At 67.5% G+C, this 56191-nt stretch carries 54 protein-coding genes and 1 riboswitch (1 of these 55 cut by a window edge); of the genes, 34 read left to right on the top strand and 20 right to left on the bottom strand.

What is annotated here, in order from left to right:
* From recF to ubiD, 6 genes are all read left to right on the top strand, one after another.
* Positions 1-23, top strand: partial view of a DNA replication/repair protein RecF gene (gene recF / locus B1A74_RS05865; RefSeq protein WP_077244058.1) — the final stretch only. It extends 1054 nt beyond the left edge of the window; the window shows 23 of its 1077 coding nt (coding positions 1055-1077); its start codon lies beyond the left edge, outside the window; it ends in the stop codon at positions 21-23.
* Between the two features lie 109 nt (positions 24-132).
* Entirely contained in the window at positions 133-2565 is a 2433-nt protein-coding gene (gene gyrB, locus B1A74_RS05860; protein WP_077244057.1) for a DNA topoisomerase (ATP-hydrolyzing) subunit B, read from the top strand.
* Positions 2566-2581: 16 nt separating this feature from the next.
* A complete protein-coding gene (locus B1A74_RS05855) occupies positions 2582-3097 on the top strand; it encodes a hypothetical protein (RefSeq protein WP_018947258.1) in 516 nt (171 codons plus the stop codon).
* Positions 3098-3156: 59 nt separating this feature from the next.
* A complete protein-coding gene (locus B1A74_RS05850; protein WP_077244056.1) occupies positions 3157-5211 on the top strand; it encodes a M3 family metallopeptidase in 2055 nt (684 codons plus the stop codon).
* Positions 5208-5978 carry an exodeoxyribonuclease III gene (xth, locus tag B1A74_RS05845; protein ID WP_077244055.1) on the top strand — a complete coding sequence of 257 codons (771 nt, stop codon included), beginning with the start codon at positions 5208-5210 and terminating at the stop codon, positions 5976-5978. The genes B1A74_RS05850 and xth overlap by 4 nt, the downstream gene beginning before the upstream one ends.
* A 47-nt stretch (positions 5979-6025) precedes the next feature.
* Positions 6026-7489 (top strand): 4-hydroxy-3-polyprenylbenzoate decarboxylase, encoded by a 1464-nt coding sequence (gene ubiD, locus B1A74_RS05840; protein ID WP_018947261.1) that lies wholly within the window; start codon positions 6026-6028, stop codon positions 7487-7489.
* A gap of 109 nt (positions 7490-7598) precedes the next feature.
* Here ubiD and B1A74_RS05835 read toward each other — a convergent pair whose 3' ends face one another.
* Positions 7599-8165 (bottom strand): hypothetical protein, encoded by a 567-nt coding sequence (locus B1A74_RS05835; RefSeq protein WP_018947262.1) that lies wholly within the window; start codon positions 8163-8165, stop codon positions 7599-7601.
* 181 nt (positions 8166-8346) lie between these two features.
* Between B1A74_RS05835 and B1A74_RS05830 the strand changes: the two genes are divergently transcribed.
* Complete coding sequence (locus B1A74_RS05830) at positions 8347-9372, top strand: CDP-6-deoxy-delta-3,4-glucoseen reductase (RefSeq protein ID WP_077244054.1); 1026 nt, start codon at positions 8347-8349, stop codon at positions 9370-9372.
* 71 nt (positions 9373-9443) lie between these two features.
* Here the strand turns inward: B1A74_RS05830 and B1A74_RS05825 are convergent, their stop codons facing one another.
* Together B1A74_RS05825 and hemC are read right to left on the bottom strand one after the other, a co-directional pair.
* Complete coding sequence (locus tag B1A74_RS05825; protein ID WP_024328636.1) at positions 9444-10265, bottom strand: uroporphyrinogen-III synthase; 822 nt, start codon at positions 10263-10265, stop codon at positions 9444-9446.
* A 10-nt stretch (positions 10266-10275) separates the two neighbouring features.
* Complete coding sequence (gene hemC / locus B1A74_RS05820) at positions 10276-11205, bottom strand: hydroxymethylbilane synthase (protein ID WP_077244053.1); 930 nt, start codon at positions 11203-11205, stop codon at positions 10276-10278.
* A 90-nt stretch (positions 11206-11295) separates the two neighbouring features.
* Here hemC and B1A74_RS05815 point away from each other — a divergent pair, with 90 nt between their 5' ends.
* On the top strand, positions 11296-11766 hold the full coding sequence (locus B1A74_RS05815) for a thioredoxin family protein (protein ID WP_018947266.1): 471 nt from the start codon (positions 11296-11298) through the stop codon (positions 11764-11766).
* A 51-nt stretch (positions 11767-11817) separates the two neighbouring features.
* Here B1A74_RS05815 and B1A74_RS05810 read toward each other — a convergent pair whose 3' ends face one another.
* Together B1A74_RS05810 and B1A74_RS05805 are read right to left on the bottom strand one after the other, a co-directional pair.
* Positions 11818-12534 carry a LytR/AlgR family response regulator transcription factor gene (locus B1A74_RS05810; RefSeq protein ID WP_077244052.1) on the bottom strand — a complete coding sequence of 239 codons (717 nt, stop codon included), beginning with the start codon at positions 12532-12534 and terminating at the stop codon, positions 11818-11820.
* On the bottom strand, positions 12522-13616 hold the full coding sequence (locus B1A74_RS05805) for a sensor histidine kinase (protein ID WP_077244051.1): 1095 nt from the start codon (positions 13614-13616) through the stop codon (positions 12522-12524). Before B1A74_RS05805 ends, B1A74_RS05810 begins: the two co-directional genes overlap by 13 nt.
* 57 nt (positions 13617-13673) lie before the next feature.
* On the opposite strand from B1A74_RS05805, the gene argH reads away from it, so the two are divergent.
* Positions 13674-15107 carry an argininosuccinate lyase gene (gene argH / locus B1A74_RS05800; RefSeq protein WP_077244050.1) on the top strand — a complete coding sequence of 478 codons (1434 nt, stop codon included), beginning with the start codon at positions 13674-13676 and terminating at the stop codon, positions 15105-15107.
* Here argH and B1A74_RS05795 read toward each other — a convergent pair.
* Complete coding sequence (locus tag B1A74_RS05795; protein ID WP_018947270.1) at positions 15092-15616, bottom strand: hypothetical protein; 525 nt, start codon at positions 15614-15616, stop codon at positions 15092-15094. The genes argH and B1A74_RS05795 overlap by 16 nt on opposite strands.
* Positions 15617-15734: 118 nt before the next feature.
* Between B1A74_RS05795 and B1A74_RS05790 the strand changes: the two genes are divergently transcribed.
* Complete coding sequence (locus tag B1A74_RS05790; protein ID WP_077244061.1) at positions 15735-17258, top strand: protein adenylyltransferase SelO; 1524 nt, start codon at positions 15735-15737, stop codon at positions 17256-17258.
* 19 nt (positions 17259-17277) lie between these two features.
* On the opposite strand, the gene gpmI is transcribed toward B1A74_RS05790, so the two are convergent.
* The 11 genes from gpmI to soxY form a co-directional block, all read right to left on the bottom strand.
* Complete coding sequence (gpmI, locus tag B1A74_RS05785) at positions 17278-18828, bottom strand: 2,3-bisphosphoglycerate-independent phosphoglycerate mutase (protein WP_077244049.1); 1551 nt, start codon at positions 18826-18828, stop codon at positions 17278-17280.
* 100 nt (positions 18829-18928) lie between these two features.
* Positions 18929-20056, bottom strand: coding sequence for a twin-arginine translocase subunit TatC (tatC, locus tag B1A74_RS05780; protein ID WP_077244048.1), 1128 nt, complete (start codon positions 20054-20056; stop codon positions 18929-18931).
* Complete coding sequence (gene tatB / locus B1A74_RS05775) at positions 20053-20832, bottom strand: Sec-independent protein translocase protein TatB (RefSeq protein ID WP_077244047.1); 780 nt, start codon at positions 20830-20832, stop codon at positions 20053-20055. Before tatB ends, tatC begins: the two co-directional genes overlap by 4 nt.
* A 44-nt stretch (positions 20833-20876) precedes the next feature.
* Positions 20877-21185 (bottom strand): twin-arginine translocase TatA/TatE family subunit, encoded by a 309-nt coding sequence (tatA, locus tag B1A74_RS05770; protein WP_018947275.1) that lies wholly within the window; start codon positions 21183-21185, stop codon positions 20877-20879.
* 69 nt (positions 21186-21254) lie between these two features.
* Entirely contained in the window at positions 21255-21617 is a 363-nt protein-coding gene (locus B1A74_RS05765; protein WP_018947276.1) for a phosphoribosyl-ATP diphosphatase, read from the bottom strand.
* Positions 21614-22402 carry an imidazole glycerol phosphate synthase subunit HisF gene (gene hisF, locus B1A74_RS05760; RefSeq protein ID WP_018947277.1) on the bottom strand — a complete coding sequence of 263 codons (789 nt, stop codon included), beginning with the start codon at positions 22400-22402 and terminating at the stop codon, positions 21614-21616. The genes B1A74_RS05765 and hisF overlap by 4 nt, the downstream gene beginning before the upstream one ends.
* 1 nt (position 22403) lies before the next feature.
* Positions 22404-23141: a 1-(5-phosphoribosyl)-5-[(5-phosphoribosylamino)methylideneamino]imidazole-4-carboxamide isomerase gene (gene hisA, locus B1A74_RS05755; RefSeq protein WP_018868865.1), complete on the bottom strand. Its 738-nt coding sequence runs from the start codon at positions 23139-23141 to the stop codon at positions 22404-22406.
* A 15-nt stretch (positions 23142-23156) separates the two neighbouring features.
* The gene (gene hisH, locus B1A74_RS05750; RefSeq protein WP_077244046.1) at positions 23157-23822 is read right to left on the bottom strand and encodes an imidazole glycerol phosphate synthase subunit HisH; all 666 of its coding nucleotides are present in this window, start codon (positions 23820-23822) and stop codon (positions 23157-23159) included.
* Positions 23823-23846: 24 nt separating this feature from the next.
* A complete protein-coding gene (gene hisB / locus B1A74_RS05745; RefSeq protein WP_019022570.1) occupies positions 23847-24440 on the bottom strand; it encodes an imidazoleglycerol-phosphate dehydratase HisB in 594 nt (197 codons plus the stop codon).
* Positions 24441-24624: 184 nt separating this feature from the next.
* The gene (gene soxZ, locus B1A74_RS05740; protein ID WP_077244045.1) at positions 24625-24927 is read right to left on the bottom strand and encodes a thiosulfate oxidation carrier complex protein SoxZ; all 303 of its coding nucleotides are present in this window, start codon (positions 24925-24927) and stop codon (positions 24625-24627) included.
* Between the two features lie 46 nt (positions 24928-24973).
* Positions 24974-25447, bottom strand: a complete 474-nt coding sequence (gene soxY / locus B1A74_RS05735; protein WP_077244044.1) for a thiosulfate oxidation carrier protein SoxY — start codon at positions 25445-25447, stop codon at positions 24974-24976.
* A 314-nt stretch (positions 25448-25761) separates the two neighbouring features.
* Between soxY and lptM the strand changes: the two genes are divergently transcribed.
* The 13 genes from lptM to ubiB all read left to right on the top strand — a co-directional run bounded on the left by lptM (position 25762) and on the right by ubiB (position 36398).
* Positions 25762-25893 carry an LPS translocon maturation chaperone LptM gene (lptM, locus tag B1A74_RS05730; protein WP_019641480.1) on the top strand — a complete coding sequence of 44 codons (132 nt, stop codon included), beginning with the start codon at positions 25762-25764 and terminating at the stop codon, positions 25891-25893.
* Positions 25894-27183: a diaminopimelate decarboxylase gene (lysA, locus tag B1A74_RS05725; protein ID WP_077244043.1), complete on the top strand. Its 1290-nt coding sequence runs from the start codon at positions 25894-25896 to the stop codon at positions 27181-27183.
* Entirely contained in the window at positions 27180-27857 is a 678-nt protein-coding gene (locus B1A74_RS05720; RefSeq protein WP_077244042.1) for a class I SAM-dependent methyltransferase, read from the top strand. The genes lysA and B1A74_RS05720 overlap by 4 nt, the downstream gene beginning before the upstream one ends.
* Entirely contained in the window at positions 27854-28693 is an 840-nt protein-coding gene (gene dapF / locus B1A74_RS05715) for a diaminopimelate epimerase (protein WP_077244041.1), read from the top strand. Before B1A74_RS05720 ends, dapF begins: the two co-directional genes overlap by 4 nt.
* Positions 28690-29397, top strand: a complete 708-nt coding sequence (locus B1A74_RS05710) for a DUF484 family protein (RefSeq protein ID WP_077244040.1) — start codon at positions 28690-28692, stop codon at positions 29395-29397. The genes dapF and B1A74_RS05710 overlap by 4 nt, the downstream gene beginning before the upstream one ends.
* The gene (locus tag B1A74_RS05705) at positions 29372-30349 is read left to right on the top strand and encodes a tyrosine recombinase XerC (RefSeq protein WP_024328617.1); all 978 of its coding nucleotides are present in this window, start codon (positions 29372-29374) and stop codon (positions 30347-30349) included. The genes B1A74_RS05710 and B1A74_RS05705 overlap by 26 nt, the downstream gene beginning before the upstream one ends.
* Positions 30350-30408: 59 nt before the next feature.
* Complete coding sequence (gene hslV / locus B1A74_RS05700) at positions 30409-30951, top strand: ATP-dependent protease subunit HslV (RefSeq protein ID WP_024328616.1); 543 nt, start codon at positions 30409-30411, stop codon at positions 30949-30951.
* 55 nt (positions 30952-31006) lie between these two features.
* On the top strand, positions 31007-32338 hold the full coding sequence (gene hslU / locus B1A74_RS05695; RefSeq protein WP_018947287.1) for an ATP-dependent protease ATPase subunit HslU: 1332 nt from the start codon (positions 31007-31009) through the stop codon (positions 32336-32338).
* A gap of 110 nt (positions 32339-32448) precedes the next feature.
* Positions 32449-32832 carry a CBS domain-containing protein gene (locus B1A74_RS05690; RefSeq protein WP_143592230.1) on the top strand — a complete coding sequence of 128 codons (384 nt, stop codon included), beginning with the start codon at positions 32449-32451 and terminating at the stop codon, positions 32830-32832.
* A gap of 135 nt (positions 32833-32967) precedes the next feature.
* Positions 32968-33333 carry a gamma-butyrobetaine hydroxylase family protein gene (locus B1A74_RS05685; protein ID WP_018868852.1) on the top strand — a complete coding sequence of 122 codons (366 nt, stop codon included), beginning with the start codon at positions 32968-32970 and terminating at the stop codon, positions 33331-33333.
* A gap of 13 nt (positions 33334-33346) precedes the next feature.
* Positions 33347-34099: a bifunctional demethylmenaquinone methyltransferase/2-methoxy-6-polyprenyl-1,4-benzoquinol methylase UbiE gene (gene ubiE / locus B1A74_RS05680; RefSeq protein WP_077244038.1), complete on the top strand. Its 753-nt coding sequence runs from the start codon at positions 33347-33349 to the stop codon at positions 34097-34099.
* Between the two features lie 17 nt (positions 34100-34116).
* Positions 34117-34716: a ubiquinone biosynthesis accessory factor UbiJ gene (locus tag B1A74_RS05675; RefSeq protein WP_077244037.1), complete on the top strand. Its 600-nt coding sequence runs from the start codon at positions 34117-34119 to the stop codon at positions 34714-34716.
* 5 nt (positions 34717-34721) lie between these two features.
* Positions 34722-36398 carry a ubiquinone biosynthesis regulatory protein kinase UbiB gene (gene ubiB, locus B1A74_RS05670; protein WP_018947292.1) on the top strand — a complete coding sequence of 559 codons (1677 nt, stop codon included), beginning with the start codon at positions 34722-34724 and terminating at the stop codon, positions 36396-36398.
* 37 nt (positions 36399-36435) lie between these two features.
* Here the strand turns inward: ubiB and B1A74_RS05665 are convergent, their stop codons facing one another.
* Together B1A74_RS05665 and B1A74_RS05660 are read right to left on the bottom strand one after the other, a co-directional pair.
* Positions 36436-37692 carry an inorganic phosphate transporter gene (locus B1A74_RS05665; protein WP_077244036.1) on the bottom strand — a complete coding sequence of 419 codons (1257 nt, stop codon included), beginning with the start codon at positions 37690-37692 and terminating at the stop codon, positions 36436-36438.
* A gap of 33 nt (positions 37693-37725) precedes the next feature.
* On the bottom strand, positions 37726-38406 hold the full coding sequence (locus tag B1A74_RS05660) for a TIGR00153 family protein (RefSeq protein ID WP_077244035.1): 681 nt from the start codon (positions 38404-38406) through the stop codon (positions 37726-37728).
* An 82-nt stretch (positions 38407-38488) separates the two neighbouring features.
* Positions 38489-38595, top strand: a riboswitch (TPP riboswitch).
* An 80-nt stretch (positions 38596-38675) separates the two neighbouring features.
* On the opposite strand from B1A74_RS05660, the gene thiC reads away from it, so the two are divergent.
* The 4 genes from thiC to B1A74_RS05640 all read left to right on the top strand — a co-directional run bounded on the left by thiC (position 38676) and on the right by B1A74_RS05640 (position 44310).
* On the top strand, positions 38676-40565 hold the full coding sequence (gene thiC, locus B1A74_RS05655) for a phosphomethylpyrimidine synthase ThiC (RefSeq protein ID WP_077244034.1): 1890 nt from the start codon (positions 38676-38678) through the stop codon (positions 40563-40565).
* A 167-nt stretch (positions 40566-40732) separates the two neighbouring features.
* The gene (locus B1A74_RS05650; RefSeq protein ID WP_244269177.1) at positions 40733-41230 is read left to right on the top strand and encodes an SH3 domain-containing protein; all 498 of its coding nucleotides are present in this window, start codon (positions 40733-40735) and stop codon (positions 41228-41230) included.
* Entirely contained in the window at positions 41230-42135 is a 906-nt protein-coding gene (locus B1A74_RS05645; RefSeq protein ID WP_077244033.1) for a M48 family metalloprotease, read from the top strand. The genes B1A74_RS05650 and B1A74_RS05645 overlap by 1 nt, the downstream gene beginning before the upstream one ends.
* Before the next feature lie 57 nt (positions 42136-42192).
* Positions 42193-44310 (top strand): CHASE2 domain-containing protein, encoded by a 2118-nt coding sequence (locus B1A74_RS05640; protein ID WP_077244032.1) that lies wholly within the window; start codon positions 42193-42195, stop codon positions 44308-44310.
* A gap of 11 nt (positions 44311-44321) precedes the next feature.
* On the opposite strand, the gene B1A74_RS05635 is transcribed toward B1A74_RS05640, so the two are convergent.
* Complete coding sequence (locus B1A74_RS05635) at positions 44322-45005, bottom strand: DUF6901 family protein (protein ID WP_077244031.1); 684 nt, start codon at positions 45003-45005, stop codon at positions 44322-44324.
* 231 nt (positions 45006-45236) lie between these two features.
* Here B1A74_RS05635 and B1A74_RS05630 point away from each other — a divergent pair, with 231 nt between their 5' ends.
* The 7 genes from B1A74_RS05630 to B1A74_RS05600 are packed head-to-tail and all read left to right on the top strand — an operon-like array spanning position 45237 to position 56058.
* Complete coding sequence (locus B1A74_RS05630) at positions 45237-48236, top strand: ATP-binding response regulator (RefSeq protein WP_077244030.1); 3000 nt, start codon at positions 45237-45239, stop codon at positions 48234-48236.
* A gap of 22 nt (positions 48237-48258) precedes the next feature.
* Positions 48259-48822 (top strand): hypothetical protein, encoded by a 564-nt coding sequence (locus B1A74_RS05625; RefSeq protein WP_244269175.1) that lies wholly within the window; start codon positions 48259-48261, stop codon positions 48820-48822.
* Between the two features lie 11 nt (positions 48823-48833).
* The gene (locus tag B1A74_RS05620; RefSeq protein WP_244269174.1) at positions 48834-50918 is read left to right on the top strand and encodes a TonB-dependent receptor plug domain-containing protein; all 2085 of its coding nucleotides are present in this window, start codon (positions 48834-48836) and stop codon (positions 50916-50918) included.
* Positions 50919-50932: 14 nt separating this feature from the next.
* The gene (locus B1A74_RS05615) at positions 50933-51316 is read left to right on the top strand and encodes a response regulator (RefSeq protein ID WP_018947303.1); all 384 of its coding nucleotides are present in this window, start codon (positions 50933-50935) and stop codon (positions 51314-51316) included.
* A complete protein-coding gene (locus tag B1A74_RS05610; RefSeq protein WP_077244027.1) occupies positions 51313-52461 on the top strand; it encodes an FIST N-terminal domain-containing protein in 1149 nt (382 codons plus the stop codon). Before B1A74_RS05615 ends, B1A74_RS05610 begins: the two co-directional genes overlap by 4 nt.
* The gene (locus B1A74_RS05605) at positions 52451-54643 is read left to right on the top strand and encodes a hybrid sensor histidine kinase/response regulator (RefSeq protein WP_077244026.1); all 2193 of its coding nucleotides are present in this window, start codon (positions 52451-52453) and stop codon (positions 54641-54643) included. The genes B1A74_RS05610 and B1A74_RS05605 overlap by 11 nt, the downstream gene beginning before the upstream one ends.
* On the top strand, positions 54640-56058 hold the full coding sequence (locus B1A74_RS05600; protein ID WP_077244025.1) for a diguanylate cyclase: 1419 nt from the start codon (positions 54640-54642) through the stop codon (positions 56056-56058). The genes B1A74_RS05605 and B1A74_RS05600 overlap by 4 nt, the downstream gene beginning before the upstream one ends.
* The last annotated feature ends 133 nt before the right edge of the window (positions 56059-56191 follow it).

Raw genomic sequence — 56191 nt, 5'->3', positions numbered from 1 at the left:
GGCAGGTGACTCCGCCCGACTGATGTTCCACGTGGAACATCCCTCCTCCTTTCACCCCCCGACCCGCCGACCGCCAGACTCGGCCGGCTTTGCGGTACAATGACGGGATTGTCACCTGCCGGAAGCGCATCCATGGCCGACCACGAAATCCCCGCCGATCCCGCCGCCTATGATTCCAGCCAGATCCGTGTCCTCAAGGGCCTGGACGCGGTGCGCAAGCGTCCGGGGATGTACATCGGCGATACCGATGACGGCACCGGTCTGCACCACATGGTCTTCGAGGTGGTGGACAACTCCATCGACGAGGCCCTGGCCGGACACTGTGACAGCATCGAGGTCGTGATCCACGAGGACAACGCCATCAGCGTTGCCGACAACGGCCGTGGCATCCCCACGGATGTCCACGAGGAAGAAGGCAAGTCCGCGGCCGAAGTCATCCTCACCGTCCTGCACGCCGGCGGGAAGTTCGACAACAATTCCTACAAGGTCTCGGGTGGCCTCCACGGGGTAGGCGTGTCGGTCGTCAACGCCCTGTCGGAAGAGCTTCGCCTGGAGATCCATCGCGATGGCCAGCGGCACGAACAGATCTACCACCTCGGCGTACCGGAGACCGATCTGACCGTGGCGGGGGCGACCGAACGGCACGGTACCCGCATCTGGTTCCGGCCCAGCAGCGAAATCTTCTCCGACGTCGAGTTCCATTACGAGATCCTCGCCAAACGCCTGCGCGAGCTTTCGTTCCTCAACTCGGGGGTGCGCATCACGCTCCGAGACCTGCGCGACAACCGCGAAGAGACCTTCGTGTTCGAAGGCGGTATCCGTGCCTTTGTCGAGCACCTGAACCAGAAAAAGACCGCCCTGCATCCCACGGTCATCTACGCCGACCAGATGCGGGACGACTACGCAGTGGAGATCGCCCTGCAGTGGAATGATTCGTATCAGGAGAATATCTTCTGCTACACCAACAACATTCCGCAGCGCGATGGCGGCAGCCACATGGCCGGTTTTCGCGCCGCGCTCACCCGCACGATCAACCAGTATCTCGAGCGCGAGGGCCTGAGCAAAAAGGCGAAGGTCGCCACGGCCGGCGATGACATGCGGGAGGGTCTGACGGCGGTCCTGTCGGTGAAGGTCCCCGACCCGAAATTCTCGTCCCAGACCAAGGACAAGCTGGTCTCCTCCGAGGTGAAGCCGATCGTCGATTCGGTGCTCTCCGATGCGCTGGGCGCCTTCCTGCTGGAAAATCCGCCCGAGGCCAAGGCGATCACCGACAAGGTGCTGGACGCCGCCCGCGCCCGCGAGGCCGCGCGCAAGGCACGCGAAGTCACCCGTCGCAAGGGCGCACTGGACGTTGCCGGCCTGCCCGGCAAGCTGGCCGACTGCCAGGAAAAGGACCCGTCCCGCTCGGAACTCTACCTGGTGGAGGGGGACTCGGCCGGCGGTTCGGCCAAGCAGGGCCGCGACCGCCATTTCCAGGCGATCCTTCCGCTCAAGGGCAAGATCCTCAACGTGGAACGCGCGCGTTTTGACCGTATGCTTGGCTCTGCCGAGGTCGGTACGCTGATCACCGCCCTGGGCTGCGGAATCGGCAAGGACGAATACGACCCCGACAAGCTGCGCTATCACCGCATCATCATCATGACCGACGCGGATGTCGACGGCTCGCACATCCGCACCCTTCTGCTGACCTTCTTCTTCCGGCAGATGCCGGAGCTGATCGAGCGCGGCCACGTCTATATCGCCCAGCCGCCGCTCTACAAGATCAAGCGCGGCAAGCGCGAGCAGTACATCCGCGACGAACAGGAGATGCAGCAGATCATCCACTCCCTGGCCCTGGACGGGGCAGCGCTGCACCCCGCCGCCGAGGCCCCCGCGATCACCGGAGAAGCATTCGAGGACCTGATCCGCGCCTACCAGGCGGCCGCCGCGGCGGTCGGGCGTCTGGGACGTCTGTATGACCCCCGCGTCCTGTGGGGCATGCTGGAAGCGCCACCCATGCCGCGTCCGCGCTCGGTGACCGAACCCGCGGTTCAGCGATGGTTCCAGGCGATTCTCGACGGACTGTCGAGTGACAAGGCGGGTGCCACGCGCTACGAACTGGAGGCCGATCGCGACGCCGACGGTCATGACCGGCTCGCACTCCATCGTCTCGAGCACGGCGCTCGGATGTCGCAGCACCTCACCGACGACACCCTGGCCTCGCGCGATTTCCAGGCGATACTCGATCTGTCCGAACGCCTGCAGAGCCTGCTGGACGAAGGCGCCTACATTCAGCGCGGCGAGCGGCGTCATGAAATCGTCCGTTTTTCCGAAGCCATGGAGTGGCTGCTGGCCGAAGGCCGGCGTGGGCTGTCCGTCCAGCGGTACAAGGGCCTCGGGGAAATGAACGCCGAGCAGCTGTGGGAGACGACCATGGATCCCGAATCCCGTCGCCTCCTGCAGGTCCGCGTGGAGGACGCGATTCGCGCGGACGAGATCTTCACCACCCTGATGGGCGACCAGGTCGAACCGCGTCGCGACTTCATCGAGACCCGAGCGCTGAGCGCCGAAAACGTCGACATCTGAGCCGCGCGCGTCGCCCGTGCTCGCTCTGCTGCTGGCCCTTGTCGCCGTGACCGGCCTCGTCTGGCTGGGGCGGACGGCGGCCCGTCTCGCCCACTGTCACCGCCAGGTCACCCGCGCCTGGGAACAGTTCGATGTCCTGGTGTGCCAGCGTAATGCGCTTTTGCCGCGGGCTCTGACCGAACTCGCGGTCCCGCCGGCCCGCCGCGCCGGCCTGGACACCGCCCTGGAAGCACATGAATCCGCACGCCGCCACGGCAATCCACCGCAACTTGCGGCGGCCGAGCGAGACCTGCGCAAGAACTGGGACCTGCTCGCCGAGGAATTCGATGAATCCACCCGCGATCACTCCGGCGTCCGTCGCATCGAGGCCCTGGATGTAGCCATCACGGATGCCATTCGTCGTTACAATGCGGCCCTTGGCGCCTATCGCTCGCTGTGCCGAACCCCTTCGGGCGTACTGATCGCGCGCCTGACCGTCCGTGGTCCCTACGCCCCCCTGGAGCCGTCCCACCAGCGCGAGCGTGCACATTGATCCGTGTTTCCCTGACAGTGGCATAATCCTGTTCCCAAACACCGACCCCGGGAGCCGTCGTGTCCAATCCGTTGCTGAACGTGGATTCCCTGCCCGCGTTCCGGTCCATCGAGCCGGATCATGTGATCCCGGCCATTGATCAGTTGCTCGCCGACAATCGCCGCGAGATCGATGAACTCGTCGCCCGCGCCGGTGACCGGCCCACCTGGGACAACCTGGTCGCCCCTCTCCAGCACCTCGAAAATCGCCTGGAGACCGCCTGGTCGCCGGTCAGCCATCTGAATTCGGTGATGAATTCGCCGGCCCTGCGCGAGGCCTACAATGCGTGCCTGCCCAGGCTGTCGGATTACGGTTCCTGGCTGTCCCAGCACCAGGGCCTGTACCAGGCTTTCCGCGCGCTGGCCGATAGCGATGAATACCCGCGCCTTTCGCCGCAGCGGCGCAAGGTCATCGACGATGCCCTGCGTGACTTTCATCTGAGCGGTGTCGATCTCCCCGCCGAGGCGCGCGACCGCCTGCGGCAGATCGACGGGCGGCTCTCCGAGCTGACCGCGAGCTTCGAGGAGAATGTGCTGGACGCCACTCAGGCCTGGGCCTATCCGCTACACGAGGAGGGCGAACTCGCCGGCCTGTCCGATTCCGACCGCGCCCTGCTGGCCCGGAACGCCCGTGACCACGAACTGGACGCACCCTGGGCCGCCACCCTCGACTTCCCCAGCGTGCACGCCGTACTCACTCACGCCGACGATCGGGCGTTGCGCGAACGCGTGTATCACGCCTTCGTCACCCGAGCCTCGGAGACCGGCCCGCACGAACTTGCCTACGACAACTCCGCCAACATGGTCGAAATCCTGCAGCTGCGCCAGGAAAAGGCCGAACTCACCGGTTTTCCCCGTTACGCCCATCGTTCGCTGGCGACGAAGATGGCCGAGACGCCGGAGCAGGTGGAGCAGTTTCTCGCCGATCTCGCCCGCCGGGCCCGCCCCCGGGCCGAACGCGACCGCGCCGAGCTGGAGCGCTTCGCCCGCGAGGAACTGGACCTCGAGCAACTCGAATCCTGGGATGTGGCCTGGGCCGCGGAGAAGATGCGCGAGCGCCGGCTCGGACTCTCGCAGGAGATGCTGAAACCGTATTTCCCCGCCACCCGGGCCGTTGACGGTCTGTTCCGTCTGGTCGAACGCCTGTTCGGGGTCCGCTTCGAGGCCGATCCCGCGATCGAGACCTGGCACGACGACGTGACCTTCTACCGCATCTTCGGACCCGAGGGCGATGAACGCGCCGGCTTCTATCTGGATCTCTACGCCCGCCGCAACAAGCGCGGAGGCGCCTGGATGGATGTCTGCCGCCAGCGCTATGCGCGGGCTGACGGATTGCAGCTGCCCGTCGCCTACATGACCTGCAATTCCACGCCGCCGGTGGATGACCAGCCCGCGCTGTTCACCCACGACGAGGTGATCACGCTCTTTCATGAATTCGGCCACGGCCTGCACCACATGCTGACGCGGGTCGACGAGCCCGAGATTGCCGGCATCAACGGTGTGGAATGGGATGCGGTCGAACTGCCCAGCCAGTTCATGGAAAACTGGTGCTGGGAGCGGGAACCGCTGGACCTCTTCGCCAGGCATCACGAGACCGGCGAACCAATGCCGGAGGACCTGTACGAACGCCTGCAGGGCACGCGTCATTTTCATGCTGCCCTGCAGCTGCTGCGCCAGGTGGAATTCTCCATGTTCGACATGCGCCTGCACGACCGTCCGGCCCCGACGGATCCCGCAGAGATCCAGGACCTGCTGGACACGGTGCGGCAGGAGGTCGCGGTCTTCATTCCGCCGTCGTATAACCGCTTTCCCCACGGCTTTGCCCATATCTTCGCGGGGGGCTACGCCGCGGGTTACTACTCCTACAAGTGGGCCGAGGTGCTCTCGGCGGATGCCTTTGCCCGGTTCGAGGAGGAGGGCCTGTTCTCGCGCGAGGCCGGCGCCGACTACCTGCACGAGATCCTCGAGGCGGGGGCATCCCGCCCTGCCGCGGATTCCTTTCGAGCGTTCCGCGGCCGCGACCCGCAGATCGATGCGCTGCTGCGCCACAGTGGACTGGAGGAGAAGGCCGCGTGAAGATCGCCAGCTGGAACGTCAATTCCCTGAAGGTGCGCCTGCCCCAGGTCCTGTCATGGCTGGGGACGTCGCATACCGACATCCTCGCCCTGCAGGAGACCAAACTGACCGACGAAGCCTTCCCCGTGGCCGCCATCCACGAGGCCGGCTATCAGGTGGTCCATTCCGGCCAGAAAACCTATAACGGGGTCGCCATCCTGTCGCGCACCGAGGCCACCGACGTGGTGACCGATCCGCCCGGGCTCGACGACGCCCAGCGCCGCATCCTCGCCGCGACCATCGCCGGCGTGCGGGTGGTGAACCTGTACGTGGTCAATGGCGAGGCCGTGGATTCGGAAAAATACGCCTACAAGCTCGACTGGCTGTCGCGGGTCCGGCGCTGGCTGGAAGAAGAGGCCCGGCACCACGACAGGCTCGTGGTCCTCGGCGATTTCAATATCGCGCCGGACGACCGCGACGTTCACGATCCGGAGGCCTGGGAGGGCAAGGTCCTGTGTTCGGCACCCGAACGCGAAGCGTTGCAGTCCCTGCAGGCCCTGGGGCTGGCGGATACGTTCCGCGCGTTTGATCAGTCCGAAGGTGAATTCTCCTGGTTCGACTACCGAGCCGCGTCCTACCGCCGCAATCGCGGGTTGCGCATCGATCTGATCCTCGCGTCGGCGGCCCTCGCCAGCCGGCTGGCGGGGGCCGGTATCGACCGCGAACCCCGCGCCTGGGAACGCCCCTCCGACCATGCCCCGGTATGGGCGGAATTCACCGACGACTGACCCCGTCTGACCCGCCACCGGTACCACCACCCGTCACGGGAGGACCCATGCAGTACAAGGATCTGCGCGATTTCATCGACGGCCTGGAACAGCGGGGAGAGCTCCGCCGCATCCAGCGCGAGGTCAGCCCCGATCTGGAGATGACCGAGATCAGCGACCGCGTACTGCGTGCCGGCGGTCCCGCCCTGCTGTTCGAGAACCCGACCGGTTCCGACATCCCGGTGCTGGCCAATCTGTTCGGCACGCCGGAACGGGTGGCCCTCGGCATGGGCGAGGATTCGGTGGAGGCGTTGCGCGAGGTCGGCCGCCTGCTGGCCTTTCTCAAGCAGCCCGATCCGCCCAAGGGTCTGAAGGCGGCCTGGGAGCAGCTCCCGGTGTTCCGCAAGGTCCTCGACATGGCGCCGAAGAAGGTGCGCAGTCCGGACTGCCAGCGACACGTGCTCGAGGGTGATGACGTCGACCTGAACCAACTGCCGGTGCAGACCTGCTGGCCGGGCGATGCCGGGCCCCTGATCACCTGGGGCCTGGTCGTGACCCGCGGCCCGGAGAAGACCCGACAGAACCTGGGCATCTATCGCCAGCAGGTCATCGGACGCAACCGCGTGATCATGCGCTGGCTGTCACACCGGGGTGGCGCTCTGGATTATCAGGAATGGTGCCGGGCTCACCCGGGCGAGCCGTTCCCGGTGGCCGTGACCCTGGGTGCAGATCCGGCGACGATCCTGGGGGCGGTCACCCCGGTACCGGATACCCTGTCGGAGTATGCCTTCGCCGGCCTGCTGCGCGGGCGCCGGACCGAACTGGCCACCTGTATCGGCTCCGATCTGCAGGTGCCCGCCTCCGCGGAATTCGTCCTCGAGGGCCATATCCATCCAGGCGATAACGCGCCGGAAGGACCCTTCGGCGATCACACCGGATACTACAACGAGGTCGACGAATTCCCGGTCTTCACCGTCGACCGGATTACCCACCGCGACCAGCCGATCTATCACTCGACCTACACCGGCCGCCCGCCCGACGAGCCGGCCATTCTCGGGGTCGCGCTCAACGAGGTCTTCGTCCCGATCCTGCAGAAGCAGTTCCCGGAGATCGTGGATTTCTACCTTCCTCCCGAAGGCTGTTCCTACCGCCTCGCGGTGGTCTCCATGCGCAAGCAGTACCCCGGCCATGCCAAGCGGGTGATGATGGGGGTCTGGAGTTTCCTGCGGCAGTTCATGTACACCAAGTTCGTCATCGTGGTCGACGAAGACGTGAACACCCGCGACTGGAAGGACGTGATCTGGGCGATCACCACCCGCATGGATCCGGTGCGCGATACCACGCTGGTCGAGAATACACCTATAGATTATCTGGATTTTGCCTCGCCGGTATCCGGTCTGGGATCCAAGATGGGGATGGATGCGACATCCAAATGGCCCGGCGAGACCGACCGCGAATGGGGCCGACCCATCAGCATGGATCCGGCCGTGAAGGAACGGGTGGACGCCATCTGGGACGAACTGGGGCTCTGAACCCGCGACCCGGCTGTCGGGCTGCCCCCCCCCGGGGCTCCAGCCGATCCCCTCCGCAGGAAAGGGAGCGGGACCGGGGACATCCGGGCCCGCTCCGTTGGTCGGGGGCTCAGTTGCCCAGATGGGCGCCGTCTTCCGGCACCCGCGACCATGCGGCGATATCCGAGCCCATCGCGCGGATCGTGCGTCCCATCACCGAACAGGTACCCTTGAATCCGCCGAAGGCGCCGCCACCGGAGATGCGACGAGAGGTGAAGTCCGCGACGGCTTCACCGTCCTCGTACAGTGTCCCTTCGGCTTCGCTGAAGGCACGGTGCCCGGACCAGGCATTCCCGTCGTTGCGCGCCTGGGTGATTTCCACCATCAGGACCTGGCCGCCGTCCGCCGGGCTCGCGTCACCGCGCTCCTCGAAGCGAATGTCATGCCGTGCACCGAACTCCTGCACGAACTCCGGAAAGCGTTCTTCCAGCTCGCATTCATTGCGGATGGCCTGCGTCACCACCGCATCATCGCTGTAGGCGAAGCGCTCGGGCATCACGATGGTGACCGCCGGATCACTGACCGCCGGCGCCGCCTGCGCCTCCCCGCCCGAATCCCGGGTCTCGTTCGCGGCACAGCCACCCAGTGCCAGGACGCCCGCTGCGGCCAGCACGCTCAGGTATTGCTTCTTTTGCATGGCTTTCTCCCCTTTGCCCATTGTGGTCTCGCGAAGTCTGCCCCAGAACCCACCCTTCATGCACCCCCCGAATCGGGGGGGCGCGGCGAATCCGGGCGGTCGTTCCGGAATCCTTGCGGTTGCTTGCGTTCCCCGGTTCTCTGACCACAATGAACGCCTTTCCTGCATGGAGCATTCCCCAATGGCCTTTGACGTCACCATCCAGCCCAGCGGCCACCAGTTCGAAGTCGAGGACGACGAGACCGTCCTCGAGGCCGGCCTGCGTCAGGGATACGCGTTCCCTTACGGGTGCCGCAACGGTGCCTGTGGTTCCTGCAAGGGTCGGGTGCTGTCGGGCGAGGTGGATCATGGTCCCAAACTGCCACCGGGCATTACCGAGGCCGAGCTGGCCGACGGCCTGGCGCTGTTCTGCCAGGCGGTCCCGGTGGATGATCTGGAGATCGAGGTGCGCGAGATCGGCGCCGCCCGTGATATCGAGGTCAAGACGCTGCCGTGCCGCGTGGCGGCCCTCAACCGCCTGGCCGATGACGTGATGGAACTGCGTATCCAGCTCCCCGCGCGGGAACGCCTGCAGTTCCTCGCCGGGCAGTACCTCGACGTGTTGCTGAAGGGGGGTGAACGCCGCAGCTATTCCCTGGCCAACGCTCCGCACGACGACGAACAGCTGATCCTGCACGTGAAATACGTCGAGGGCGGACGCTTCTCGGCCCATGTGTTCGAAGAGATGCAGCCCAGGGCCCTGCTGCGTATCGAGGGCCCGCTGGGGCAGTTCTTCGTGGACGAGGAATCGCCGCGCCCGCGCCTGTTCGTGGGCGGGGGGACCGGTTTCGGTCCGCTGAAGGGGATGCTGGACCACCTCGCGAACGAGGGCCTGGACCGGCGGCACCACCTGTTCTGGGGCGCGCGCGACGCGGCGGGAATCTATGCTCCCGAGTGGCTGCAGGCCATGGCGGCTGCGGAACCGGAGCACTTCCGTTTTACCCCGGTGCTGTCCGATCATCCGCAGGACGAGGCGGCGGGCTTCGCCGCGCGGGCGGGACTGCCCCACGAGGCGGTGCTGGCCGAATATCCGGATCTGTCCGGCTTCGATGTCTACATGGCGGGGCCGCCACCCATGGTGCATGCGGCCCGCGAGGCTTTCCGTGCGGCGGGTCTCCCCCCCGAGCAGCTCTACTACGACAGCTTCGAGCCGGCGGGCGGATCCTGACCGGGGCACGTGCCCCGGTTCGCCTGCGAGCAGGCTCCTGCCGGTTTCGTGGGAGCGGGACAGACCCTGTCTCAGCCGTCGCTGCCGTCCAGGCGCGCCGCGAGACGGCGTGCGGCCGCCAGCATGGACGCGTCGGTGGGATCTTCGGCCGTCTCCACCGCGGCCTTGAAGCCGAGCTCCTGCGCGATTTCGGCGATGCGCTCGCTGCCGACCACCAGCGGGGTCTTGCGCAGCCACATGCGTCCCAGCTTGCCGACCATCTCGTAGAGATTGCGCAGGCCCTCGCCCGAGGTAATGGTGATGATGTCGATCTGCCCGCGCGAGAACGCATACATCAGATCCCCGGTGTCCCCCTCCGGGCGGCCGCGCCGGTAGGCCTCGGCGAAGGTCACCGTGGCGCCGCGTTCGCGCAGAGTATCTCCCAGCAGCTCGCGCCCGCCGTCCCCGCGGAAGATCACCACCCGCTTGCCGCCCACCTCCTGCATCGCCGGCTCCGCCAGCAGCGCCTCGCTGTCAAAGCGGCGGGGCGGGGCGATGTCGGGCGCGTGGCCGAAACTGCGCAATTCCTGGGCCGTCCGGTTGCCGATTGCGGCGATGGCGGTCCCGGCGGGCCACTCACGATCCGCCAGCGCCAGGTTCATCACGCGCTGAACGGCGTTGGGGCTGATGAACACCGCAATATCGAACTGATCCAGCTCGTCCAGCACCGCGCGCAGATTGGTGGGATCGCTGGGTGCGAGGATCTCCAGCACCGGGAAGCGGATCACCCGGGCCCCTTCACTCTCCAGCGCCTCACAGAACGGTTCCGCCTGAGCGGCGGGCCGGGTCACCAGAATGCCCCGGTCGGCGAGGGTCGGGGCCCGGCTCTGGGCGGCGGTTTCGGCATCGGCCATGATGCGGTCCTCAGTGATCGTTCATTGCGGCGCGCAGAAGTTCCCCGGCGCCCAGTTCCAGCAGCTCGTCCGCCAGGCGGATGCCCAGTGCCTCGGCCTCGGCACGTGGCCCGCGTACCTCGCGCTGCAGCAGCTGGCTGCCATCGACCGCGCCCACCAGCCCGCGCAGCCACAGGCCACCGTCGGCCTCGAGGATCGCATGGGCGGCCAGCGGTACCTGACAACCCCCCTCGAGCCGGCGGTTGAACGCGCGTTCCGCGCGTACCCGATCGCTGGTATCCGGATCATTCAGGCTGGCGATCCGTGCTTCCACCTCGTTGTCCCCGTCGCGGCATTCGATCGCGATGGCCCCCTGACCGACGGCGGGCAGGCTGACCTCGGGTTCCAGGCAGTTGCGAATGCGCGCATCGAAGCCGAGGCGCTTGAGTCCCGCCGCGGCCAGCAGGATCGCGTCGTATTCGCCGGCATCCAGCTTGCCCAGCCGCGTGTTCACGTTGCCGCGCAGGTCATGGACCTCCAGATCGGGCCGGCGGGCGCGCAGCTGACACTGGCGACGCAGGCTGGAGGAACCCACCCGCGCGCCCTGCGGAAGCTCGTCCACGTGTCCGTAGTGATTCGACACGAACGCATCCAGCGGATCCTCGCGATCGAGGATGACGGGCAGGGCCAGGCCTTCCGGAAGCTCCATCGGGACATCCTTGACCGAATGCACCGCAATATCCGCGCGATCTTCCAGCAGCGCGTTCTCCAGCTCCTTCACGAACAGGCCCTTGCCGCCGATTTTCGCCAAAGGCGAGTCGAGCACGCGGTCGCCCTGAGTGGTCATGCCCACCAGTTCGACCGACCGGTCCGGATGTGCCGCGCGCAGGCGCTCGGCGACGTGTTCGGCCTGCCACATGGCCAGCGGACTCTTGCGGGTGGCGATGCGTAGCGGTTTCATGCAGTGTCCCGTTCGGGGAACCCGGTGGTTTGTCCCGGGTCCATAAAAACGACGTAGTATAACGGCTCGCAACCCGCAGCCGAAAAACCGATGGACAAGTTCATGATGATACGCAACCCGATTCTCGCGGCCTTCGGCCTGGCCGCGGCCATGCTGTTTGCCGGTCCGGCTCAGGCGGAGCTGGAACGGGTGACCGACCTGCAGGCGCTCAAGGACAACGGCGAGCGCAAGCCCACCGTGGTGATGTTCACCGCCGAGAATTGCCCCTACTGCGAGCTCGCGAAGGAGGCCCATCTGGGCCCGATGAGCCGTGACGAGGCCCATTCCGACGTCAATATCCTCATGGTGGAGATGAACGGCGAAGAAGTCCGTGATTTCGATGGCGATACCATGCGTGGCTCCGAGCTGGGGAACCGGTACGGGGCCCGCGTGACCCCCACCCTGGTGGCGTTCGATGCCGAGGGCAATCCGGTCGGGCGCCCGCTGGTGGGCATTCCCAACGAGGAGCTCTACCGCAGTCAGGTGCGCATGCGCATCAACGCCGCACGCGAGGGCAGCTGACCCGAGCCACGTCCCGCCGGACCGGACCCGCCCGGATCAGACCCGCTCGAATCAGACCCGGGTGTGCCGCCGCAGGAACTCGCGCACCCGGGCCAGCTGCCGCCGGCTGACCGGTACCGGTTCGTGCCCGTCACGAAACCGCAGACGATGGTCCCCGGCGTTGCGGGTCTCCAGGCCCGCCACGTTCCGGGCCACCGCCAGGGCCCCGCGGTGCACGCGCAGCACCTCGTCCCCCAGCGCCCGCTCCAGATCCTGCAGCCGAGCCTCGACGAAGCCCTCGAGTTCCCGCCCGCGTGCGACTACGCAGCCATCCTCGGTGACGAAACAGTCGATCGCATCCAGGTGCACCGACTCTTCGCGGCGGCCGATGCGCAGGCGTATGGCTGGCGGCTCGTCCGGCTGCCCGGATCCATCCATTGAGTGCCGGGCCCGTTCCAGTGCCTGCTCCAGTCGCTCCCGGCGTACGGGCTTGAGCACGTAGTCGCGAACCCCCGCTTCGAAGGCCTGCAGGCCGAAATCCTCGTGTGCGGTGACCAGGATCACGACCACTTCGGGGTGGCTCCGCGCGAGTTCGCCCGCCAGTTCGATGCCCCGCTCGCCGGGCATCTCGATGTCCAGCAGCAACACCCGGGGCCGGTGGGTCTCCAGGGCCGTGCGGACCTGGCCGGCGTCCGCGGCTTCCGCCACCACCCGGTGGCCCAGCTCGGTCACCAGGTCGCGCAGCCGCTCGCGCGCGACCGGTTCGTCATCCGCGATCAGCAGTTCCATGGATCAGTGTTTCCCTCCCCTCTCTCCGAATCCGGTCGATCCGGCAGCGTGCGCGGTATCTGCAGCCGGACGACGAATTCGTCTCCGTCACGTTGCGCGTGAAGCGATGCCCGATCCCCAAAGGCGTGGCGCAGGCGCAGCCGGACCGCGTCGCTGGCGGTTCCGGTACCGGCCGGGGCGGCCACCTCCGGCAGGCTGTTGCGGATCTCGACGCTAAGCGTATCCCGTTCCCGGTGGATCCGGATTCCGAGATGGCCCCGCCCGCGGGCCGGTGCGATGCCGTGCTGGATCGCGTTCTCCACCAGCGGCAGCAGAACCAGTGACGGCATTTCCTGTTCCAGCGACGGGTCCTCGGGCCACTCCCGATCAATCCGGAAGCGATCGCCCAGGCGCGTCTGCTCCACCCGCAGATAGCCCTCGACCAGTTCCAGCTCCTCGCGCAGGGTATGGTGGTCGGCGCCGTTGAACGCGGCGCGAAACAGATCGGCAAGATCCAGGGTGACCTCTTCCGCGCGCGCGGGATCCGTCCGGCACAGCCCGGCGATGGTGTTCATGCTGTTGTAGAGGAAATGCGGCCGAAGCCGTGCCCGCATGGCCTGCTCGCGGGCTCGCGCCACGGCCCGGGTCTCGCGTTCCCAGGCGGTCTGCAGGTAGAGGTAATGCATCGCGACCAGGCTCAGGATCACCGCGATGCCCAGCACCGGCAGACGCAGCTCGGGATCCGCCAGCTGCACCGACTCGGCGGCGTGCTGCACCAGCGCGGTATTGACGATGGGGACCAGCGGCGGCAGCACGATCTGCAGGGTCAGCGGGCCACGCCGCAGCAGGCGCTGCAGCAGACACAGGATCAGCAGACTGGTGAGTGCGACCCAGAAGATGAACAGTGCATACAGTGCCAGGGTCCCCAGCCAGTCCCCGGTGCCGGGTCGCAGCAGGGTAATCGCCAGGGCCAGAAGTACCGCCAGCATGAGCACGCGCAGCAGGGTCTCCGCGCCACAGAAATCCGGTAGCGGCGAGACGCGGTCCGCGCGGCCCTCGTCAACCCGCTCGTTCCCGCTGGACGACCCCGGTTCCGGGCGCATGGCAGTCGCTCTCCCTGTATACTTCCCTGTCGTTCAAAACCCCGTTCAGAGTGCACCATGACGCAGGATTCCCCGCAGGACAAGCCGGCCTCCGAAGCCAAGCTCTGGGGTGGCCGCTTCTCCGAGCCCACCGATGCCTTCGTGGAGCGATTTACCGCCTCGGTGGACTTCGACCGCCGCCTCTACCGCGAGGACATCCGGGGCTCGCAGGCCCACGCGCACATGCTGGCCAGGGTGGGGGTCCTGAGCGAGGACGAGGCGCGCCGGATCGTCGACGGGCTGGACGTCATCCGCGACGAGATCGCCGCCGGGGAGTTCGACTGGCAGGTGGGCCGCGAGGATGTCCACATGAACATCGAGGCGCGCCTGATCGAGCGCATCGGCGATGTCGGCAAGAAGCTGCACACCGGCCGCTCGCGCAACGACCAGATCGCCACCGACATCCGCCTGTGGCTGCGCGCCGCGATCGACGAGATCATCGAACTGATTCGTTCCTACCAGAGCGGCCTGGTGGATCTGGCCGAGCGCGAGGCCGACACCATCATGCCCGGGTTCACCCATCTGCAGACGGCCCAGCCGGTGACCTTCGGCCACCACATGCTGGCGTGGTACGAGATGCTCGAGCGCGATGCCGAACGGCTGCGCGACTGCCGGCGCCGGGTGAACGTCCTGCCGCTGGGCGCCGCTGCCCTGGCGGGTACCCCGTACCCCCTGGACCGGGAATACGTGGCGGAACAGCTCGGATTCGACGGGGTCACGCGCAACTCGCTGGATGCGGTGTCGGATCGCGATTTCGCGATCGAATTCACCGCGGCGGCCTCGACCCTGATGATGCATCTGTCGCGTCAGGCCGAGGAGCTGGTGCTGTGGACCAGCGCCCAGTTCGACTTCATCGAGCTGCCGGATCGTTACTGCACCGGATCCTCCATCATGCCGCAGAAGAAGAACCCCGACGTGCCCGAGCTGGTGCGCGGGAAGACCGGCCGGGTGTATGGCCATCTGACCAGCCTCCTGACCCTGATGAAGAGCCAGCCGCTGGCCTACAACAAGGACAACCAGGAGGACAAGGAACCGTTGTTCGATACCGTGGACACCCTGCTGGGCTCCCTGCGGGCGTTCGCCGACATGGTCCCCAACCTGGCCGTGCGTCGTGCGAACACCCTGGCGGCCACTACCCGCGGTTTTGCCACCGCCACCGATCTCGCCGACTACCTGGTGGAGCGGGGCGTGGCCTTCCGCGACGCCCACGAGGTGGTGGGCCGTGCGGTGCGCCTGGCGCAGGAGCGGGGTGTGGACCTGGCACAGCTGTCACTGGGGGAACTGCAGCAGCTGAGTGCCGCGGTGGGCGAGGATGTCCACGGGGTGCTGACCGCCGAGGGCTCGGTGGCCGCCCGCCGGGTGACCGGCGGGACGGCGCCGGAACAGGTCCGGCGCCAGGTCGCGGCTGCGCGCGCGCGTCTGGCCGCAGCCGGGGATCAGTCCTCGACGTAGCCGTCGACCACGTCCCACATCACGTTGCCGTGGATGACCTCGTATTCCAGTAGCAGCTGGCCGAAGCGGTCGCCGCTCTCGAAATGGGCGAGCACCCAGCGCGCGTTGAGTACGTAGATCCCGTCTTCGCGGAACTCGGCGGTGTCACCGTCGCGCAGGACCTCGGGAACCAGTTGCGGATTCTCGACCAGATCCTCGGACAGCCGGCGCTCCGGGTTGGTCATCCCCAGACGCTGCAGCTGCTGGATGTCGGCGTTGCGCAGGCCGATCTCCACCGGGCGCGGCACCTCCTCGCGGGTGTATTCGGCCAGCTGCATCTGGGCCTCCAGCAGCTCGCGGTTGGCCTCGGTGACGTCGTGCTCCAGGCCTTCGGCGCGCGCGATGTAGATCGCCAGGATGATGACGAAGAACGCCATCAGCCCCAGCCACATCAGGCGTTCACGGGTACGCAGGCGACCCGGATCCTCGTTGTCGGTCTCGGGGTTGCGGTTTTCATCATCCTGGGACACGGCGGTTCTCCTCGGTTGCGGGCGGGCGGTAGTCCCGGGCCGAGTGGGCCCATGGGACGTACCCTCGACATGTGGCGCATGATAACCCGCAATGTTCCCGCTGCCGAGGTGCCGCCTCATGTCCGCCGCCGAGCCGAACCGCGAACGTCCTCCGGAGACACCGCCGTCGGGCGCCGGGCTGGAATGGATCAACCGTTTCGCCGCGCTGCCGGACGCCTTCCATCACCGCCCGGAGCCGGCCCCGTTCCCCGGGGCCCGGCTGCTCGCCAGCAGTCCGGCGATGCGCGAGCGTCTGGGTCTGACGCCCGAGGATCTCGCCGCGGAACCGTGGCTCGGCATGATTACCCGCGGCGAGCCGGTGGCGGGCACGCCGCAGGTCGCCAGCGTGTATGCGGGTCACCAGTTCGGGGTCTACGTGCCGCAGCTGGGCGACGGCCGGGCCAAGTTGCTGGGCGAGGTGCGCACGCCCGCCGGCGAGCACTGGGAACTGCAGAGCAAGGGCTCCGGTCCGACCGCGTTCTCGCGTCATGCCGACGGACGCGCGGTGCTGCGCTCGTCGATCCGCGAATACCTGGTTTCCGAGCACATGGCGGCGCTGGGTATCCCCACCACGCGCGCGGTGGCCCTCTACGGGTCCTCGCTGCGGGTGTTCCGTGAGCGCATCGAGAGTGGCGCGGTGGTACTGCGCGCGGCGCCCAGCTTCCTGCGTTTCGGGCATTTCGAATACTTCCACTATGCCGGTTATCCGGAGCGGCTGCGCCAGCTGATCGACTACGCGCTGGACCATGACTTCCCCGAGCACCGCGAGGCCGAGGACCCGGTGCGCGCGATGCTGGAGACCGTGACCGCCCGCACCGCCGAGCTGATGGCCGACTGGCAGGCAGTGGGCTTCAGCCACGGGGTCATGAACACCGACAACATGAGCCTGACCGGGCTCACCATCGACTACGGCCCGTTTGCGTTCATGGACGCCTACGACCCCGATTACATCTGCAACCACACCGACCAGGGGGGCCGTTACGCCTTCGGCCGTCAGCCGGGCGTGGCTCAGTGGAACCTGATCCGTCTGGCGGAGACCCTGGTGGGGCAGTTCCGTGCCCCCGACATCGACACCGCGGTGGAGCAGGCGAAGCCCGTCCTCGAGGCGTACCAGGAGCAGTTCCGCGCGGCCTGGTTGCGGCGCATGCGCGCCAAGCTGGGCCTGCAGCTCGGACGTGACGAGGACGAGGCCCTGATCCAGGATCTGCTCGCCCGGATGGCGGCCGAAGGCGTCGACTACACCCGTTTCTTCCGTCAGTTGCCGGCGCTGGAAGACGGGGACGCGCGTCAGGGATTCCTCGAGGAGCTGGAAGACCCGCGTGCCTGGGCGGCCTGGGAGGATCGCTGGCGTGCCCGTCTGGGCCACGAGACGCGACCGACCGCGGAGCGCCATGCGGCGATGCGGGCGGTCAACCCGAAATATATCCTGCGCAACCACCTGGCGCAGGCTGCCATCGAACGCGCCGAGGAGGGTGACCTGTCGGAGGTCGAGCGACTGCAGCGCGTGCTGAGCCGGCCATTCGACGAACAGCCGGAGGACGAGGACCTCGCCGGGCTGCCGCCGGCCTGGGCCAGCGGCATCCAGCTCAGCTGCTCGTCCTGAGGGGAGGCGCTGCCCGGCTTCAGGCCGAGTCGGGGACCTCTTCCAGCAGCAGGCTGCGTCCGCCCATCGCACTCGGCTTGGGCACGCCCATCAGTTCGAGCACCGTGGGGGCGACGTCGGCGAGTCCGCCGCCGGTACGCAGGCGCCAGCGCTGGCTGTCGAGGATCATGCACATCACCGGGTAAATGGTGTGCTGGGTGTGCGGTGCCCCGGTGACCGGGTCGACGTATTCGTCGCAGTTGCCGTGGTCGGCGGTGACGATCACCGAGTACTCCTGGGCCTCGGCCGCATCCAGCACCCGCCCGACCTCGCGGTCGAGGGTGTGAACGGCTTCGATCAGGGCCTCGCGACGGGCGGTATGGCCCACCATGTCGCCGTTGGCGAAATTCACCAGGATGAAGCCGTAACGCCCGCTTTCCATCGCCTTGATGGTCTCGTCGGCCACCTCGCGCGCGCTCATCTCCGGCTGCTCGTCATAGGTGTCCACCGCGGGCGAGGGCACCATCACCCGCTTCTCGCCCGCATAGGGTTCCTCCTTGCCGCCGTTGAAGAAGAAGGTCACGTGGGCGTACTTCTCGGTCTCCGCGCAGTGGAACTGCGGGATCCCGGCGGAGGCGATGGTGGAACCCAGGGTGGTGGACGGGCGTTCCGGGGGAAACGCGATCGGCGACAGAAAGCGCGGGTCGTATTCGGTCAGGCAGGTCTCGGAGACCGGGTGGAAATCCCCGCGATCGAACCCGTCGAAGTCATCCATGCCGAGAGCGGCGGTCAGCTGGCGCGGCCGGTCGTTGCGGAAGTTGAACAGCACGCATTCCACTTCGGTGCCCATCGGCGCCCCGCCATTGATGATGCGGGGCTTGATGAATTCGTCATCCTCGCCCGCGGCCCAGGCACCCTCGATCGCCTCGCGCGCGCTGCCAACCGGCTCGCCCTCGGCATAGGCCATCGCGCGGAAGGCCTTCTCCGTGCGGTTCCAGCGCTTGTCACGGTCCATGGCGTAGTAGCGGCCGCAGACCGTGGCGATAAATCCGCCGGCCTGTTTCAGCTCCTGTTCCAGGACCTCGAGATAGTTCAGCGCCGAGCGAGGCGCGGTATCACGGCCGTCGGTGATCATGTGCACGATCGGCCGGGCGCCTTCCTGGCGGCAGATGCCGATCAGGGCCACCAGGTGCCGGATATGCGAATGCACGCCGCCGTCGGACACCAGTCCGATCAGGTGCAGGGGCTGGTCCTTGGAGGCCGCGGCCCGCGCCGCGCTCACCAGGGCATCGTTCTCGAAGAAACTCCCATCGGCGATGGCATCGTCGATGCGCACGAGATCCTGATTGACCACCGTCCCCGCTCCCAGCGTCAGGTGGCCGACCTCCGAGTTGCCCATCTGCCCGTCGGGCAGGCCAACCGCGCGTCCGCAGGCATCCAGGGTGGTGTGCGTGCGGGTCGACAGATAACGGTCGAGGTTGGGGGTGTCCGCCTCGGCGTAGGCGTTGTTGAGCTTGCTGGGGTTCACGCCCACCCCATCCATGACGATGAGGAGGACGGGGCGGCGAGGGGTGGTGCGTGGATCAGCCATCGCGGTCTCGGTACCTGGGTGCGTGGGTGGGACGAATCATCAGTGAAGGCTGAATTTTACCAGCTCCGCACGCGGTTTGGAGGTCCGCGACCGTCGCGAATCAGCGGGGATCGCGCTCGGGGCGGCCCCCGGATTCGTCCGGCGTGTCGTCCGCCGCATCGTCCGGCCCATCTGTGCGGTTGCCCGCGGATGCGGTTCCGCGTCGGGCGTCTTCGGCCTCGATGCGATCGAGTTCGGCATCCATTTCCGCCTCGGAAAGCGGGGTGTAGCCGGTGCGGGCCGCGGGGGACGGACGCGTCTCGCCCGCGGTGTCGGCCGGCGCCCTGCCTGCGGGTTCAGGCCCGGCGGTGCCGGTGCCGGATCGCGGTGCGGGGCCGGAATCCGGTCCGCTCTGCGGCCCCGCGCCCGGGCCGCCCCCCGGTCCGCCCTCGGGGTCATCGGGCCCGTCCGGGTCGTCATCGGCCGTGGTCTCCCGTTCGGCCTTGCGCCGTTCCATGATGCGCGCAAGGATCAGACCGACCTCGAACAGCAGCCACATCGGCAGGGCCAGCAGGGTCTGCGAAATAATGTCCGGCGGGGTCAGGACCATGCCCACCAGGAACACCCCGACGATCACGTACGGGCGCTTGGCGGCCAGCTTCTCGGTGGTAGTGGCCCCCATGGTCACCAGGAGGATGGTCGCCACCGGCATCTCGAAGGCGATGCCGAAGGCGATGAACAGCAGGATGACGAAATCCAGGTAGCGCGAGATGTCCGTCATCACGTCCACGCCTTCGGGCGCGGCCGCGGTGAAGAACGCGAAGATCAGCGGAAAGACCACGAAATAGGCGAACGCCATCCCGAGGTAGAACAGGATCGTCGATGACGCGACCAGCGGCCCGGCCAGGCTCTTCTCGTGCCGATAAAGCCCCGGCGCGATGAACGCCCACAGCTGATAGAGCAGGTACGGGATGCTGATCGCCACCGCCAGCAGCAGGGTGAGCTTGAACGGGATCAGAAACGGCGCGGCCACCTCGATCGCGATCATGCTGGTGCCTTCCGGCAGATGCGCCATCAGCGGATCGGCCAGGAAGGTATAGAGCTGGTTGGCGAACGGGAACAGGATCAGGAACACCACCAGCACGGCGATGAACATCCGCAGGACCCGGTCGCGCAGCTCGATCAGGTGGGAGAGCAGGGTCTCGGTGGCCTCTTCCGTGGGTTCGACCCCCGGGCTGGTCTTGCTCATGGGCGTTCGTCAGGCGTGCGGGGTGAGTGGTCGGTGTCGGTTTCCTGCGGCCCGTCGCCGCCCTGTTCTTCCGGAGATTCCGGCGCCTGCTGGTTGCGGCGCTGCGGCCGGCGGCCGGCGGTGCGCCGCCGGGGCGTTTCTTCCCGAGCGTCTTCCCGCGTGCTGCGCTGTTCGCGTTCGGCCGCCAGAGCGGGATCTTCGGTGGCCAGGTCCGGGCCCATGTCGTGGCTGACGGGTACGCGTTCGAGGTCGCCGCCGTCCGCGTCCCAGGCCGGTCCCTCCGGCGCGGGTCCCGCCTCGGCGTCCTGCGTGCCGGCATCTTCCACCGAATCGGTGCGGGAGGTGTCGGTTTCGCGACCGGCCGGTTCCGGAGGGGTGCGACGTTCGCGAACCGCGGGACGCGCCGGCTTCGCCGGTTGCGTGTCCCTGTCGGCCGCCTCGCTGGCATCCGCATCCGCCGGGGTGTCGTCGGTGTCGCGCAGCTCGCGGTTGATCTCGCGTTCGGTCTGCTCCAGATCCTCGCGCAGGCTGGTCTCGGTATCCTCGACCATGTGCTTGAGCTCGCGGATCTCGCGGTCCTGGCTCTTGACCATCTCGCGCAGCTCCTCGGTCTGGAATTCCCGCTCCACGTCCGAGCGCACGCTCTGGACGAAACGTCGGGTCTTGCCGACGAACCGGCCGATCTCGCGCGCAAGGCCGGGCAGGCGCTCCGGTCCCACGACCAGGAGAGCCACCACGACGATGATCAGGATTTCCCAGAAGCCGATGTCGAACATGGTTTAGCGCCGCTGCCGGCCGGTCGTTGCGGACCGGAACCGGATCAGGCGTTCTTGTCCGACGAGTCGTTGTCGCCGGACTTCTCGCTGCGCTTTTTCACCTCGGCGTCGACCACGCGACCTTCGTCGTCCTCGCTCTGGTTCTCGACGCCCGGCTTTTCGCCTTCCGCGCCTTCCTCGCCTTCTTCCTTCTTCTGGTTCTCGCCGTCGGGGTCCTTGACCGCCTGCCGGAAGTTCTTCAGCGCGGAGCCGACGTCACCGCCCATGTTGCGCAGTTTCTTCGTGCCGAACAGCAGGACCACGATCAGAAGGATGATCAGGAGCTGCCAGATGCTGATACCACCAATACCCATGGAGTGTCTCCGAAATAAGTTCCTTGCCGGACAGCCTGACCGGGGAGGGTTCCCGAATCAACAGGCTGCCTATTTGTCCGAACGCTGTCCTGCGACTTCGCGGCCGGCCTTTTCCTCCACGCCGGACAGGCCGAAACGCCGGGCCAGTTCGTCGAGGACGTCGTCGGGGTGCCGGTCGCGCGCCCGCAGGACAATGAGGGTATGAAACCACAGGTCGGCCATTTCCGACACCAGCGCATCGGCGTCGTCGTCCTTGGCCGCCAGCACCGCCTCGGTGGCTTCTTCGCCCACCTTCTTGAGCATGGCATCCAGGCCGCGTGCCTGCAGCTTCGCGACGTAGGAGCGTTCGGGGTCCGCGGAGCGTCGCTCGTCGATGACCTCGGCCAGCGCCGCCAGCAGGTGCTCGCGCGGGGTTGCGGAGGGATCGTTCACGCCGTCACCTCCTGCAGAGGACGCACGGGCACCCCCGCGGCTTCCATCGCGGCCTTGGCCTCGCCGACCGTGTGCTCGCCGAAGTGGAAGATGCTGGCCGCCAGCACGGCATCCGCGTGCCCGGTGGTCACGCCCTCGACCAGGTGTTCCAGGCTGCCCACGCCGCCCGAGGCGATCACCGGGATGTTCACCGCGTCGCTCACCGCACGCGTCAGTTCCAGGTCGAAGCCGCTGCGGGTGCCGTCGCGGTCCATGCTGGTCAGCAGGATCTCCCCGGCACCCAGTTCGGCCATGTATTGCGCCCATTCGATCGCATCCAGGCCGGTCTCGCGGCGCCCGCCGTGGGTGAAGATCTCCCAGCGTGGGGGTTCGCCCTCGGCGCTGGTGCGGCGCGCGTCGATGGCCACCACGATGCACTGCGAGCCGACCCAGTCGGCGGCTTCGCGTACCAGTTCGGGCCGGTGAACCGCCGCAGTGTTGATGGACACCTTGTCCGCCCCGGCGTTCAGCAGACGGCGGATGTCGTCCACCGCGCGCACGCCGCCGCCCACGGTCAGCGGGATGAAGACCTGCGAGGCGACTTCTTCGACCACGTGCAGGATGGTGCTGCGGTCGTCGGAGGAGGCGGTGATGTCGAGGAACGTCAGCTCGTCGGCCCCCTGGGCGTCGTAGCGCCGGGCGATCTCCACCGGGTCACCGGCGTCGCGGATGCCGACGAAGTTCACGCCCTTGACCACGCGGCCGGCGTCCACGTCCAGGCAGGGGATGATGCGGCGTGCCAGCATCTCAGGTGTCCTCGCCCCGGGCGGCTGCGCGCGCCTGCTCCAGGGTGAAGGCGTCCTCGTACAGGGCGCGGCCGACGATCACGCCGTCGATGCCGGCGTCGGCCCCGCGGGCGAGGCTGCGGATGTCGTCCAGCGAGCTGACGCCGCCGGAGGCGATCACCGGTACGCGAACGTTCTCCGCGAGCTTCGCGGTGGCCTCCACGTTGGGGCCTTCCATCATCCCGTCGCGCGCGATGTCGGTATAGATGATCGCGGCGACGCCGTCGGACTCGAAGTGCTGGGCGAGGTCGATCACGTCGTGACGCGAGAGCTTGGACCAGCCGTCCACCGCGATCTTGCCGTCGCGGGCATCCAGGCCGACGATGATGTGACCCGGGAATTCCAGGCACAGGTCGTTGACGAAATGCGGCGCGCTGACCGCCCGTGTGCCGATGATCACGTACTGCACGCCGGCATCGAGGTAGGCCTGCACGGTGTCATCGTCGCGGATGCCGCCGCCGATCTGGATGGTCAGGTCGGGGAAGGCCTCGACGATCGCGTGGATCGCCTCGGCGTTGCGCGGGCGGCCGGCGAACGCGCCGTCAAGGTCCACGATGTGCAGGCGTTCGGCCCCGGCCTCGACCCAGCGTCGGGCCATTTCCACTGGCTCTTCGCCGAATACCGTCGAATCCTCCATGCGCCCCTGGCGCAGGCGCACGCACTTGCCTTCCTTCAGGTCGATCGCGGGAATGACCAGCATCTTCTCCGCCTCCAGTTACGGCGTTTGCGGGGCGTCCGGGGCGTCGCCGTCCCAGCGCAGAAAGTTGTTCAGCAGGCGCAACCCGCAGGCCGCGCTCTTTTCCGGGTGACACTGCATGGTGAACAGCGAGCCGCGGGCGAGGGCCGAGGCGAAGGTTTCGCCATAATCCGTGTGCGCAGCCACGCTGGCCGCGTCGCGCGGCTGCACCCGGAAGCTGTGCACGAAATAGAACCACGGCGTCTCCGGCAGGCCGTGCCACAGCGGGTGCTCGCCGGTGGGCTGCACGCGGTTCCAGCCCATGTGTGGCACCTTGAGGCGACGCCCCTGCGCATCGCTGCGTTCCGGAAAGCGGGCGACCCCGCCGGGGATCACCCCCAGCAGGTCGACGCCACCGCTTTCGTCCGAGTGCTCCATCAGGATCTGCTGCCCCAGGCACAGCCCGAGGAACGGGCGTGAACCGGCCAGTTCCGGCAGCAGGCGGTTGAGACCGCGCCGGGCGAGGGCCTGCATCGCGTCGCCGGCCGCCCCCTGGCCGGGAAACACCAGCCGGTCGGCCTCGCGCAGAATCTCCGGGTCGTCGGTACGCAGGATGCGCTGGCCGGGTGCGGCCTCGTGCGTCAGGGCACGCTCCACCGAGTGGAGGTTGCCCATGCCGTAGTCGATGACGGCGACGGTTTCCATGTGGCTTCCCTGTTGCGGCGGGCCTTACAGGCTGCCCTTGGTGGAGGGCGTGATGCCGGCGCCGCGGGGGTCTTCCTCCGCGGCCTCGCGCAGCGCGCGGCCGAAGGCCTTGAAGATGGTCTCCGCTACGTGATGGGCATTGTCCCCGCGCAGGCAGTCCACGTGCAGGGTGATCCACGCATGGTTCACCAGGCCCTGGAAGAATTCGTGGAACAGGTCGACATCGAACTGGCCGATGTGCGAACGGCGGAAATCGGCGTGCATCTCCAGGCCCGGGCGGCCGGAGAAGTCGATCACCACCCGTGACAGGGCCTCGTCCAGCGGAACATAGGCATGGCCATAGCGGCGGATGCCCTTCTTGTCGCCGATCGCCTGCGCCAGTGCCTGGCCCAGGGTGATGCCGATGTCTTCCACCGTGTGGTGGTCGTCGATGTGCAGGTCGCCTTCGGCGCGCACGTCCAGATCGACCATCCCGTGACGCGCGATCTGGTCGAGCATGTGGTCGAGGAACGGGATGCCGGTCTCGGTGTGGCACTGGCCGGTGCCGTCGAGGTTCAGTTCGACGGAGATCCGGGTCTCGAGGGTGTCGCGGCGGACGGAGGCGGTACGCTGGTTCATCTTGGCTGGCTTCGACGCAGAAAGCTCCAGTGTAGCAAGGCTGGCGCCCGGCCGGTATGCCGTACTCGCGGCCCGGGACATGCAGCACGACGTCTGTCCGCCCCATCGGCGGGTCGGATACGGATACCCACAAAAAAGGCCGGGGTGAACCCCGGCCTTTCCGTATCCATCAATGGAGATGGATTTACCGGACGGAAACCGACTCGGAATCGGTGTCGCCCTGGTTGTCTTCCCAGCTGATCTCGACGGTATCGCCGGACGAACCTTCGAATTCCAGCTCGAGGAAGGGGTTCTGCGAGATGGTCACGTTCCAGTAGGCGGTGACCATGGTTTCGCCGTTGCGCTTGGCTTCGACGGTCTGAATGAAATGCTCGGGGATGGTTTCGCCGGCATCATCGGTCTGATCCCCGGTATGCATCGGGTGGCTCAGCAGGGTGCGGACGTTGATCATCCCGTCCTGTTCCTGGGCGCGAATACGGATGGACATAGTTCTTTACCTCCAGACTGTTGATCGGATCGGTGAGGGTGCCGGCTTAGCCGCCGCAGCCACCCACCGTCACTTCGACGTTGCGGGACGTCATGTACCAGTTGCCGTCGGCCTTGACGGCGGCGACCACGTCCGAGGTATCACCCAGGCGGATGCGCATCGAAGCCTTCGGCTTGGCGCCGGAGGCGAAGACATAACGGCCGGTGAGGGAGCGCTCGTTGGCCTCGGCGAAGACCGCGATCTCCTCGACGTTGTCCATGTGGGCCTCGACCGAGACCGGGACCACGGCGCCGTTCTCGGCGATTTCCGGGGCGCTCAGGTCGATGTCGTCGGACTGCTGCATGTCGGTGGTACCGGCAACCGCGTTCATCGCCTCGGCCATGCCCTCGGTGCGGAACATGTCGTCGGACCAGGCGGCGAGCAGCTTGCTCGGGGCCAGCAGGCCGGCGCCCACGGCGGCGCCCACGGTACCGGCGGCGAGAGTGCCTTTCAGGAAGACACGACGCTTGGTGCTAATCATGGAGATCTCCTCTCATCTTTTTGGATCAAATCCGGACTTTCCCGGGGCGCAAGCGATCCTTTCGGATGCCGGCGCCTGTGCGTTGTGACGAGGTACCGTTCGGTTCTATTCCCCGTCCCCGGATCAGCCCCCTTTGGTGTCGGGCCCTTTGCTGATCCTGCAACTCCAGAGTCTCAGAATACGGCTGAACGCTTCATGAACGGATCCGTCATCGAGCGGCTCCGGGCCGCAACGCCCCTGATCCGAGTGAAGCCAGCCCCGTATCAATGGCACACTATGCCCTCCCGATGCAATCATTCCCGGATACCGCACCCATGCCCTTCTGCAAGGCCCACCTGCTGCTGCTGATCGTGGTTATCGTTCTCGGAGGCGCGCAGATGCTGGCCAGCTGCGGGCAGAAGGGCGATCTCTACCTCCCCGAGGACGAGCAGGAGGAATCCCGCTAGATGGACTATTTCGATTACCGCGGGGGCACGCTGCATTGCGAGAGCGTTGACCTCCACGCCCTGGCCCGCCGGGTGGGGACCCCGGCCTACGTCTACTCCCGCGCCACCCTGGAGCGCCATTACCGCGCGTTCGCCGAGGCCCTGATCGGGATGCCGCATCAGGTCTGCTTCGCGGTCAAGGCCAACTCCAGCCTGGCGGTCCTGAACGTGCTGGCGCGCATGGGCTCCGGGTTCGACATCGTCTCCGGCGGCGAACTGGAGCGGGTGCTGCGTGCCGGCGGCGATCCCGCGCGGGTGGTGTTCTCCGGGGTCGGCAAGACCGCGGCGGAGATGCAGCGCGCGCTGGACGTGGGCATCCACTGCTTCAACGTGGAGTCGGAGGCCGAGCTGGAACGCCTGGAAGCGGTCGCCGCCGAGCGCGGCGAGGTCGCCCCGGTGTCCCTGCGGGTGAACCCGGACGTCGACGCCGAGACCCATCCCTACATTGCCACCGGGCTGCGCGACAACAAGTTCGGCGTGGCGATCGAGGACGCCCCGGCGCTGTACCGCCGTATCCAGGCATCGGCGCACCTCGACGCGATCGGCGTGGATTTCCACATCGGCTCGCAGTTGACCAGCACCGAGCCGTTCGTCGACGCGCTGGAGCGGGTACTGGGGCTGGTGGACCGGCTTGCTGAGGACGGCATCGAGCTGTCGCACATCGATGTCGGTGGCGGCCTGGGCGTGCGCTACCGCGACGAGACCCCTCCGGAGCCCGACGTCTGGGCGGCGGCCCTGCGCGAGACCCTGGGCCAGCGGCCGCTGAAGGTGCTGCTGGAGCCGGGCCGTGCGATCGCCGCCAACGCCGGGGTGTTTCTGACCCGGGTGGAATACCTCAAGCACTCGGAGCACCGCGATTTCGCGATCGTCGACGGGGCGATGAACGACCTGCTGCGCCCGGCGCTGTACGGCGCGTGGCAGGCGATCGATCCGATCGTGCCGCGCGACGACACCGAGACCCGCAGTTACGACGTGGTCGGACCCGTATGCGAGACCGGGGATTTCCTCGGGCGCGAACGCGATCTCGCGCTGGCCCCCGACGACGTGCTGGCGGTGCGCTCCGCCGGTGCCTACGGTTACGTGATGGCGGGCAATTACAACAGCCGCCCGCGCCCGCCCGAGGTCATGGTGGATGGTGATCATTATCAGATCGTCAACCGCCGCGAGCAGGTCGATCACCTGATGATGCGCGAGAGCATGCTGCCGCGCGATCCCGACGACGAGGATCCGCCCGGGAGGGTCGATCCGTGATCCCGCGGCGGCCCGAGCCCGAGTTGATGCTGGAGCCCGGGCAGGCCCGGGCCTATGCCGAGGCGGATTTCGCGCAGCCCCACGAGGGTTTCGTCGACGCCTTCACCGAGGTGTTCCCGGAGCCGGTGCGCGGCCCCGTGCTGGATCCGGGCTGCGGCCCGGGGGATGTCAGCCTGCGCTTTGCCGCGCGCCATCCCGACTGCGAGGTCGACGGGCTGGACGGGGCTCCCGCGATGCTGGCGGCCGGGGATGCGCTGTGCGCGGGGCATCCGGCCGCCGATCGCGTGCATCTGGCCGAGGGTTGCCTGCCCGATGCGCGGGGCCCGCGCGCGCCCTACGCCACCATCATCTGCAACTCGTTGCTGCATCACCTGCATGATCCGGGAGTGCTGTGGCAGGTGATCCGTCGTGACGGCGCCCCCGGGGCGCGGGTGTTCGTGATGGATCTGCGTCGCCCCGATTCGGAGGCCGAAGTGAAACGCCTGGTGGCGGAGCACGCGGCCGACGCCCCGGAGGTCCTGCGGCGCGACTTCGAGCACTCGCTGCATGCGGCGTTTACCCCCGAGGAGGCCCAGGGCCAGCTGGCCGCCGTCGGTCTCGAAGGCTTCCGCGTGCGGGTGACCAGCGATCGCCACATGGTCATCCACGGGCGGCTGCCGGAGCGCCGGGGATGAGTGCGCTCGCCTTCACCAAGATGCACGGCCTGGGCAACGACTTTGTGGTGTTCGACGGTGTGCGTCAGGCGGTCGCGCTGAGCACGGATCAGCTGCGCCTGCTGGCCGATCGCCATTTCGGCGTGGGCTGCGACCAGATCCTGCTGGTGGAGCCGCCCGCCGATCCCGCGGCTGCGCTGTTTCGCTATCGCATCTTCAACGCCGACGGCGGCGAGGTGGAGCAGTGCGGCAACGGCGCGCGCTGCTTCGCCCGGTTCGTGCGCGAGCAGGGTCTGACCGATGCCCGCGAGATCCCGGTGGAGACCCTGGGCGGTCCGCTGGTGCTGCGGGTGGAGGCGGACGAACAGGTCACCGTCGACATGGGCCGCCCGGTACTGGAGCCGGCGCGCATCCCGTTCGAGGCCGACCTTGAGGCACCGGAGTACCGCCTGGAGGTCGGCGACACGGCCCTGACGATCGGCGCGGTGTCCATGGGCAACCCGCATGCCGTGACCTTTGTGGACGACGTGGCGCACGCACCGGTGGCGACCCTGGGGCCCGCGATCGAGGCGCATCCCCGCTTTCCGCGCCGCGTGAACGCCGGTTTTGCCGCGGTGCGCGATCGCGGGCATCTGGATCTGCGGGTATACGAGCGCGGCGCCGGCGAGACGCTCGCCTGTGGCTCCGGCGCGGCCGCGGCCATGGTCGTGGCCCGCCTTCAGGGACGGGTCGACGCGCGTGTACGGGTTTCGCTGCCGGGCGGGGTCCTTGTGCTAAGCTGGGATGGCAGCGCGGAGTCGCCGGTGCGGCTGACCGGCCCCGCAACCACGGTATTCAACGGCAGGATCGATCTATGAGTACAGACCCCTCCAGTGCCTCCCCGGCGGGGGATGGCGCCGAGCTCTCGGCGGCCGAGGTCGAGGCCTGGCTGCGCGAGCACCCGGATTTCTTCCTGGACCACCAGGCCCTGCTGGACGTGCTGCGCATCCCGCATCCGGCCGGTGGTGCCGAGTCCCTCGTCGAACGCCAGCTCAAGCGCCTGCGCGAACAGAACCGCCAGCTGGAGCAGCGCATGCACGAGCTGGTGGAGCGTGCCCGCGACAACGAACGGGTCGGCCGCCAGCTGCACGATCTGGCCCGCACCCTGATGCGCGCGGAGAATCTGGATGCGGTGCTGGCGCTGACCCAGGACGCCCTGCGCGACGAACTTGGCGCCGAGCGGGTGAGCATCCGTCTGGCGGAGCGCGAGGTGCAGGACCTGCACGCCCTGGATACCGCCCAGCTGGCCGTGCTGGAACCACTGTTCGCCCGCGGCCGGGCGCAGTGTGGCCGGGTGCCCCCGGACATGCTGAAGGTGCTGTTCGACGATGCGGACCACACGGTGGGTTCGGCGATCCTGATGCCGCTTCTGGCCGACGACGAACGCGTGGGCGTGCTGGGTCTGGCCAGCGCCTCGCCGGATCGCTTCCAGCCGGACATGGGGACCTACTTCGTCACCCATATCGGCGAGCTCCTGGCCGAGTCCATCCGCTGCCATGCCGACCGCAAACAGGCCGCCTGAGTCCGAGTCGCAACCCGATCCCGCCATCGAGGCCTATCTCGCCCATCTGCGTGATGTGCGCGGCCTGTCGTTGCACACCGTGGCCGCGTACGGTCGCGATCTGCGCGAACTGCGCCGGGCCTGGGGCGCGCCCTGGACGGAGCTGGATGCCGCCGCGCTGCGCCGCATCGTGGCCGGCCTGGCCCGGGGCGGGCGGCATCCGCGCTCGGTCCGCCGGTTCCTCGCTGCAGTGCGCGGTTTCCTCGATTTTCAGGTGGAGCGCGGCGAGCGCGCCGCCAACCCGGCCGCCGGGCTGCGCGGCCCGAAGACCGACCGTCCGCTGCCCCGCGGGCTGGATGTCGATCAGGCGCAGCAGGCGCTGGATGCCCCACCCGCCACCGCCTCCGCGCCGGACGGGGAAGCGGCCGATCCCGATTCGCCCCTGGCGCGCCGCGACCGCGCGATGCTGGAGCTGCTGTACGGCTCCGGACTGCGGCTGGCGGAACTGACCGGGCTGGATCTGCCGGACGTGGACCGGGACGCCGGCATGGTGCGAGTACTCGGCAAGGGCCGCCGCGAGCGGCGGGTGCCCGCCGGACGCATGGCGCTGGCCGCCCTGCGCGACTGGCTGGCGGTGCGCGGCCAGTGGGCGGATGTCGACGAGCCCGCGCTGTTCGTGACCCGGCGCGGGCAGCGCATCAGCAACCGTTCGGTCCAGCGACGGGTCGCCGAGGCGGGGCGCCGGGGCGGGCTCGACGTGCATCTGCACCCGCATCGCCTGCGCCACGCCTTCGCCAGCCACCTGCTGGAATCCAGCGGCGACCTGCGCGCGGTGCAGGAACTGCTGGGGCATGCCGATCTGTCCACTACCCAGATCTACACCCATCTGGACTATCAGCACCTGGCCGAGGTCTACGATGCCGCCCATCCCCGCGCGCGGCGTCACGATCCGGCCGACGAGACGGGTTCGTAGGCGGCCGCAACCGCGTACAATCCCGCTCCGGATCCGACTACCGATTGCAGGAGACCACCGTGGAGCAGTTTCGTGGCACCACCATCGTCTGTGTGCGCCGCAATGGCGCCGTGACCCTGGGCGGCGACGGCCAGGTATCGCTGGGCAACACCGTGATGAAGGGCAACGCGCGCAAGGTGCGCCGCGTCTACCATGACCGCATCCTCGCCGGTTTCGCCGGCGGCACCGCCGACGCCTTCACCCTGTTCGAGCGCTTCGAGGGCATGCTGGAGAAGCACTCCGGCAACGTCACCCGGGCCGCGGTCGAGCTGGCCAAGGACTGGCGCACCGACCGCGCGCTGCGCAAGCTGGAGGCCCTGCTGGCGGTGTCCGATCGCGAGAACTCGTTCGTGATCTCGGGCAATGGCGACGTGATCGAGCCCGAGAACGCGCTGATCGCGATCGGCTCCGGCGGCCCCTACGCCCAGGCCTCGGCCCAGGCCCTGCTGCAGAACACCGATCTGCCGGCGCGCGATGTGGTGGAGAAGAGCCTCCATACCGCCGCCGACATCTGCGTCTACACCAATCACAACATCACGCTGGAGAGCCTCGACGCCGAGTGACGCCCCGGCGTCGCCCGCAAGGCTCCCCGGCCGCGACCCTTCAGGACCGCAAGCCATGAGCGACATGACCCCCCGCGAGATCGTCCAGGAACTGGATCGCTACATCATTGGCCAGGACGACGCCAAGCGTTCCGTGGCCGTCGCCCTGCGCAACCGCTGGCGCCGGCGCCAGCTGCCCGAGGCCCTGCAGCCCGAGGTCACGCCCAAGAACATCCTGATGATCGGCCCCACCGGCGTCGGCAAGACCGAGATCGCCCGCCGCCTGGCGAAGCTGGCCAAGGCCCCGTTCATCAAGGTCGAGGCGACCAAGTTCACCGAGGTGGGCTATGTCGGGCGCGATGTGGAGTCGATCATTCGTGATCTGGCCGAAAACGCGATCAAGCAGCTGCGCGAGGAAGAGATGCAGCAGCACCGCGGCCAGGCCGAGGACGCCGCCGAGGAGCGCATCCTCGATGCCCTGCTGCCGCGACCGCGCAACGCCGGTTTCACCGAGTCCGGCGACGACGCGGCCAACAACGAGACCCGGCAGAAGCTGCGCAAGCGCCTGCGCGAGGGCAGCCTGGACGAGCGCGAGATCGACATCGAGCTCCAGCAGCAGGGGCAGAACGTCGAACTGATGACACCGCCCGGCATGGAAGAGATGGCCAGCCAGCTGCAGTCGATGTTCCAGAACATGGGCGGCCAGAAGAGCCAGCAGCGGCGGCTCAAGATCGCCGATGCCCGGCGCCTGCTGGTGGACGAGGAAGCCGCGCGCCTGGTCAACGAGGAGGAACTCAAGGTCAAGGCGATCGAGCGGGTCGAGCAGAGCGGCATCGTGTTCCTCGACGAGATCGACAAGGTCGCCAAGGGCAGCGAAAAGAGCGGCTCGGATGTCTCCCGCGAGGGCGTGCAGCGCGACCTGCTGCCGCTGATCGAGGGCACTACCGTGTCGACCAAGCTGGGCATGGTGCGCACCGACCATATCCTGTTCATCGCCTCCGGTGCGTTCCACCTGAGCAAGCCGTCGGACATGGTCCCCGAGCTCCAGGGCCGGCTGCCGATCCGGGTGGAACTGGAACCGCTGTCGGTGGAGGCCTTCGTGCGCATCCTGACCGAGCCCACGGCCTCGCTGACCGAGCAGTACGTGGAGCTGATGAAGACCGAAGGCGTCAGCGTGGAATTCCGCGACGAGGGCGTGCACCGCCTGGCCGAGATCGCCCACGACGTCAACGCGCGCACCGAGAACATCGGTGCCCGGCGGCTGCATACCGTGCTCGAGCGCCTGCTGCAGGACGTCGCCTTCCGCGCCCCCGACATCCCGGAACCGGTCGTGATCGACCGCGCGTTCGTCGACGAACGCCTGAGCGACCTGGCCGAGGACGAGGACCTGTCCCGCTACATCCTGTGACTCCGTGTACAGAAACCGTAGCTGGCGCGCGGGTTCCGGAGATTGTAGGGTTCGGGGTTCCGAACCTGTCAGGAGGCGTTGCCGTGCCCGTACCCACGATTGAATCGATCATGATCCGCGATCCCCTCACCATTGCCGCCAACACCCGGCTGGGCGAGGCTCTGGAAATGATGATGCAGCGCAACCTGCGCCACTTGCCGGTGATGAATGGCGAGGAACTGCTGGGCGTTGCCTCCGACCGGGATATCCTGCTGGCGGAGGTCGCGCATGTCGATCTTTCCGATCATTCCAGCCTGAAGATCGGGGACGTGTGTGCCCTGGACGCGTATTGTGTCTCTCCGGACACACCGCTGCCGGAGGTGCTGCGCGGCATGGCCGAGCGGCACATCGGCTCGGCGCTGGTGTGCGGCGAGGACGGGAGCCCACTGGGCATCTTTACCTCCACCGATGCCTGCCGCGAGCTGGCGCAGGTCCTGGAAGGCGCAGCGGGCTGATCCGCGCACGGAATCCGGCCCCGGTGGCCGGGTTCTGCGCACCGACGTCCGGGAGACTGATATCCTCGCCTCTCGGAACCCCGGGCTGAACCCCGCCCGGAGTCGCCATTCCCGCGACCGGCAAGCGGAGGCCGCATGAGCAGTACGCAACGACCCACGGACATCCAGCTGCACCAGAAGTCGCGCATCCTCGAGCTGCGCTATGCCGACGGCTCGCATTTCGAGCTGCCCTGCGAGTTCCTGCGGGTGTATTCGCCGTCGGCCGAGGTGCGCGGGCACGGCCCCGGGCAGGAGGTCCTGCAGGTCGGCAAGGAGGACGTGAATATCACCGCGATCGAGCCGGTCGGCAACTATGCGGTCAAGCTGGTGTTCTCCGACGGCCACGATACCGGTATCTACGACTGGGATTATCTCTATAAGCTGGGTACGGAACAGGAGCGTCTGTGGCAGGATTACCTGGAACGGCTGCATCAGGCCGGTCACGAACGCCGCACCCACTGACGCAAGAAGACTCATGAACGACGACGACCCCGGCAAGACCCACTTCGGTTATCAGACCGTTTCCGAATCCGAGAAGACCGAGCGGGTCGGACAGGTGTTCCACTCCGTGGCTTCCCGCTACGACGTGATGAACGACCTGATGTCCATGGGCATCCACCGCGTATGGAAGCGCTACACCGTGGAACGCGCCGGGGTGCGGCCCGGCATGCGCATCCTCGACCTGGCCGGCGGGACCGGCGACCTCGCCAGCGCGTTCGCGCCGCGGGTCGGGCCGAAGGGGCAGGTCGTGGTCTGCGACATCAACGCCTCCATGCTGCAGGCCGGGCGCGACCGGCTGATCGACGAGGGCCGGGTCGGCAACATCGACTACGTGCAGGCGGATGCCGAAGTCCTGCCGTATCCCGACGAGGCCTTCGACCGCATCACCATGGCCTTCGGTCTGCGTAACGTGACCCGCAAGGAAAACGCGCTGGCGGAGATGCGCCGGGTTCTCAAGCCCGGCGGCCGAGTTCTGATCCTGGAATTCTCGCAGCCCGTCGCGCCGCTGCGCCCGGCCTACGACGTCTACTCATTCAAGCTGCTGCCGCTGATGGGCAAGCTGGTGGCCAACGACGCCGACTCCTACCGCTACCTGGCCGAGTCCATCCGCATGCACCCGGATCAGGAAACCCTCGCCGGGCTGATGCGCGATGCCGGCCTCGAGCGCGTCGAATACGACAACCTTACCGGCGGCATCGTCGCGTTGCACCGCGCCACCCGCCTGTAACTCCGCGAGGAACCGCGATGGCCGAGCCGAAAGCCCTGCCAGGCCCTGTCAACGCCCTGGTGGAAACCCTTCTGAACGAGATCCTGCAGGCCGCGCCCCCGCAGGCGCGCGAGCGTCTGGCCGGTCGCGCGGTGGCGATCGTGGTGGAGCCGCCGGGGGTCGCGTTCAGCCTGGTGGGTGCCGCCGACCGCCTGCAGGTCATCGGGGGTGTGGAAGAACCGGTGGATGCTCGCGTGGCCGGCTCGCCGTTGTCGCTGGGCGCCGCGATGGCACGGGACGACCGCAGCGGGCTGACGATCGAGGGGGATGCCACGGCACTCTCCGATCTGCAGCGCGCGCTGGGCGAGGCCGAGCATGACTGGGCGGCGCTGTTCGAACGGGTCGCCGGCGCCGGGTCCGCGGGTCCGCTGCAGGACCTGTTCCGGCGGGCGGTAACCGGCTTTCGCCACGCCACCACGCGCTCGGCGGAGGACCTGGCCGATTATGCCCGCGACGAGGCAGGCTGGCTGCCGCCGTCCGGGGCTTTCGAGGCCTTCAGCGAGGACGTGGCCCGCCTGCGTGACGACTCTGCCCGGCTGGAGGCGCGTCTGCGCCGTCTCGAATCCGGAGACGCCTGACGCCCATGCGACGCAGTTTCTACCAGGGTCTGCGGCTGTGGACCATCGCCCGCGTCCTGGTGCGCTACCGGCTGGACGTTATCCTGTTCACGCTGAAGCCGCTGCGCCCGCTCAGTTTCCTGCTCTATCTCGCCCCGTGGAACTGGTTCCGCCGCACCCGGGGCACGCGTGGCGAACGCATCCGTCGCGCGCTGGAGGATCTGGGGCCGATCTTCATCAAGTTCGGACAGATGCTGTCGACCCGCCGCGACCTCCTGCCGGACGATATCGCAGTGGAGCTGGCGCGCCTGCAGGACCGGGTCCCGCCGTTCCCCGCCGATCAGGCGCGAGCGGTGATCGAGGCCGAACTGGAACGCCCGGTGGATATCGCCTTCGCCGAGTTTTCCGACACGCCGCTGGCCTCGGCCTCCATCGCCCAGGTGCACCAGGCGCGGCTGCAGGACGGCCGCGAGGTGGTGGTGAAGGTGGTCCGTCCGGGGATCCTGAAGACCATTCGCGCCGATCTCGAGGTGATGCACACCATCGCCGCGCTGGCGGATCGCTACTGGAGCGAGGCCCGCCGCCTGCGCCCGCGCGAGGTGGTCAACGAATACGAGAAGACCGTCACCGACGAGCTGGACCTGATCCGCGAAGGCGCCAACGCGACCGCGATCCGGCGCAATTTCGACGACAGCCATCTGCTCCACATCCCCGAGATCATCTGGGACCACACCCGACGCAGCGTGCTGGTAATGGAGCGCATCGGCGGGATCCCGGTGGCGGATGTGGCTGCCCTGCGCGAACGCGGTGTGGATCTGCGTCTGCTGGCGGAACGCGGGGTGGAGATCTTCTTCACCCAGGTGTTCCAGCACAATTTCTTCCATGCCGACATGCATCCGGGCAATATCTTCGTGGACGCCACCGACCCGGAGGACCCCACCTATCTGGCGGTGGACTTCGGCATCGTCGGGTCGCTGCTGGATTCCGATCAGCGCTATCTGGCGGAGAACTTCTACGCCTTCTTCAACCGCGACTACCGCCGGGTGGCGGAGCTGCACGTGGAATCCGGCTGGGTGCCGAAGGACACCCGCGTCGACGAGTTCGAGGCGGCCATCCGTTCGGTGTGCGAGCCGATCTTCCAGAAACCGCTGGACGAGATCTCCTTCGGCCAGGTGCTGATGCGCCTGTTCCAGACCGCGCGACGCTTCAACATGGAGGTGCAGCCGCAACTGGTGCTGCTGCAGAAGACCCTGCTCAACATCGAGGGGCTGGGGCGCCAGTTGTATCCGCAGCTGGATCTGTGGACCACGGCCAAGCCGTTCATCGAAGAGTGGATGCACGAACGCATGGGCACGCGGGCGTTCCTGCGCAGTGCCCGCGAGCATCTGCCGCGGCTGCTGGCCCACTTGCCGGAGCTCCCGCTGCATCTGGAGAAGGCCCTGACGGTGGAAGAGCAGCGGGCCGAACGTGATGCCGCGCTGCGCCAGCAGATCCGGGAACTGGAGGAGGGGCTCGGCCAGCAGGACCGCCGGCGCCGCGAAGGCCTGGCCGCGCTGGGGCTGCTGGTGGTGGCGGGCCTGACTTTCCAGCTCGACGTGCCGCAATGGCTGGGGATCGCCTGGCCGGCGTGGCCCGCCGGCGTCCTGGGGCTGGGGCTGCTGCTGTTCAGCCTGCGGCCGTTGCCGCCGCGGCCGCAGAACTGACACCGGCCGGCTCCGGTCCCCGCCCCCGGCCCGGGCTTCAGCCGAGCAGGCCGCGCAGCACGAAGAAGAACACGATCGCCAGGATCGCGCCGGCCGGCAGAGTCACGATCCAGGACATGAAGATCATGCGGACCAGGCGCAGATCGATGGCGGCGATCCCGCGGGCCAGGCCCACGCCGAGGATCGCGCCCACCAGGGTATGGGTGGTCGAGATCGGCAGGCCGGTGCCGGAAGCCAGCACTACGGTGGCGGCGGCGGCCGCGGTGGCCGCATAGCCGCGACTGGGGGTGAGCTGAGTGATCCCGGTGCCGACCGTGGCGATCACCTTGTGGCCGTAGGTGAACAGGCCGAACACGATCCCGAACCCGCCCAGCAGCAGGACCCACATCGGGACCAGCGTCTCCGGGTCCACCTCGCCGGTCTGGATGACGTCCACCACTGCGGCCAGCGGGCCCACGGCGTTGGCCACGTCGTTGGACCCCAGGGCAAAGGCCATGGCGCAGCCGGTGACCACCATCAGCACCCCGAAGACCTTCTCGACGTCACTGAAGTGCGAGCCGTTTTCGTCTGCCGGGATCTCCTCGAAGCGCAGCCGGCGGATGGCCAGCATGCCGGCCGCCACCACGCCCAGGCTGATCAGGATCGCCAGGCTGTAGCTCTGTACCGTGGTCAGGTTCAGGCCGACATGGGTGAGGCCCTTGAACATGGTCACCAGGGCGGTGACGAAGGCCGTCAGGAAGATGTACAGCGGTGCCCAGCGTCGGGCGTTTTTCAGCGGCTGGGCGGTATCCAGGATCAGCAGCTGGATGCTGCGAAACAGGGCAAAGGCGATCGCGCCGCCGATCATCGGCGACAGCACCCAGGACATCGCGATAGTGCCCACCCGTTCCCAGCGCACTACCTCGAAGCCCAGGCCGACCACGGCAAAACCGATGATGGCGCCGATGATGGAATGCGTGGTCGAAACCGGCCAGCCGAAATACGACGCAACCATCAGCCAGGTTCCGGCGGCCGCCAGGGCCGCCAGCATCCCGAATACCAGCAAGTCCGGACTGTCCGCGAGAAGCTCGGAATCGACCATTCCGCTGCGGATGGTCTGGGTGACCTCGCCCCCGGCCAGCCAGGCCCCGGCAAACACGAAGATTCCGGCGACCACCACCGCCTGACGAATGGTCAGGGCCCGTGACCCCACCGAGGTCCCCATGGCATTGGCCACGTCGTTGGCGCCGATGCCCCAGGCCATGAACAGGCCAAAGAAAACCGCGAGGGCGAGCAGCACAATGCCGTATTCCATGCCGTCTCCCGAGCCTCGTCTTGTGTCGGGTGGTTACTTGGCCAGCATCAGCTGCAGGCGGCTGCCCACGCGCTGTGCCAGGTCGGCGAGATCGCCAATGGAGTCGATCACGCGATACATGAACATGACGCTCACCGGCGGCAGCTCCGTCTCCCGGGCGAACAGCATCTCGCGGACTTCGCGCTGCGCGTCGTCGGCTTCGTGTTCCAGGGCGTCCAGCTTCTGCAGGATGCGGTTCACGACCTCGACTTCGTGGCCGCGGAAGCCCGCTTCCACCAGTTCGTCCAGCTCGTTGACCGCACGCCCCGCCTGATCGACGGTATCCACGCTGCGCTGCAGGAACCGCTGCACGGGCTCCTGCATGTCGTCGGGAAAGCGCATCTGCCGGCCCAGCATCAGTCCGGCGATGTCCTTGGCCTTGTTGGCGACCTGGTCCTGGATGAGGAGGGTGTCGAGGACGTCGCGGCGAGACATGGCCAGCATCAGCCCCTTGGGGAGGTGCAGACGCAGATCCTTCTTCAGGCGGTCGGCGTCGTGTTCGAGCTGGACGATGCGTTCCTGGTGGCTGCGGGCGGCCTCCCAGTCATCCCGTCCGACCGCCTCGATAAAGGGCGGCAGTTCGGCGATGCAGGAACGAACCTTGTCCATGTGCGCCTGCAGCGGGCGCACCGGGGACCGGCCGAACAGTTCGAAGACAAAGTTCTTGGGGCTCATGGCGGCGCGAAGAGTGTCACAGACCATTAATCTAGCGCAAACGGCCCCGCCGTGCTTACTGGACGGCTCTGCGTTACACTCGGAGGTGAGCTGGGGGTGCCCCGTTGTCGAGAGCGGCGACCGGGCTGAGAGAGTCCCCTTGAACCTGAACCGGTTAACACCGGCGGAGGGAAGCTCGGTCAACGGTCTGCTGTACCCGGGGTGTCTGCACCCCGCGATCGCCCTGCCCGCGCTCCCTTCGCCTCACGCGTCGCAGCAGAGGTCCGATCATGAGCGCCATCCCCGAGTCGTTTGCCCGCAAGACCGCCGAAGTCTCCGCGGACGTCACCCGCCCGTTCCCGAACTCCGGGAAGCGTTACGTCGGGGGTTCGCGTGCGGATATCCGCGTGCCGTATCGCGAGGTCGCGCAGACGCCGACGATGACCTCCGGCACGCCCGAGGAGAACCCGCCGATCCCGGTCTACGACACCTCCGGTCCGTACACCGACCCCGAGGCGACCATCGATCTGACCCGCGGGCTGGCGGACCTGCGCGGTGCGTGGATCGACGAACGCGGCGACACCGAGTGGCTCGACGGCCCCAGCTCCGAATACGGCCGCGCCCGCGCCGCCGATCCGGAACTGGCCACCCTGCGCTTCGAGCACATCCGGGCGCCACGCCGCGCGAAGTCCGGGGCGAACGTCTCGCAGATGCACTATGCCCGCCAGGGGATCATCACCCCGGAGATGGAATTCGTCGCCATCCGCGAGAACAACCGCCTGCAGGAGCTGCGCGCGGATCCGCGCTACAAGAAGCTGCTGCGCCAGCACGCCGGCGAGTCGTTCGGTGCCTCCATCCCGGATGAAATCACCCCCGAGTTCGTGCGCGACGAGATCGCCCGCGGCCGCGCGATCATCCCGGCCAACATTAACCACCCGGAGCTGGAGCCGATGATCATCGGCCGTAACTTCCGGGTGAAGGTCAACACCAACATCGGCAACTCGGCGGTCTCCTCCTCGATCGAGGAGGAGGTCGAGAAGCTGGTGTGGTCCGCGCGCTGGGGCGGCGACACCCTGATGGACCTGTCCACCGGCAAGAACATCCACGAGACCCGCGAGTGGATCCTGCGCAACTCGCCGGTGCCGATCGGCACCGTGCCGATTTACCAGGCGCTGGAGAAGGTCGACGGCAAGCCCGAGGACCTGACCTGGGAGCTGTTCCGCGACACCCTGATCGAGCAGGCCGAACAGGGCGTGGACTACTTCACCATCCACGCCGGCGTGCGCCTGCAGTACGTGCCGCTGACCGCCGATCGGGTGACCGGCATCGTCTCGCGTGGTGGCTCGATCATGGCCAAGTGGTGCCTGGCGCATCACGAGGAGAACTTCCTCTATACGCACTTCGACGAGATCTGCGAGATCATGCAGGCGTTCGACGTCTCCTTCTCGCTGGGTGACGGTCTGCGCCCCGGATGCCTGGCCGACGCCAACGACGCCGCGCAGTTCGGCGAGCTGGAGACCCTCGGCGAGCTGACGCAGAAGGCCTGGGAACACGACGTGCAGGTGATGATCGAGGGGCCCGGTCATGTGCCGCTGCAGAAGGTGAAGGAGAACGTCGACAAGGAGCTGGAAGACTGCTTCGAGGCGCCGTTCTACACCCTCGGCCCGCTGGTCACCGATATCGCCCCGGCCTACGACCACATCACCTCCGGCATCGGCGCGGCCAACATCGGCTGGTACGGCACCGCGATGCTCTGCTACGTGACGCCGAAGGAGCATCTGGGCCTGCCCAACAAGCAGGACGTGCGCGACGGCATTATCACCTACAAGATTGCGGCCCATGCGGCCGATCTCGCCAAGGGCTTTCCCGGCGTGCAGCTGCAGGACAACGCGCTGTCCAAGGCGCGCTTCGAGTTCCGCTGGGAGGACCAGTTCAACCTGGCGCTGGACCCGGAACGCGCGCGCGAATTCCACGACGAGACCCTGCCCAAGGACGCGCACAAGGTCGCCCACTTCTGCTCCATGTGCGGCCCGAACTTCTGCTCGATGAAGATCACCCAGGACGTGCGCGACTACGCCGCGGCCCAGGGGCTTTCGGAACAGGAGGCGCTGGAAAAGGGCATGCAGGAGAAGGCCGTCGAGTTTGTCGACAAAGGCGCGAAGATCTACCGCGAGGTGTGAGTCACCGATCCCCCCACCGCGTCCGCATCGCCGTACCGGGGCATCGTCGGGCGCCCCTGCCGGCGTGTACTGGCGGCTTGACGCCGCGGGGCCGCTTCGGTAGGAAGAATGTCCATTGTCCGTCGGGTTTTCCGATGCGGGCAATCACTCACGGCCGAGGTCCTTCCATGTTGCGAATCCGAACCCTCCCGGTGCTGTTTCTCGTCCTGGCCGTCGCCGGTGCCGGCTCCGTCGCGCTGGCCTTCGAGCGCGGCGATCCCGGGGACGTGGCCGTGCGCTCGGCCGAGCTGCGCGAGGCGCCCGGACATCTGACCGCGATACGCGGGCATCTTGATTACGGGACCCGGGTCGAGGTGCGTGACCGCCGCGAGGGATTCCTGCGGGTGCGCAGCGAGGCCGGCGAGGAGGGCTGGCTGCACCCGTCCGCGCTGAGCCGGGATCCGGTGATCCTGACGGGGGACGGGGACGACGTTGAACGCGACGCGGACCGCGACGAGATCGCGCTGGCCGGGCGCGGATTCAACGAGGAGGTGGAAGAGCGCTATCGCAGTGAGCGCGGCCTGTCCTTTGCCCCGGTCGACCGGATGGAAGCCGGGGGAGCGGATCCCGAGGATCTGAGGGCGTTCCTCGAGCAGGGCGAGCTGCATCTGCCGGGGGGTGAGTGATGCGAGTACGCAATGGATCCTGCCTGCTGCTGCCGGTGTTCCTGGTGCTGTCGCTGGCGCTGCTGGCGGGTTGTCGCGGGGTTGCTTCGGTAGGTGCCGAGCTGGGGACCCGGACCGGCGTGCTGGATGCGCGGCAGGCCGAAAGCCTGCGCCAGACCGGTGAGCTGGCGGAGCGCAGCATGGAGGATTTCACCCCGGAGCAGGAATATTTCATCGGCCGCGCCGTGGCGGCCCGGGTGCTGGAGGACTACGCGGTCCTTGATGATCCTGCGGCACAGGCGTACCTGAACAACCTGGGCGGGGTCCTGGCCCTGCACTCGGAGCGCCCGAGCCTCTACCAGGGGTATTCCTTCCGCCTGCTGGATTCCGACGAGCTTAATGCCTTCGCCACCCCGGGCGGGCATATCTTCATCACCCGCGGCATGGCCCGGCTGGCGCAGACCGAGGACGAACTGGCGGCCATCCTCGCGCACGAGATCGCGCATGTGCAGGAGCGCCACGGCCTGCAGGCGATCCGCAGCTCGCGCGTGACCGCGGCGCTCACCAGTGCGGCGCTGACCGGGGCGCAGCTGGCGGGGGACGATGATCTGCGCGAGCTGACGGACATCTTCGAGGATTCCATCGATGACATCACCCGGACCCTGTTCGTGAACGGCTATTCGCGCGAGTTCGAGCGCGAGGCGGACGACGGGGCGGTGGCCATCCTCGAGCGCACCGGCTATCGCCCCGAGGCGCTGAGCCGCGTACTGGAGCGCATGGATGACGAATGGGATCCGCAGGGTCCCGGCTTCGCCCGCACCCATCCATCGCCCTCCAGTCGCATCGCGGAGCTGGGGCTGGAGCCGGCGGACTCGCGCAGCGAGGCCCGGGCCGAACGGTTCTCGCGTTTCCGCGCGGCCCTCTGACCGCTTCCCCGGATGGCCGCAAACTCCCGCTCCGGAGGCCGTTTCCGGCGGGCCCTGATGATCGGGCTGCTGGCGGTCCTGCTGGCCCTGGTGGCGGAGCAGTCGGGCTGGCTCGACGGTCCGGAGCGGGCCGCCTACGACCTGCAGGCGCGTCTGCTGGCCGGGCTCATGGCTCCGGACGCGGACGACGAGGTCGTGCTGATCCTGGTCGACGAGCAGAGCCTCGAGTGGGCGCTGGATACCCAGGGCCAGGGCTGGCCATGGCCGCGCGAGTACCCGGCGGTGATCGCCGATTTCGCCCGTCGTGCGGGGGCCGCCTCGCTGACCTTTGATGTCCTGTATACCGACGATTCCCGCTTCGGAGTGCATGATGATCGCCGGTTCGCACGGGCCGCCGCGGATTTTGGTCCGACGGTGTTCGCCGCGCTGTACGGCGAGGAGGCTGCCCGCCACGACCGGTTCCCGCAGGACGCGCCCGTGTCGTCCGCGACGGTGGAAGTGGAAGGGACCGGGGGCGACCCCTTCCCCGCGTTTTCCCGCGCGACCTTCCCGGTGACCGAGCTTGCGCAGTCGGCGGCGCGCATGGGCAACGTGCACGTTACCCCGGATCCCGACGGGGTCTACCGCCGGCTCCCGCCGGTGACCCGCTTCGACGGGGAGCTGGTACCCGGACTGGGGCTGGCGGCCTTTCTCGCGGGATCGGAGGAGCCGCCCGGTTTGCGGCTGGAGGACGACGGGCGGGCGCTGCGGGTGGGTGAACGGCATGTGCCGCTGGACCCGGATGGCCGCCTGATCCTGCGCTTCGAGCGGCCGGGTGCGGAACGTACCCGGCTGCGGGCGGCCGCGGTCATCCAGAGCGAACTGCGGCTGGCGGCGGACCCCGACGCCGACCCCGGCACCGACACGCCGGTCGACCCTGCAGAACTCGAAGGGCGGCATGTGATGGTGGGGCTGTCGGCGGCCGGGCTGTTCGACCTGCGACCGCTGCCGCTGGATCCGCGTGCGCCCGGCGTGGAGTTCCACGCGACCATGCTGGAGAATCTGACCACGCAGAATTTCATGCGCGAGGTCGACGCCACCCGGGCGCTGGTGCTGGTCGGTCTGCTGGCCTTTCTGCCGGCCTTCCTCGCCGGGCTGGGGCGCAGCAGTGCGAGTACGGCCCTGGCCATTGCATTTGCCCTGGTGGCGCCGGTGCTGCTGTCCGGCTTTGCGCATGCCGGCGGGGTCTGGCTGCCGCTGGCCGTGCCGCTGGTGGCCGGGCTGACGGGGACCGTGGGGGCCGCGGTCTACAACTATGCCCGCGAGGGCCGTGAACGCCGCTTCATCAAGGCGGCCTTCGCGCAGTATCTCAGCCCGCAGGTGATCGAACGCCTGCTGGAGGAGCCCGACCGCCTGAAACTGGGGGGCGAGCGCCGCGAACTCACCATCTTCTTCAGTGATCTGGAGGGCTTCACCAGCCTCAGCGAGCGGCTGTCACCGGATGATCTCACGCGGCTGCTCAACGAGTACCTGACGGAGATGACCGACATCCTCACGGCCTGTGGAGCCACCATCGACAAGTACGAGGGCGATGCGATCATCGCCTTCTGGAACGCGCCGGTGGATGTCCCCGACCATCCGCGGCGGGCGGTGGAGGCGGCGCTCGAATGTCAGCGCCGGCTGGCGGCCATGGCGCCGCGCCTGCGCGGGCGGGCCGGACGCGATCTCGCGATGCGTATCGGCGTGAACACCGGCGAGGCAGTGGTCGGCAATATGGGGTCGCGTACCCGTTTCGACTACACCATGCTCGGCGACGCGGTCAATCTGGCCGCGCGGCTGGAGGGGGCGAACAAGGTCTTCGGCACGTACACCCTGATCGCGGAGAGCACCGTAGGGAAGCTCCCCGAAACGCTTTACTGCCGCGAGTTGGGCGAGATTCGCGTGGTCGGCCGGGCGCGGCCGGTGCGGGTCTATGAGCCGGTCGCGCGCTTGGCCCTGGATGCGGCTCCCGAGCGCTATGAGGTCTTCGCCCGGGCGCTGCAGACCCTGCGCCAGGGCCGGGTGGAGCAGGCGCGAGCGCTGTTCGCGACCATTGCCGACCGGGACCCGCCCGCGGCACGCTACGTCGAACGCTGCACGCGATTGCTGGAACAGGGTGAGGCCGGCGACGGCGTCTGGGAACTCGACGCGAAGTAGTCCCGCGGCGTTCAGAGCCCCTGGCGCAGGGTACCCAGGAGCTGGTTCATGCTCGCGTCGATGTCCATCTCGACGATCGTGGTGATGGATACAAAGTTCTGCATGGCATTGATGTTGGCGTCGCGCCGCGACGCCAGGCGTACCCGCTCCATCAGGGCACGGTTGACCGTATTCAGCTCGCGATGCAGTTCCTGCAGCCCTTCCATGTCCCAGTCCGGTGCTTCACCCTCCCGGCGGTCGAGATACTGACGGACCAGATACGTCCCCGCCATGCGGTACAGCGTTTCTTCGAGGGTGGCGAACGGCAGGTGGAATTCCGCCAGCGGGCGCAGCCGCGACAGGATCGGGCAGGCGCCCGAGGCCATGATCAGCCCGAACAGCGAGCGCAGGAATTCCTGGACATCACATTCCTTCAGATAGCTGCGTGCGGGGGTGTCCACGCGGCCCCGGATGCGTTCCACCGACGGGCTGTCGGCGAAATGCCGGGCGATATCGGCGAACTCGATGGCCGCCGGGCAGTATTCCACGGTGCGCGCATTCAGCGGACAGTTTTCGCACTGTCGGCATTCCAGGCGGGTCCAGTCCGGATGGGCCTCGTCATTGTGGCGCGCCGGGTCCCGCGAGCGGTGGATATCCACCCGATAGCACCACTCGCTGCCGTCACTGCGTTCCAGGCGATAGATGATTTCGCTCATCGCTTTCTCTTCCCGCCGCTTTCACCGTGTTTTTGTGAAGCCTATCACGCCGCACCGCGCCTGCCGTTCTCCGCCCCGGCGAGTCCTTTTTAACGCAGTTTCTGACCTCGGCTAACGCCTGGCTCACGCTTCGGGGGTGTAATCCCGCATGGAACATGCCAGCATTAGCGCCCGTTCCGGATCAGGGAATGGTTCCGGACGGGCCATATGGATATCCAGAGGGATGCTTCAATGCGCTTCGGAGTTGCCAGTCGCCTGCGTGGCGGCCTGATCGGGCTCGCTCTCGTCACGGTCGTTGCGAGTATCGTTTCCCTCGTTTCCTTCGAACGCTTCGCGAGCAGTTTTGACGAGCTGGCGGCGGAACAGGTGCCGGTGCTCATGGGGACCGGGAATCTGGTCCAGCGCAGCGAGGCGATCGTCTCCACGTCGGTTGGCCTGCTCACGGCCGGAGACCCGGCCGAGCGGGCTTCCGGTTTTGCCGAAATCGAGCGTTACAACGCCGATATCGGTGCCCTGCTGGAACAGATGCCGCGCAACCAGGTGGACCCGGCAACCCTCGAGGAACTCGATTTCCTGCGCGAAGACATGATGGGCTCGGTGCGTGCCCTGGAGGCGGTAATGGACGAACATGCCGCCCACGAGGAGCGCACGCGGTCGGTCCTGGCCGATCTGCGCGAGGCGCGCACCGGGCTTGGCCGTCTGCGCGATGACCCGGATTATCCGGCGAGCTGGCTGGGGCGCGCCGGCATGGTGATCATGAGTCTGGCCATGGCCGCGACGGTGGACTCGCGTGAAGACCTGGCCCCGCTGCGCGAACAGGCCAGGGACCGCGTCGAGATCCTCGTCCGCGCGACGGAAGACCTGCCGCCGGCACTGCGCCCGCAGGCCCGGCAGCTGACCGCGGATCTGCGCCGGCTGGTCCACGGCGACACGGGACTGCTGGCCACGCGCGAAGGCCAACTGCGTCAGGCGGAGGCGGTGCAGGCCGAGCTCGGTACGGTGCGAGCCCGCGCCGGCCGTCTGGTCAGCGAGCTGTCGATGCTCACCTTCGAGCTGGAAACCAGCGTGATCACGCGGCAGGAGGAGGTGCAGGAGCTCTCGGATCAGCGCATGACGGTCCTCGCCACCACCATGGCCGTCGGCCTCCTGCTGGCAGGGATGATCATCCATTACGTTAACCGTCGGGTCGTCCGCCGGCTGCAGTTCCTGCACCACGGCATGAACGGATGTGTCGGGGGCGAAAACACCTCGGTTCCGGTCGAGGGCAACGACGAGATCGGCGACATCGGACGGGCCGCGAACTACTTCATCGACTCCGTGCGCCGACGCGAGGAGATGCTGGAGAAGCTGTTCGATGCCACACCCCTCCCGCTGGTGCTGTGCGAACCGGCCATGGGGGTCATCGAGCGCCACAATCGGCGCCTGACCGATCTGTTCGGGCCTGATATCGAGAATGTCGGGATGCTGTTCGAAAGCGCTCGGGACTGGGAAGAGCTGCGGGAGAACCTGGCCGGCGGGGCCTTCCTGGATCATCACGAGCTGCAGCTGCGGCGGGCCGACGGCAGCCCGTTCTGGGCCCTGATCTCCGCACGCCGGATCACCCTGGGCGAGCGTGAACTCCTGCTGCTCAGTGCGCTGGACATCTCGGCCCGCAAGCAGGCCGAAGCCGCGATGCGCGAGGCCAAGGAACGCGCCGAAGACGCCACGCGGGCGAAGTCCGAATTCCTGGCCAACATGAGCCATGAACTGCGCACTCCCCTTAATGCCATCATCGGCTACAGCGACATGCTCCTCGAGGAAGCCGAGGACATGGGCTTCAGCGACTTCGATGATGACCTCGACAAGATCCGCTCCGCGGGGCGCCACCTGCTGATGCTTATCAACGACATCCTCGATATTTCCAAGATCGAGGCGGGCCGCATGCAGCTGTACCTGGAGGACCAGGAAGTCAGCCAGATCGCCTCCGAGGTCGAGGCGATGGTCACGCCGCTGGTGGGCAAGAACGGGAACCGGCTGGTCGTCGAGGGTGCCGAGGGGGCCGGCACCATGCATACCGATGTCACCAAGCTGCGGCAGTGCCTGTTCAACCTGCTCTCCAACGCCGCCAAGTTCACCGAGAACGGGGAGGTCCGCCTGGAGATCGAGACGTACCCGGACGACTCGGACCCCGAGGCCGACCGGTTGTGTTTTCACGTGAGCGACACCGGGATCGGCCTCAGCGAGGATCAGATGGCCCGGCTGTTCCGTTCGTTTTCCCAGGCCGATGCCTCCACCACCCGCAAGTACGGGGGCACCGGTCTGGGGCTCGCCATCACCCGTCACTTCGCCCGGATGATGGGCGGCGACGTCACCGTCAGCAGCGAGCCGGGTGCGGGATCCACCTTCACCGTGGAACTGCCGCGCGTTTCCAGCGAGTCGACGCCGGAGCCGAGCGAGGGCACCGGCACCCTCCTGCTGTTCGATCAGGACGAGAACCTCTACCGCATGATCGGTGGCGGGCTGGAGGAGGAAGGCTACTCGGTGGTGTTCGCCAGCACCGTGGACGAGGCGCTGAAAAAGGTCGAGGAGGTGCACCCGGACCTGATCGCGGTGGGCTGCCAGATGGAGCAGGGCAACGGCTGGACACTGGTGACCACGCTCAAGCAGATGCCCGGGGCTTCCGAGATCCCGCTGATCATGGTGGGTCAGCGCGAGGACGGCGACTCCGCCCATGCACTGCCCCTGGGCAACGTGGTCACAAAGCCGGTGGATACGCGTCACTTGATGCAGATCATCAACCGTCATGGCAAACCGGGCGATGGTGACCACGTTCTGGTTGTGGATGACGACCCCGACGCCCGGGCCGTCCTGGAACGGCTCCTGGACCGCGAAGGGATCGCGACCGCACCGGCGGGGGATGGCATCGAGGCGCTGGGGTCCATGGGGAAAAAACGCCCCTCGATGCTCCTGCTGGATCTGATGATGCCGAACCTGGACGGCTTCGGCGTCCTCGAGGCCATGCAGGGGGACCCCGAGCTGCGTGATGTGCCGGTGGTCGTCATCACCGCCAAGGACCTGGAGCCGGACGAGGCGCGTCAGCTTCAGGAACGAACGCTCCGGGTCCTGCGCAAGGGGCAGTACGACCGGCGGACCCTGCTGGAGATGATCAAGAACCGGCTGGCCCGCGAGCAGGCTCCCGCCGGTGCGGCCGTCGCCGAAACCGAAACCGAAACCGCCGGAACCGACGCATGAAGACTCGCTCTCGGGAGGTCACGTGGCAGCAAGAGACGCGCGCAGAAGGCGCCTGACACTGACGGCCGCCGCCTGTTGCTGCGGCGTGATACTGGCACTCGGATATCCGGCCCTTGCTGTCGCCGATCCCGACCGGGACCTGCGCGTGGCCACCCGAGCCCTGAGCTTCCTGGACCATCGACCCAGGGGTGACATGCCCGTAGCCGTGGTTTACGCCGCCGGCGATTCCGCTTCCGAGGCTCATGCGCGTCGCATGGCCGATGCCATGGGCGGCGGTGGTCCGCAGGGACGGATCCGTCTCGTGCCGACCCTGATGGCGGCCGACGAGCTGGGGGCCCTGGACCGCCAGGAAGCCGTCCTGCTGGCCGACGGACTCGCCGGAGACCAGGCCACGGATGTTTACAGTGCGGCGAGCCGTCGCGGCCTGATCACCATCGCTTCGGACATGGCATGCGTGGATGCGGGCTATTGCGTGATGGCGGTGGCGAGCCAGCCGCGGGTCCAGATCGTGGTCAGCCGCGAGGCGGCCCGGGAAAGCGATGTGGGCTTTGCATCCTCCTTCCGCATGATGATCACCGAACGATGATGGCCGCCGTTATGAACCTTAATCCCCTGCCTTCCGGTTTCGACTTTCGCGTTCGCCCGCTCGCCGTTGGCGTTGCCCTGCTGTCTGCGGGAATGGTCCCCGCGCCGGCGCTGGCCCAGGCCATCGACTACGGTGCGCTGGAAGATCTGTTCCAGGAGCCGGTGACCACCAGCGCGACCGGCTCCCCTCAGCGCAGCACCGAGGTGCCGGCGGACATGGAGATCATCTCCGCCGAAGATATCCGCCGTTCCGGCGCGACCGATATCCCGGAACTGCTGCGCCAGGTCCAGGGGGTGGATGTCTGGCGGCACAGCTTCGCCGCGGTAGACGCCACCGTGCGCGGGTATAACCGCCCGTATTCCCAGCGCCTGCTGGTGCTGATCAACGGTCGCCAGGTTTACAAGGACTACTGCGGCTATACCAGCTGGGGCGCACTGCCGGTCAATCTCTCCGAGATCCGTCAGATCGAGGTGGTCAAGGGCCCCAACGCGGCGCTGTTCGGTTTCAACGCGGTCGGCGGCGTGGTCAACATCATCACCTACAGCCCGCTCTATGACGATCACAACAACGTGACCGTGCGCGCCGGCAATCACGGGTATCAGGAGGTTTCGCTCACGCACACGGCGCAATTCGGGGACGTCGGCGGGGCCCGGGTCTCGCTGGGCGGCTACGGTGCCGACGAGTTCGACACCGATGCGCACCCGGTGGACGAACCCTTTCGGCTCGATCGTTCGCGCCGCCGGCACGCGGCCGTCGATACCCTCTTCCAGGTCAGTGATCGGACCCAGGTGGGCATCGAAGCCACTACCGTTCGTACGGACCAGACCAACCTGCTGCCGTTCTATGGTCTGACCCAGGCGAAGTACGACAACCAGTCGCTGCGGGTCAACCTGGGAGCCGACACCGACTTCGGCCTGATCGAGGCGACGGCCTATCAGAACGTCACCCACGTGGACATGAACAATGCGTTCATCGGCGACACCCAGATCGACAACCGCATTACCGTTGCGCGCGTCCAGAACCTGATCAAGCCCGCCAGCGATCACACCTTTCGCATGACCGGCGAGTTCCGCCGCAACGTCCTCTACAGCCTGCCGTTCGAGGGCGGCAAGGTGAGTTACGACGTCTGGGCTGCGGGCGGCATGTGGGACTGGCAGATGACCCCGCGCCTGACCCTGAACAATGCCGTGCGCTACGACCGACTGAGTTCGGGACGCAGTGGCAGGCTGCCCGATACCTGGCTGTACGAGCAGGATGACTACGACGTTACGCTCAACGAGGTCAGCTGGAACAGCGGTCTGGTCTTCCGCGCCACGGACAACGACACCTTCCGTCTGCTGGCGGGCAGCGGGGTCCAGCTGCCGTCGATGATCGAGGGGAGCTTCATGTTCCTGCTCGATCCCAACGATTACGGCATCACCCAGATGGGCAACCTCGCCGGGGGTGCCGGCAGCCCCGAGGTGGAGCCCACCCGTGTCACCAATGTGGCGCTGACCTGGGATCGGGAAATCCCGCAATGGGATGCCAGCCTCAAGACCTCGGTCTTTCACACCCGCAACAAGGACCTCAAGAGCGTCCCGGGGATTTACCCCGACACAATGGTCGATCAGGTCCCCTACGTGATGTTCACCAACGTGGGCGATTCCTCCGCCAGCGGCTTCGAGGTCGGTCTGAGCCGGACCACGCGCAACTGGATCATGGAGGGTAGCTATGCATACCTGCGCGTCAACGATGACCTCGACGATTCCGTCTACGGGCCGGACGGGAGCCCGGTCAAGGCCATCGACTACGAGGACAGCAGCTCGCGGCACAAGATCAACGCCCGTCTGGGTTACGCTACCGGCCCGTGGGAGTTTGATCTCTACGGCAACTACGTGAGTGGATACTCCCTGCTGGAAAGCGGTGGAAGCCCGTTCGAGATGCGTGAAGTGGATGTTCCGAGCTACACCCTGTTCAGCGGGCGGATCGGGTACCAGTTCACCGACAACGCTTCGCTTGCACTGTCGGCGCAGGGCTTCAACACTTCCAGCCACCGCGAAAGCGCCGCGCCCGAAGTCGAGCGCCGCGTGCAGATGACCCTGTCGGTCAATTACTGAGAGCGAGAGCAGCCATGGGCAACCGGATCCTTCTGGTCGAAGACAACGAGATGAACCGCGACATGCTGTCGCGGCGCCTGACCCGCAAGGGCTTCGAGGTGACCACTGCCGAGGATGGTGCGACGGGGGTGCAGCTGGCGCGGGACGAACGCCCCGATCTGATCCTGATGGACATGAGCCTGCCGGTGATGGATGGCTGGGAAGCCAGCCGGACGCTCAAGGGGGAGGCGGATACGGCCGTCATCCCGATCATCGCCCTCACGGCGCATGCGATGACGGGTGATCGCGAGAAGGCCCTCGAGGCGGGATGCGATGACTTCGACACCAAACCGGTGGAGATGCCGCGGTTGCTGGAAAAGATCCATGCATACCTGGATGGCGCCGGAGCCTCCGCATGAGCACGGGTGTCGGGCCGGACGTCCGCCAGGCCTCCAGCCACGCCGACGACCCGCACGAAGCGATTGCCGAGGTGGCCGCCGGACTCGATGCCGCCGACGCCTCGGTGGTCTTTCTCTTCTGTTCCGCGCGCTATGACCGCAACGCCCTGGGCCGGGCCATTGCCCGGGCGTTCGCTGGCCGCCCGGTGGTGGCCTGCACCACGGCCGGCGAGCTGAGCGGCTCCACGGGCTACGTGGCCGGCAGCGTGACCGGGGCTTCGATCCGCTCGCCGCGTCTGCGGGTGGCCACCCGCCTGATCGCGCCGCTGGACGATTTTGACGCGACCCGGTCCACGGAAACCGTTCAGACGCTGGTGGACGAGGTGGCCACGGACGGCCTTGACCCGGAACGCCAGTTCGCACTGCTGCTGATCGACGGCCTGTCCATGCAGGAGGAGGCGGTGGCCGCCACGCTGCATGGCAGTCTTCACGGAGTGGGGTTGTTCGGCGGTTCGGCGGGTGACGAAATGCACTTCGAGGGTACCGCGGTGTATCACGACGGGGCCTTCCACGAGGGCGCGGCGGTCGTTGCGATGTTCGATTCCGGCCATCCGTTCCATCTGTTCCGGTTTCAGCATTTCGAGCCCACCGACATCCGCATGGTCACGACCGCCGCCGATCCGGCGTCACGCAAGGTCCACGAAATCGACGGCATGCCCGCGGCCGAGGCCTACGCGCGTGCGGTGGGGGTGGATCCCGCCGAGCTGGACGGCCATGTGTTCGCGCGCCACCCGGTGATGCTGCGGGTCGGCGGGGAATGGTATGTGCGCTCCATTCAGCAGGCTCTCCCCGATGGCAGTCTCACCTTCTACTGCGCGATCGACGATGGTCTGGTGCTGGCGCTCGGGAGGGGAGTGGATCTGGCCCGGAGCATCCGCGAGAGCTTCGACCGGCTGCGCGACACCCATGGCGAGCCCCGCTTCCTGCTGGCCTGCGACTGCATCTTCCGGCGCCTGGAACTGACCGGCCTCGATGCCCTGGAGGCCGGTTCGGAGGCGCTGCGCGGCCTGCCGTTGATCGGATTCAATACCTACGGCGAGCAGTTCCGCGGACTGCACGTCAACCAGACCCTGACCGGGGTCATGCTGGGGAACGATGAAAGCTGATCAGGAACACCGCATCCGGGAGCTGGAAGCGGAGCTCGAGCGCAAGGACCGCATCATCGCCGCACTGATGCGCCGGGTGGAACGGGCGGTGGACGATGCGGGCGACAGCTTCTCGCTGTTCGAGCGCAACGCCGCTCTGGAATCCACTGCGCGCGAGCGCATGGTGCAGCTGGAACAGGCCAATCACCGGCTGACGGATTCGGAGGAACGGCTGCGCCGGGTCTTCGACAACGTCCAGGAGATCCTCTTCGAGACCGACGGGGAGCGCCGGATCGTGATGCTTAACCCGGCCTGGGAGCGCATTACGGGGATTCCCGCCGCCCGCTGTCTGGGCCGCGACTGGATCGAGATCCTGCATTCCGAGGACCGCGACAAGGGGCTGGCCCGCTGCGCGCCGTTCATGGAAGGCAGCACCGCGGACTGCGCCGAGACCCTGCGCATCACCTGTGAGGACGGCAGCGTGCGCTGGATGGACGTGCGCATGGCGCGGTCGACCGACCGCGACGGGAACACGGTGGGGACCATCGGCACCATGGCCGACGTGACCCGTCAGCACGAGGCGGTGGAACAGATCCGCCAGGCGCGGGAGGCCGCCGAGGCCGCCAATCAGGCCAAGAGCGCCTTCCTCGCCAACATGAGCCATGAATTGCGCACCCCGCTGAACGCCATCATCGGTTACGCCGAAATCCTCAGCGAGGAGGCCGGGGATGCGGGTGTCGGCGAGCTCGCCGGTGACGCGGACAAGATCATCAGTGCCGGTCGCCATCTGCTGTCCCTGATCAACGACATCCTCGACATCTCCAAGATCGAGGCCGGGCGCATGGATCTCTATCTCGAGGATTTCAGTCTGGCCCCCGAGATTGACCAGGTGCTCGCGACCGTACGCCCCCTGGTCGAGTCGCGGGGCAACGAGCTGAGGCTCGAGAACGGGACGCGACACGAGACCATCCATGCGGACCTGACCAAGCTGCGGCAGATCCTGTTCAACCTGCTGTCGAATGCCGCCAAGTTCACCGACCATGGCGAGATCCGCCTGGCCGTCCGGGACGGCGAGGATGCTGCGCTCGAGTTCGAAATCCGGGATACCGGGATCGGCATTACCGAGGAGCAGCTCGCGCGCCTGTTCCAGCCGTTCACCCAGGCCGATGCGTCCACCACGCGCAAGTACGGCGGTACGGGCCTCGGACTCTCCCTCAGCCGGCATTTCGCCCGGATGATGGGCGGTGACATCGAGGTCAGCAGCGAACCCGGTGAGGGCTCGACCTTCGTGGTGCGCCTGCCGCTGCAGGGTGAGGTACCCGACGCCGGCCGGGATGCCTCCGGCTCCGCCGCGGTGGCACCACCGTCCGCGCGAAGCTGCCGCCCCGGGCATGTGCTGGTGATCGACGACGATGCCAGCGTGCGCGACCTGATCCGGCGCAGCCTTGCCACGGAAGGCTACGAAGTGACGCTGGCCACCGGAGGCGAGGAGGGGCTGCGCCTGGCCCGCGAGCAGCGCCCGGACCTGATCACCCTGGACGTGATGATGCCCGCCATGGACGGCTGGGCGGTGATGACCGCGCTGAAAAACGACCCCGACACCCGCGACATCCCGGTCATCATGCTGAGCATGCTGCGCGACCGGGATATGGGGTTCATGCTGGGGGCGGCCGACTATGTCACCAAGCCCGTAGAACGGCATTACCTGCTCGAGGCCGTCGGTCGGCAGATGCCCCCGCCCTGCGCCTGGGGCGCAACCCCGGAGACCTGCGAACGATCGCCGGGCTGCGGCTGTACCTGCACGGTCCTGGTGGTCGAGGACGATGCCGAGACCCGCGAAATGATCCGCCGCCAGCTCGACTGCGAGGGCAGCCGGGTGATCGAGGCCGAGGACGGCCAGGCGGGGCTGCGCCGTCTCGAGGAACGGGACGGCCGGGTCGATCTCATCCTGCTCGACCTGATGCTCCCGGGCATGGATGGTTTCGCCTTTCTCGACCAGCTGCAGCGTCACGAGCGCTGGGGCGAGATTCCGGTGCTGGTGCTTACTGCCCGGGATCTTTCCGCCGCGGAACGCGGCCGGCTTCTCGAGCGGGTAGAAGATATCTTCCAGAAGGGGGCCGTCAGTCGTGACGACCTGCTGGCGGCCATCCATTCCCACGTTGACCGCCATGCCTCCGCCAGCAACACGGATCTCGGGCAATGAACGCGGCGAACACCAATATCCGCCATGACCTGCGCACGCCGGTGAACCACATCATCGGTTACGCCGAGATGGTCCAGGAAGACCTGGAGGATGCGGGCATCGATGGTGGTTCGGGGCAGCAGCTGAGCGCCCTGGTGCAGAAGGCCCACGAGCTCCTCGAGCAGGTCAATCGCATTCGCACTCCGGAGGAAGGCGGGCCGCCGCTGGAAGACCAGTTTGCCGAATGGACCGACGTGCTGTCCGATCTGACCCGGCTGCATTCCGATGTCCGCGCCGCAGTTCCGGAGGCCGGGGCCGGGAGCCTGCACGGAGATCTCGACAAGATCGGAGACGCCATCAACCATCTGGCCGATATGGTGCGTGCCGGCAGTCGTACGCGTCTTGCCGATCCCGATCCCGGCCCCGAGGCCTCCGGGCCCGGCGATGCCACGGGCGCTTCATCCGACGCCCCGCCCGGGGAAGCGCCGGAAGACGCGCCGCGGATCCTGGTGGTCGACGACAATCGTTCCAACCTCGAGATTCTCGCCCGGCGTCTGGAGCGCGAGGGGTATCGCGTGTCGGCGGTGACCAGCGGCTTCCACGCCCTGGCCCGGCTGGGTGATGAAAACTTCGACCTGATCCTGCTGGACGTGGTCATGCCGGACATGGATGGCCAGGAGGTGCTGGACCGGGTGCGCCGCAAGTACGGCCCGACCGAATTGCCGGTGATCATGGTGACCGGACTGTACAACAGCGACAGCATCGTTCAGGCGCTCAATGCCGGGGCCAATGACTACGTTACCAAACCGGTGGACTTCCCCGTGGCCCTGGCGCGCATCCGCACGCATCTCCAGCTGGGCGAACTGGCGCGTGATCTGGCTGCGGCCAACGAGCGGCTGTTCCGGTATTCCTACATGGATGGTCTGACCGGGATCCCAAATCGGCGTCATTTCGACGAACACTATTCCCGCGAGTGGGACCGGGCGAGTCGGGAGTCGCTGCCCATCGCCGTGGTCCTGATGGACATCGACTACTTCAAGCCCTTCAACGACCACTACGGCCACGAGGCCGGTGACCGGGTGCTCAAGGAAGTCGGGCGTGCCCTGGACGAGACCCCGCGCCGCAGTTCCGACCTGGTCGCCCGCTACGGCGGCGAGGAATTCGTGGCGGTTCTCCCGGGAGCCGAACAGAGCGATGCCCGCGATTTCGCCGAGCGCCTGCGTACATCCGTGGAGGCCCTGGGTCTGGAACACAGCCAGTCCGAGGCCGCCGCGCACGTGACCCTGAGCGTGGGCGTCGCCGGGGAGCGGCCGGTCACGGGGGGTGACGAGGCGGACGACCGGCGCCGTCAGCTGCTCCTGCGCGCGGACGAGGCCCTGTACGAGGCGAAAGAAGGCGGGCGGAACCAGGTCCGCTGTGCGCCCGATCCGGCATAGGGGGGCAGGCGGGCCCCGGCGGAGTTATGGTCAAGTCTGGTGTATGAGTGATCGCTGGTTCAGGCGGCGCTCCGGTCGGTGATGGAGGATTCCTCGTCGTTGGTCGGTTCGGTCTGCTCGATGCCGTCGATGA

The organism is Thioalkalivibrio halophilus (assembly GCF_001995255.1).
GTDB classification, from domain to species: domain Bacteria; phylum Pseudomonadota; class Gammaproteobacteria; order Ectothiorhodospirales; family Ectothiorhodospiraceae; genus Thioalkalivibrio; species Thioalkalivibrio halophilus.
The sequence above is the reverse complement of the archived record's forward strand: the minus strand, read 5'-3'. Positions and strand labels throughout refer to the sequence as shown.

What these genes read in the sequence shown, in the direction of transcription:
- gyrB (WP_077244057.1), top strand. Translation starts at nt 133, where the DNA reads ATGGCCGACCACGAAATCCCCGCCGATCCCGCCGCCTATGATTCCAGC.
- ubiD (WP_018947261.1), top strand. Translation starts at nt 6,026, where the DNA reads ATGCAGTACAAGGATCTGCGCGATTTCATCGACGGCCTGGAACAGCGG.
- B1A74_RS05835 (WP_018947262.1), bottom strand. Translation starts at nt 8,165, where the DNA reads ATGCAAAAGAAGCAATACCTGAGCGTGCTGGCCGCAGCGGGCGTCCTG.
- B1A74_RS05830 (WP_077244054.1), top strand. Translation starts at nt 8,347, where the DNA reads ATGGCCTTTGACGTCACCATCCAGCCCAGCGGCCACCAGTTCGAAGTC.
- B1A74_RS05825 (WP_024328636.1), bottom strand. Translation starts at nt 10,265, where the DNA reads ATGGCCGATGCCGAAACCGCCGCCCAGAGCCGGGCCCCGACCCTCGCC.
- hemC (WP_077244053.1), bottom strand. Translation starts at nt 11,205, where the DNA reads ATGAAACCGCTACGCATCGCCACCCGCAAGAGTCCGCTGGCCATGTGG.
- B1A74_RS05815 (WP_018947266.1), top strand. Translation starts at nt 11,296, where the DNA reads ATGGACAAGTTCATGATGATACGCAACCCGATTCTCGCGGCCTTCGGC.
- B1A74_RS05810 (WP_077244052.1), bottom strand. Translation starts at nt 12,534, where the DNA reads ATGGAACTGCTGATCGCGGATGACGAACCGGTCGCGCGCGAGCGGCTG.
- B1A74_RS05805 (WP_077244051.1), bottom strand. Translation starts at nt 13,616, where the DNA reads ATGCGCCCGGAACCGGGGTCGTCCAGCGGGAACGAGCGGGTTGACGAG.
- argH (WP_077244050.1), top strand. Translation starts at nt 13,674, where the DNA reads ATGACGCAGGATTCCCCGCAGGACAAGCCGGCCTCCGAAGCCAAGCTC.
- B1A74_RS05790 (WP_077244061.1), top strand. Translation starts at nt 15,735, where the DNA reads ATGTCCGCCGCCGAGCCGAACCGCGAACGTCCTCCGGAGACACCGCCG.
- gpmI (WP_077244049.1), bottom strand. Translation starts at nt 18,828, where the DNA reads ATGGCTGATCCACGCACCACCCCTCGCCGCCCCGTCCTCCTCATCGTC.
- tatC (WP_077244048.1), bottom strand. Translation starts at nt 20,056, where the DNA reads ATGAGCAAGACCAGCCCGGGGGTCGAACCCACGGAAGAGGCCACCGAG.
- tatB (WP_077244047.1), bottom strand. Translation starts at nt 20,832, where the DNA reads ATGTTCGACATCGGCTTCTGGGAAATCCTGATCATCGTCGTGGTGGCT.
- tatA (WP_018947275.1), bottom strand. Translation starts at nt 21,185, where the DNA reads ATGGGTATTGGTGGTATCAGCATCTGGCAGCTCCTGATCATCCTTCTG.
- hisF (WP_018947277.1), bottom strand. Translation starts at nt 22,402, where the DNA reads ATGCTGGCACGCCGCATCATCCCCTGCCTGGACGTGGACGCCGGCCGC.
- hisA (WP_018868865.1), bottom strand. Translation starts at nt 23,141, where the DNA reads ATGCTGGTCATTCCCGCGATCGACCTGAAGGAAGGCAAGTGCGTGCGC.
- hisH (WP_077244046.1), bottom strand. Translation starts at nt 23,822, where the DNA reads ATGGAAACCGTCGCCGTCATCGACTACGGCATGGGCAACCTCCACTCG.
- hisB (WP_019022570.1), bottom strand. Translation starts at nt 24,440, where the DNA reads ATGAACCAGCGTACCGCCTCCGTCCGCCGCGACACCCTCGAGACCCGG.
- soxZ (WP_077244045.1), bottom strand. Translation starts at nt 24,927, where the DNA reads ATGTCCATCCGTATTCGCGCCCAGGAACAGGACGGGATGATCAACGTC.
- soxY (WP_077244044.1), bottom strand. Translation starts at nt 25,447, where the DNA reads ATGATTAGCACCAAGCGTCGTGTCTTCCTGAAAGGCACTCTCGCCGCC.
- lptM (WP_019641480.1), top strand. Translation starts at nt 25,762, where the DNA reads ATGCCCTTCTGCAAGGCCCACCTGCTGCTGCTGATCGTGGTTATCGTT.
- lysA (WP_077244043.1), top strand. Translation starts at nt 25,894, where the DNA reads ATGGACTATTTCGATTACCGCGGGGGCACGCTGCATTGCGAGAGCGTT.
- dapF (WP_077244041.1), top strand. Translation starts at nt 27,854, where the DNA reads ATGAGTGCGCTCGCCTTCACCAAGATGCACGGCCTGGGCAACGACTTT.
- B1A74_RS05710 (WP_077244040.1), top strand. Translation starts at nt 28,690, where the DNA reads ATGAGTACAGACCCCTCCAGTGCCTCCCCGGCGGGGGATGGCGCCGAG.
- B1A74_RS05705 (WP_024328617.1), top strand. Translation starts at nt 29,372, where the DNA reads ATGCCGACCGCAAACAGGCCGCCTGAGTCCGAGTCGCAACCCGATCCC.
- hslU (WP_018947287.1), top strand. Translation starts at nt 31,007, where the DNA reads ATGAGCGACATGACCCCCCGCGAGATCGTCCAGGAACTGGATCGCTAC.
- B1A74_RS05690 (WP_143592230.1), top strand. Translation starts at nt 32,449, where the DNA reads ATGATCCGCGATCCCCTCACCATTGCCGCCAACACCCGGCTGGGCGAG.
- B1A74_RS05685 (WP_018868852.1), top strand. Translation starts at nt 32,968, where the DNA reads ATGAGCAGTACGCAACGACCCACGGACATCCAGCTGCACCAGAAGTCG.
- ubiE (WP_077244038.1), top strand. Translation starts at nt 33,347, where the DNA reads ATGAACGACGACGACCCCGGCAAGACCCACTTCGGTTATCAGACCGTT.
- B1A74_RS05675 (WP_077244037.1), top strand. Translation starts at nt 34,117, where the DNA reads ATGGCCGAGCCGAAAGCCCTGCCAGGCCCTGTCAACGCCCTGGTGGAA.
- ubiB (WP_018947292.1), top strand. Translation starts at nt 34,722, where the DNA reads ATGCGACGCAGTTTCTACCAGGGTCTGCGGCTGTGGACCATCGCCCGC.
- B1A74_RS05665 (WP_077244036.1), bottom strand. Translation starts at nt 37,692, where the DNA reads ATGGAATACGGCATTGTGCTGCTCGCCCTCGCGGTTTTCTTTGGCCTG.
- B1A74_RS05660 (WP_077244035.1), bottom strand. Translation starts at nt 38,406, where the DNA reads ATGAGCCCCAAGAACTTTGTCTTCGAACTGTTCGGCCGGTCCCCGGTG.
- thiC (WP_077244034.1), top strand. Translation starts at nt 38,676, where the DNA reads ATGAGCGCCATCCCCGAGTCGTTTGCCCGCAAGACCGCCGAAGTCTCC.
- B1A74_RS05650 (WP_244269177.1), top strand. Translation starts at nt 40,733, where the DNA reads ATGTTGCGAATCCGAACCCTCCCGGTGCTGTTTCTCGTCCTGGCCGTC.
- B1A74_RS05645 (WP_077244033.1), top strand. Translation starts at nt 41,230, where the DNA reads ATGCGAGTACGCAATGGATCCTGCCTGCTGCTGCCGGTGTTCCTGGTG.
- B1A74_RS05640 (WP_077244032.1), top strand. Translation starts at nt 42,193, where the DNA reads ATGATCGGGCTGCTGGCGGTCCTGCTGGCCCTGGTGGCGGAGCAGTCG.
- B1A74_RS05635 (WP_077244031.1), bottom strand. Translation starts at nt 45,005, where the DNA reads ATGAGCGAAATCATCTATCGCCTGGAACGCAGTGACGGCAGCGAGTGG.
- B1A74_RS05630 (WP_077244030.1), top strand. Translation starts at nt 45,237, where the DNA reads ATGCGCTTCGGAGTTGCCAGTCGCCTGCGTGGCGGCCTGATCGGGCTC.
- B1A74_RS05620 (WP_244269174.1), top strand. Translation starts at nt 48,834, where the DNA reads ATGAACCTTAATCCCCTGCCTTCCGGTTTCGACTTTCGCGTTCGCCCG.
- B1A74_RS05615 (WP_018947303.1), top strand. Translation starts at nt 50,933, where the DNA reads ATGGGCAACCGGATCCTTCTGGTCGAAGACAACGAGATGAACCGCGAC.
- B1A74_RS05610 (WP_077244027.1), top strand. Translation starts at nt 51,313, where the DNA reads ATGAGCACGGGTGTCGGGCCGGACGTCCGCCAGGCCTCCAGCCACGCC.
- B1A74_RS05605 (WP_077244026.1), top strand. Translation starts at nt 52,451, where the DNA reads ATGAAAGCTGATCAGGAACACCGCATCCGGGAGCTGGAAGCGGAGCTC.
- B1A74_RS05600 (WP_077244025.1), top strand. Translation starts at nt 54,640, where the DNA reads ATGAACGCGGCGAACACCAATATCCGCCATGACCTGCGCACGCCGGTG.